Origin of the sequence: Thiorhodovibrio winogradskyi (genome assembly GCF_036208045.1) — a bacterium.
Taxonomy (GTDB): Bacteria; Pseudomonadota; Gammaproteobacteria; order Chromatiales; family Chromatiaceae; genus Thiorhodovibrio; species Thiorhodovibrio winogradskyi.
This window is the reverse complement of sequence record NZ_CP121472.1, coordinates 1,203,062-1,259,137: the sequence shown is the minus strand read 5'-3', so window position 1 is coordinate 1,259,137 and position 56,076 is coordinate 1,203,062. Positions and strand designations below refer to the sequence as shown.

Here is a 56,076-nt window from a genome sequence, read left to right as displayed (position 1 = left end):
TTGCGCAAGCGGCCTTCTGGCCGCCGCGCATTAGTCATGGAACGACTGGGGAGATGGGACCGCTGAGGATAGGCGACGACCGTGAAGCGCTGAATGGTTTACCAGACTCTCGGGCACCTTAGACGCGGGCGCGCTCGACGGTGGGGAAGATCCCGATCTCAACCAGCTTGGGCAGCAACACCTGCTCCTCGCGATCAATGCGGCAGGCCACCATGTCGAAAATTTCGTGCGTTTCCTCCAAAAATTCAGGCGTGAAGTTGAAATCGCAGTCCTTCAGCCATTTGCGATGATACTCATCGAAGGATCGCCGCAAAGGTTTCTCGCCACTAATAAAGCCCCAGGCGATGGACTTTACCCGCGGATCCTCGTGCGTGAGCAGATTGGGATAGAGACGCTTGTCCTCCTCGGCAAGATGCGCTTTCACCTTGGTGGCGAGATCACACAACAGTTGATAGGCCGTTTTAGCGTTGGGACGGATCTTCAACATCTCCGGCCGCATGAGCTGGCGCAGATCATCGATCATCTGACGCAAATCCGTGTGACTATCACGGTAACCGGTAAGTGTTTCCATGCGACTCCTCCGAACCTCATTAGGTAAAATTGGTATAACAGCATTCTGTGCCCGAAAACATGATCCAGGGCAGGTGGGGATCAGCCAATTAACAGCCAAAGCATCAAAGCCAAAAATGCTATTCATCTGGCCACGCCAATAGAACGACATCCAGCCCAAAAGTCCGGCCTCATCAAGCTACCCTGACACCAGCCCTGCATGAACGAGGTTTAATACATAGCCGCTACAATGTCAAAAAGTGCTTAATTATATTCAATTTTTCTAAATAATCCGACGCGCCGGCCAGTTGCTGTTCAGATGTCCCGGTCAGCCGCGGCATAGATACCCTCAGCGTTGCGAAAATAGCTCTTATAGTCTAATCCGTAGCCCATCAGGTAACGGTCCGGCGTGGTCAGTCCAACCACGTCAGGGCGATAGTCGCAAGCACGATCACGCTCTTTTTCCACCAGCACCGCACTCGTCACGGATGCGGCACCGTCATGCTGACAGGCATTCACAACTTCCTGCAAAGTGATGCCTTCGTCAAAGATGTCATCGACCACCAGCACATGCTCACCACGGATGATATCCGACGGACGGTATTTCCATTCCAGGGCTCCGCCTTGCGTGCCCTCGCGATAACGGGTCGCATGCACATAGCTCAGACGTAGCGGAAAACGCAGCCGAGGCAGCAGAAGACCAGCCGTCACCACACCACCGGTCATGACACTGAGCACAATGGGGTCAAGCGTCGCCAGTCGCTGGTCCAGCACCTCGGCCATGCGATCAAAGGCAGCCTCGACCGCCAAGCGGTCAAACAGGCATTCGGCACGCTCGGCAACGCCCTGGTAGGTCTCAAGCGTCATTTTATTCATTCAGACTTCTCCGTTAAGGCCCGGGGTGACAAAAAAAGGTGACAAAATCCGGGTCATCAAGTCAGGAAAGGCAGCTCTCAGGCTGAGGTTGGCGTCTCGGCGTCGCTCAGCGGGCGCAGCCGCGCCAGCGCCTCTGCCGCCCGCTCGCGCCGCTTGGCAGACAGGCCGCCAGACGAGAATCCAACACCCAGCTCACCCGAGCTCGGCTCACGGGCCCTCAGGCGCGCCAGGCGTCGGGCGCTAACCGGGTCTTCAAAAGCGACCAGAGACTCGACCACGGACATAGCCGCCAGCCGGTTGTTGCACAGAATCACCATATCGCAGCCAGCTTTTAGTGCCAGGCGCGCGCGATCCGGATAGCTGCCAGCCACCTCGGCGGCGGTCATGCTGAGATCATCGCTAAAAATCACACCCTCGAACCCAAGTTCCTCGCGCAAAATCTGCTTCAGCCACAGGGCGGAGAACCCGGCCGGCTGGGTGTCGACTGCTGGATAAACCACATGCGCCGGCATGACCGCATCCAGCCCGGCGGCAATCAAGGCCTTGAAAGGTTGCAGATCGGCTTCGCGCAAGAGCGCGGCCGGGCGGCGATCAACCGGGAACTCCGCGTGCGAATCCTCCACCACTCCGCCATGGCCGGGAAAATGCTTGCCGCAAGCGGCCATGCCCACGGCGTGCACGCCGGCAACCCAGGCGCCCGCAAGTGCGCTAACAGTATCGGGATCGGCCGCGAAGGCACGATCACCGATGACCGCGCTCAACCCATGATCAAGATCGAGCACTGGAGCAAAACTGAAATCAACCCCCACCTCGAGCAACTCATTGGCCAGCAGCCAGGCCAGATCGCTTGCTGCCTGACAAGCAGCGGCGGGATCGCTCGCATGCAGTTGGCCAAAAACCCGAGCTGGCGGAAAACGCGTGAAGCCATCACGAAAGCGCTGCACGCGCCCGCCTTCCTGATCCACCGCGATGAGCAGTGACCGCCCGGAAACCGCGCGAATCTCACCGACGAGCGCCCGCAACTGTTCCGGGTGATGGTAGTTGCGCGAAAACAAAATCACCCCACCAACAGCAGGATGATCCAGCAACTCGCGTTCCTCGCCACTGAGGGTCTCGCCTTCCAAATCCAACATTACGGGTCCGATTCGCGCGGACATGAAAATTCCCCCATAGCAAGACTGTGCCAAAGCATTAAACCACCCTTAACCCAATCTGGCTCGCACATCCAGACGATCGCGCCAGGCATCCCCGACCCGATTCACCGCCAGCACCACCAACAGCAGGGCCATGCCAGGAGCGAGCACCAGATGAGGCGCCACCAGCAAGACTCCAACTCCGTCACGAATCATGCTACCCCAGGATGCAGCCGGTGGCTGCACACCAAGCCCGAGAAATGAAAGCCCGGCCTCGGAGATCACCGCGGCGGCAATGCCAAAGGTCGCCTCCACCAACAAGGGAGCCGCGGCCAGCGGCAGCAGATGACGCAGCAGAATACGCCCGTCGCCAACGCCCAACGCACGCGCGGCCAGAACATGCTCGCGCGAGCGCAGCGACAGCACCTGCGCACGCGCGAGACGCGCATAGCCGACCCAACCAACGGCCGCCAGGGCGATGACCAGATTGCCCAAGCCGGGGCCCAGAATACCAGCCAGCGCAATGGCCAGCAGGATTCCTGGAAAGGCCAGAAAGATATCGATGAGCCGCACGATCAGCATATCCCACAGCCCACCCGCCAGAGCGGCAACACCGCCGATCAGCGAGCCAATCAGGGCTGAGACCACCACCACACCAAGCCCGACCGCGAGCGCCGTGCGCGCGCCCATCAGCACCCGGTCAAGCACCGGGCGGCCAAGATCGTCAGCACCCAGCCAGGCGCCCGCATCCGGTGGTGCCAGAATCCGCGGCAAGTCGATCTGGTTGGGTGACAACGCCAGCCAGGGCGCGAACAAGGCCGCGAGCAACCACAGCGCCAGAATCATGATGGCAAGCAAGAGCAGCGGATCTCGGGTCGATCCGAATCTTCTGGCCCCAGTGTTCATGGTGTCATCAATGAGATTGTGGAGCGCATGACAAAGGCTGATCAATCAATGGGGAAAACACCCAAACAATTAGCCGTAATCGTGATCCAGGCGATAAATCAAGAGCGTCATCATCAGCGCGCCGACAAAAAACCAGATTGGCCCCAGTAACCACAACATCACCGGAATCGAAATGTAGTAAGCACGCATGCCGAAGTTGTAGGCGCCGGCGCCACGGCTGATCGCGCGAATGGCCAGCCTCGGATCCAGCCCCGGTTGCTGGATCTCCTGCTGAGCCAACTGCAGGACTGGTTGTTGGGCTACTTGTTGGGGTAACGATTTGGATGCAGCCTCCGCAGATAGGACCGGTGATGGCGCCAGCAATGGTTCGGGCGCTGGCGCCGGCAGGTTCAGCAAAAAAGCGGCGTGATTGTAGAACCGGATGCATAGTGAAAAGCTGACAAAGCCAATCAGATAGATAAAGACCGCCAATAGCGCCTTGCTAATCGCCAGCGTGTGGCTGCGCACCCCGGCGATATGCACAAGACTGTTGAGCTGATCCACCCCATCGGTACTCAACGCAAAGCTCAACACCCCCAGCGCCAACACAATGGCGGTCGAGGCCAGCAGGGTCGCCCCCATGGTCCAGTTACGCAAGGTTTGCACTGCCAGAATATCCGGCCCCTTGCGCATTACATGGGTCGCCCACTGCGCCCGCGCGCGGGAGTTGCGCCCAAAGGAGGTCCGATCCGGGCGCACGCTTACTTCCCAAGCATGGTACAGGTGATAAAGCAGCAAGAGGCCAAAGGCCGACCCAGACAGCGCCAATTCGAGCGTTTCGGCCGAAATCACGATGGAAGACACCTTGAACATTACCACGCAGATCAGGAGAGTGAGACCCAAGAGGTAGCACAGCCTAAGGCAAGCGTCCATCCTCGCGAACCAAGGCAGCGAGTCCAAATTTTGCTTTTCAACACCCGATGTTGGGCTGGTTTTTTGAAGACGCGCCATCCTGAGGCGTCTTCAAGCGGCATGAAGTCGCTTCTCCACTCCTGAGCCAGCTCATCCATTGAGCGGAGGGATCTGGGCGACGGGCGCATTGCCGCAACCTAAGCCGACCGGGTTAGACTGATTCCATGCTGCCCCATCACCCTCCGTTATGACCATGTCTGACCATCCTGATATCTCCCCACGAGCCGCTTTGCTCCTGGCCTTTGCCGCCTTGGCACAAAGCTGGTTAGCCGGGCTATGAGCGCAGCAGAAGGACAGGACGGTACTGGACGGGGCATTACAACCGATAGGCCAACGCGGTGACCGCGATGAAAAGCGATGCAAGCGCAAAAACAATCCACAGGAGGAACATTCACAATGAATCGACGACTCTATCTCGCCGGCCTGGTCGGCGAAATCATGGAATGGTACGACTTCACCGTCTACGGCTTTTTCGCGGTCGTGATCGCGTCGCAGTTTTTCCCCAGCGAGGATCCTTTTGTTTCCATGCTCTCCGCCCTGGCCGCCTTCGCGGTTGGCTTTCTGATGCGTCCAATCGGCGCGCTTGTCTTTGGCCCCATGGGCGATCTCTTCGGACGGCGCCGGGTGCTGACCACGGCCGTATTCCTGATGGCATTTCCTTCGCTCATCATCGGGTTACTGCCAACCTACGCAAGCATCGGTGTCTTGGCGCCAACAATGCTGGTGCTCATGCGCATGCTGCAGGGCATGTCGGTCGGCGGCGAGCATACCGGCTGCGTTGTTTACTTAAGCGAGCAGGGTTCCTCTCGCCACCGCGCCCTGACCGCTGCCGTGCCCTTCATTGGCACCGTTCTCGGAGTACTGCTCGGCAGCCTGGTTGGGGTTTCCATCTACGCGCTCTTCGATGCCGCCACTGTCGCCGCCTGGGCCTGGCGGATCCCCTTTCTGCTTGGGGTACTGATCGCCCTGGTCGGGCTGATGGTCCGTCGCCACCTTCCGGAATCCTTTCGCGCGGCCGATGATGCCGCGCGCCCATCCTTATTCAGTCAACTGCTGAACAACCATTGGCGTGCCTTTCTACAGGTATTTTTTCTTAACATCGTCTTTGCCAGCGGTTTCTATACCGTGTTTATCTACAATCCAATGTGGCTGCAACATTTTGTCGGCGAAAGCAAGGATCTGACACTGCAAATCAACTCCCTAGCGCTCGCAATGGCCATCCTTGGCATTGTGATCAGCGCATTGCTGGCCGACCGTGTTGGTCGCAAACCGTTGTTGTATGTATCGACCATCGGGATCACCTTGATGTCCTATCCCATATACGCGCTCATGCTGCATGAATTTCCCTTATATGTGCTGCTCGGGCAGCTCAGCTTCGGGCTGTTGATCGGCCTGTTCATGGGGGTGGTAGGCAGCGTCATGGTCGAGTTGTTCTCCGCCGAGGTCCGCTCAAGCGCGGTCAGCATCTCCTTCAACCTATGCTTTGCGCTTTTTGGCGGCACCGCGCCCATGCTCGCAACCTGGCTGGTGCACACCACGGGTAATCCGCTGAACGTCGCTTGGGTGTTGAGCGCGGGTGCGCTGGCGAGCCTAATCACCGTGGTCACCTTGCCGGAGACGCGCGGGAGGGACACGCGGCTACTTGACGCTAGGGGTGGCACACCCGGCTGAGCACCAATGTTCACAGCACCAAACTCCGTGGTCATATTCCATTGGACAATAAAACCAATGCTCCAAATGCGATGCTACGACAATACACATTAGGAGTTAACATGTTCCGCACCATTACTCAAACCCACCTCCTCGCCGTCGCCGCATGTCATTGCCCTTGACTCGGCAACGGCAGCGGAGACTTCCCCAGCCTCCCTGCACGTCTCCCAGGTCTGGCAGGATGGCCAGGCGATCACCGCCTATCTGGATGTACGCGACCAGGCGGATCGGCCAGTGAGGGTATTGGGAAGTCGACCGGGACTGATGAATTCGATGCGGTCGGAGAACAGAAACACCCGAATGCGAGAGCCGTGAATGGCATAGTTTCGATGCACGCAGGCATTGACGAGGAGTTCGCGAAAAACCTTGTCGGAGTAACAATAATCCGTTGGTTGAGTGCGAGCGCCAACGACAGTGGAACCCTCGCGCTGGTTCCACACCGAGAAGCCAAATCGGCTATCCATGGCCCGGGTGATGGCGTCTGGATGACTCACCACCAGACCGATACCAAGGGTGAGCACCCCCAGGTTGATCCAGGTGGCGCGACGGGGCTGCCCAGGATCGACAGCTTCAAGGCGTTGCCCAGGGTCAGAGCCGTGAACAAGGTCGCGCTGGCAATCATGAAGCGCGGCAGAGTGCGCGCCATCCCAAACAGAAAAGCGCCGAGCAGCAGGTGGGCGCTCAGGTCACGCGCATAGGTGGAGGGCCAGGGCTTGACTTACCACAGCAGCTGCATTGCTGTCTGAGCCAGGACAGACCAGAGCACCACGAAGAGTAAGGCGGCAGCCCAGAAAAGCGGAGCCCGGCTGCGGAACAAGGGGCGAAAAATGAAGCTTCACGGCTGTTGGCTAGCGTTGGAGAAGATCACCTTGGATGGCAGACCCAATGACCAACAGCAGATTAGCGGATTGTCACGAAAATGTCATATCGTCGTCACAAAACGCTACTGCTCCCTGCTCATGCGAGGAATTCAAGATAGAATCCCGGGACGCCCCTAGAATACTCCGCACCACACGCAATCAATGCTGCCTCATGCCTGACATCAACGACATGCCTGGTGATCAACAACAGCCCCGCATGGTAAAAATCGCACTGGTCCAGGACCAGAACCACGGCGATTCCGAGGCCAATCGCAGCGCGATTTCTCGCCAGATCGAAGCGGCAGCCGAGGCGGATTGCATGCTGGTCCTGCTGCAAGAATTGCACAACGGGCCCTATTTCTGCCAACGGGAAACCATGGCTGAATTCGACCGCGCCGAGCCCATCCCAGGACCGAGCACCCAGTGGCTGGCGCGCCTTGCGGGGACTCACAGGATGGTGATCGTGGGCTCGCTGTTCGAGCGCCGCGCGGCGGGGCTCTATCACAACACCGCCGTGGTGCTGGATGCCGATGGCCGCCTGGCCGGGTGTTATCGCAAGATGCACATCCCGGATGATCCGGGCTACTACGAAAAATACTATTTCACCCCCGGGGATCTTGGCTTCAGCCCCATCGACACCGCCATCGGGCGACTTGGCGTCTTGGTGTGTTGGGATCAGTGGTTCCCGGAGGCCGCGCGCCTGATGGCACTGGCGGGCGCCGAGCTGCTGCTGTATCCCACCGCCATTGGCTGGGATCCGGCGGATTCGCCCCAGGAGCAGGCACGCCAGCGCGAGGCCTGGATGACGATTCAGCGCGGGCATGCCATTGCCAACGGATTGCCGCTGCTGGCCTGCAATCGCGTCGGCTTCGAGGCCGACGCCAGCGCGCCGGGTGGCGGCAGCCAGTTCTGGGGCAGCTCCTTTGTTTGCGGTCCCCAGGGCGAGTTGCTGGCCAGGGCACCCGAGGACGCGCCCGCGTTGCTGATCGCCGAGATCGACCTCAACCATGGCGAACAAGTGCGTCGCGCCTGGCCCTTTCTGCGCGACCGCCGCATCGACGCCTATGGCGATCTCAACCGCCGGTTTCGCGATTGCGCTTGAAGCCGCCGCCCGCAACCCTGACAATTCGTCCCAACAAGGGCCGCGCCCCGGCGCGCCAAGTCACCAGCGGCGGTATCACAGGCAGGATTTTGACCCATGAACGACACCCAGAAAACCATGCGCTCCATTATTCAGCGCATTGCAACCGGCCCAGAACTCTCAAAGGATATCTCGCTCGAAGAGGCGCGCACCGGCATGCGAGCGATTCTCGATGACGACATCGACCCGGTGCAGGCGGGGCTCTTTCTGATTGCGCTGCGCATGAAACGCGAGACCGATGATGAAATGCGCGGCGTGCTGGAGGCCATTCGCAATGTCACCAACAGCGCGGTCGCCGACGTGGACGAGGTGGTTGACATTGCCGACCCCTACGACGGCTACAACCGCTGCCTGCCCGCCGCGCCCTTTCTCGCGCCCGTACTGGCCGAATGCGGCGTGGCGACAGTCAGTCATGGCGTGGACGCCGTAGGGCCAAAATTTGGTGTCACCGCCCGGCATATCTTCGAGGCCGCCGGCATTCCGGTCGACCTCTCGCCCGACGACGCGGCTCGGCGCCTGTCCGACCCCGCCATCGGCTGGACCTATGTCGACCAGCGCGCCTTCGCGCCCAAACTGCATGACCTGATCGGCCTGCGCGCCACCATCGTCAAACGCCAGGTCATCACCACCACCGAAGTCATGGCACAGCCTATCCAGGGCCGACGCAAGACGCACCTGGTCACCGGTTATGTGCATAAGCCCTACCCGCGCATCTATGCCCTGCTCGCCCGCCATGCGGATTTCGACTCGGCCTTGATGATCCGTGGTGTCGAGGGCGGAGTCATCCCCTCGCTGCGCCAGGCCGGTGTGTGTTTTAACTACCAGCAGATGGGCGAGGAGCAATCCTTCGACATCAATCCCACCGCGCTGGGCATTGAGCAGTCGGCGCGCGCCGTGCCCCTGCCCGATGATCTCCCCACCACCAACCGCCCGGGCGATGACATTGCCATCGCGGTGGATGTGCGGGCCACCGCCGCCGCCGCCGCCGAGGCCGGTCGGCGCGCGCTGGCGGGCGAACCTGGGCCGACCTACGACAGCCTGGTATTCGCGGGCGCCCTGGTGCTCTGGCATTTGGGGCGGGAGAAGAGCCTGCCAGCGGCCGCCGACCGCATCCGCGCGGCCTTGGATTCCGGCGTGGTCACGCAGCGCCTACGCTAAGAGACCCTCAAGGAGAAGTGAACCCAGGAGGAACTGACAAGATGCAAGCGCCCTATATTGCCGTGGCCAATGCCGAGGATCTCGAACCCGGTCGCTTCCTGAAGGTCGAGGCCGAGGGCCGCGCCTTTCTGATCGCCCTGGTCGGCGATGATCTCTATGCTGTTGAAGACTTGTGCAGCCATGAGGACTATCCGCTGTCCTACGGCTGCCTGGACGGTGATCGCATTAAATGTTCGCTGCATGGCAGCCGCTTCAGCCTGAAAACCGGCGAGCCACTGAACGAGCCGGCCGATCAACCCATCGCCACCTTTACCGTGGTCATTGATCAGGGCCAGATCTGGCTTGACCCGAGTCGGGCCACCAATGCGGTTGGTTAACGGCGGCTGTGCCGCACCGATATTCCCGCCAGCAAAGCGCAGGAAAAAACCCTATGAAGGCAATTGAATTCAGCGCACTCCCAACGCGGCGGCTGATTGAAGTTCCCGCCGGAGTTCCAGACGGCGTGCAACTGCGCGTGCTGCTGCTGTGGGAACCGCCCGCGAGCGTGGAGACTGACCTAAAAACCCTGTTTGCCAGCGCTACCGAAGGGCTGACTGACCAGGATTTGGAGCGCTCTGTCGATACGGGCCGGATCGAGCCTTCATGGGATATCTGATCGACACCAATGTCTGGTCCGAACTGCAAAAGGGTCAGCGCGCCCATGCGCGCGTTCAGCATTGGTATGAGGGGGTTCGTGCCGAAGATTTATACTTATCCACACTGGTGATTGGAGAGGTCCGTCGTGGCATTGAGCGACTGCGTCGCCGGGATACCCATCAGGCGCAACGATTGGAGCAGCGGCTGGAACGACTGAAGGTCGCGATGGCGGGGCGGATTCTTCCTGTCTCCAGCGCGGTTGCCGAACGCTGGGGACACCTCGGTATCCCCGACCCGATGCCAGCAATCGATGCGCTGCTTGCCGCCACCGCTCTGGAGCATGATTTGATCTTGGTGACCAGAAATCTTCAGGACATGAGACGCAGCGGTGCGCGACTTCTCAACCCCTTTGACGATGAATGAATGAAAGGCTTTCGCCACGCTGATGACCCCAGGTCGATTTGCAAATGCGCGATAGCGAAGCAAATGCTGAAGGCTCATTAACGCCTGGATGGTCGTTGAGCGACACTGCGATCCCGCATCGCGGCGGCCAGAGCGGCCAGCAGGGCGTCTTCGTCCTCGCTGGCGACGGGGTGACTTGAGACCAGGGACTCTTCCAGCGGCCAGATCAGCTCTTCCAGACGCGCTTTGAGTGTCTCGGGCGCGTCCTGCTCGCTGCCGGAGAGGGTCAGAACCGGCAGATCCGCCTGTCGACATAGACTTTGAACCCGCGCCTGCTCGCGGCGCACCCGACGCGCCTGCTTGCCGCTGGCGGTCAGGAGAATCGCGCACAGTGGTTCAGTGCCATCGGCTGACAACACCGCCAGATCGGCGCTGAGATCCGCGACCTCGGCGCGCCATTGCCTGGCACGGCGCACGCCCACCTTGGGAGACGGACCAATGAGCCGATACAGGGGTACTTGCGCCTGAACCCGACGCTGCGTGCCGAGCAGTTGCTCGAGCAACCGAAGGCTGCGGGCTTCAAGCGCGTTCAACATCGGCCGGCGTCGCTTGATCGTCACCTTGGAGCCGCGTGCGCCGCCGGTTGAACGACCTTTTGAAGCCAGGCTCAGCAGCAAGTTGATCAAAGCCAGCGCGACGAGAGCCAGCAGAAGGTAAAACTGGGTCATGGTGATCTCTGGTGACAAAAACGATAATTAGGGTCGCCTGGCGATAGCGGCCAAGGCCGCCCCCGCCAACCGCCGCGGTTGTCGAAAGCCGCCACAGCGGTTAAGGTTCATGGCCCGCCGCGGATGCATCCCGCATGGATCCCAGGCGCCATCGCATCGCAAGGAGTGTCTCTTCCCCATCATGCTTGAGGTTTCCGCACTCAGCTGCCGGCGTGGCGAGCGTTGTTTGTTCAGCGCGCTCGACCTTCAACTGGCCCCTGGGCAACTGCTGCACTTGCAGGGGTCGAACGGCAGCGGCAAGACCACCCTGTTGCGCGCGTTGTGCGGGCTGCTGCATCCGGATGCCGGGCAGATTCGCTGGCACGGCGAGCCGATCGAGCGTCTGGCCGAGGACTATTATCGCGATTTACTCTACCTGGGGCACCTCAACGGCATCAAAGGGGACTTGACGGGTCTTGAGAATCTGCGCATTGCCTGCCGCCTGAGCGGACAACCCGCAAGCGATGGCGCCATTGCCGGGGCGCTTGCGCGCATCGGTCTCGGCGGCTTTGAGGATCTACCCTGCCGCATGCTGTCGCAGGGACAAAAAAAGCGCGTCGCCCTGGCGCGGCTGTTGTTGAGCAAGGCCCCGCTGTGGATTCTCGATGAGCCCTTTAGCGCGCTGGACCTGGGCGCGGTGGCCTTGCTTGATGAACTGATCCGCGTCCATGTCGAAGACGGCGGGCTCGTGGTACTGACCACCCATCAGGCGCTGACACTGGCGGTCGGACAACAATTGAATTTGAATCTGGACGCGACCACGCCAAGCCTGGTGCCAAGCCTGGTCCCGGCCCTGATGCCTGGCCCGGACCCGGCGGCCACTATCATGGAGCCAGCATGCTAGGCACCTTCATCTCCATCCTCGGCCGCGACCTGACACTGGCGCTGCGCCGGCGCACCGATGTCCTGACAGTGCTGTTTTTCTTTCTGATCGTCGTCAGCCTTTTCCCGCTCGGCGTGGGCAGCGAACGCGCCCTGCTGCGCGAACTCGGGCCGGGCGTGGTCTGGGTGGCGGCGCTGCTGGCCTCCATGCTGGCGCTGGAGCGGCTGTTCGCGGCCGACCATGAGGATGGCACCCTGGAGCAAATGCTACTGACCCCCCAGCCGCTCGGGCTACTGGTGCTGGCGAAAGTGTTGGCCCACTGGCTGCTAACCGGCCTGCCCTTGGTGCTGATCGCCCCGCTGATTGCGATGCAGTATCATTTGCAGGATAGTCAAATGCTGATCATGATGGCATCCTTGCTCCTCGGCACCCCGACGCTGGGGCTGATCGGGGCCATAGGCGCGGCCCTCACGCTCGGCCTGCGCGGGGGTGGAATCCTGCTGTCGCTGCTGATTTTACCCCTCTACATCCCGATCCTGATCTATGGCGAGGGGGCGGTGACCGTGAGCGCCATTGCGCTGGCCGATGCCGAGCCTTATCTGATGTTGCTTGGTGCCCTGCTGCTGCTGGCGCTGTTGTTGGGTCCTTGGGCCGCGGCGGCGGCGCTGCGGATCTCGGTGGAGTGAACAAACGAAGACCCTCATCCGTATGAACATCAATTGGTTCAAATACGCTTCTCCGGCCGCTTTCTATCCGCTTGCCGGCCGGATGATTCCATGGTTCGCGGGCGTCGCTGCCGTGCTGGTGGTTCTCTCCCTGCTATGGGGCTTTCTCGGCACCGCCGATCAGCTCGGCGGCAGTAATCCGCAAAAAGAGTATTACCGCATCATTTACATCCATGTCGCCGGCGCCTGGATGTCCATGTGGCTCTATCTGGTCCTGGCTGGCTGGTCGGCCATTGGGTTGGTCTTCAACACCCGGCTGAGCTTTATGATGGCCAAGGCGGTCGCGCCGACCGGGGCAATCTTCACCTTTATTGCTTTGTGGACTGGCGCTTTCTGGGGTCGGCCAAGCTGGGGCACCTACTGGGACTGGGACCCGCGCCTGACCTCCGAGCTGATTTTGTTTTTCCTTTATATTGGCTACATCGCCCTGCATTCGGCCATCGATGACACCCGCCGCGCTGATCGCGCCGCCGCGCTGCTGGCGATTGTCGGACTGGTGATGCTGCCGGTGATCTACTGGTCGATCAATTGCCCGGACCCAACCCAATGCGCGGCGCTGCACCAGCGCTCCGCGCCGGGCTCGATTCATCCGAGCATCCGCTGGCCCATGCTGGGCGTGACCCTGGGTTTCTGGAGCTATTCCTTCGCCGTGGCTTTCGCGCGCTTGCGCGACATTATTCTGCTGCGCGAGAAGGACAGTGCCTGGGTCCAGGGTCTGCTGCAAGGGGAACCCAAGCAATGACAAGCTTTCTGAACCAGGGCGGTTACGCCTTTTTCGTCTGGGGCGCCTACGGCATGACCTTCGCGCTGATGGCGGCGGAAGTGATCGCGCTGATGCTTAATCGGCGAACTTTGCTCGCCCGTCTTGGTCGCTGGGTACGTGGGCGCGATCAGACGCCCGGGGAACCCAAACATTAACGTGGACTTCTTGCCGCCGGACAAGCCGGTTCGGCGGAACCCCCTTTTTGAGGATCGAGGATGAAAGCCAGACAAAAACGCATCCTGTTCGTGGCCGTTGCCGTGGTCGGCGTCAGCCTGGCCGCCGGACTTGCCATCAGCGCGCTGCGCAGCAATATTTCCTATTTCTTCAGTCCCACCCAGGTGATGGCGAACGAACATCCCACCGATGCCGTCTTTCGTGTCGGCGGTTTGGTGGTTGAGAACAGTCTGCGGCGCCAGCCGGACGGGCTCACTCTGAAGTTTGACGTGACGGACAATGCCGCCGTGGTGCCAGTCAGCTACACCGGCATCCTGCCCGACTTGTTTAGCGAGGGTCAGGGCGTGGTGGCCAGGGGACGCATGGGGCCGGGTGGTGTCTTCATGGCCGAGGAAGTGCTTGCCAAGCATGATGAATCCTACATGCCACCCGAGGTGGCCAATACCCTGCAGGCCGCTCACGTCGATGGCGTGGTGGAGTCAGTCACTCAATGATCCCCGAGCTAGGCCATTTCGCACTCATAGTCGCGCTTTGCTTTGCCTTGGCGCAGGCCGTCGTCCCCCTAGCGGGGTCCTTCAATGGCAACCGTCACTGGATGACGCTGGCCCGGCCTTTGGCCTACGGGCAACTGACCTTCATCGCCATCTCCTTTCTATGCCTGGTCCAAGCCTTTCTGGTGAGCGATTTCTCGGTCACCTATGTCGCCACCAATTCCAACACCCTGCTGCCGACCATTTACAAAATCTCGGCGGTCTGGGGCGCGCATGAAGGCTCGCTGCTGTTATGGGTGCTGATGATGGCTGGCTGGGGCGCGGCCGTCGCCTACTACAGCCGCAATCTGCCGCTGGCCATGATCGCGCGCGTTATCTCCGTCCAGGGCATGGTGACCATTGGCTTTCTGCTCTTCACCCTGCTGACATCCAATCCCTTCGACCGCCTGTTCCCGGTGCCGCCCGAGGGCCGCGATCTCAACCCCCTGCTGCAGGACTTCGGCCTCGCCATCCATCCGCCCATGCTGTACATGGGCTATGTCGGCTTCTCGGTCGCATTCTCCTTCGCCATCGCCGCGCTCATTGGCGGCAAGCTTGACGCCGCCTGGGCGCGCTGGTCGCGGCCCTGGACCACGGTGGCCTGGATTTTCCTCACCATCGGCATCGCGCTCGGCTCCTGGTGGGCTTACTACGAACTCGGCTGGGGCGGCTGGTGGTTCTGGGATCCGGTCGAAAACGCATCATTAATGCCCTGGCTCATCGGCACAGCGCTGATGCACTCCCTTGCCGTGACCGAAAAGCGCGCCGCTTTCAAGAGTTGGACGGTGCTGCTCGCCATCTCCGCCTTCTCGCTCAGCCTGCTCGGAACCTTCCTGGTGCGCTCGGGCGTTCTGACCTCGGTGCACGCCTTCGCCACCGACCCGGCGCGCGGCGCCTTTATTCTGCTGTTTTTATGCATTGTCATCGGCGGCTCCCTGGCACTCTACGCCTGGCGCGCGCCCAGTGTTTCCTCGGGCGGAAACTTCGATCTGCTCTCGCGCGAGAGTTCCCTGCTAATGAACAACCTGCTGTTTTCGGCCTTCACCATTCTGGTGTTGTTCGGCACCCTGGCGCCGCTCATCTACGAGGCCTTTGGCTGGGGCAAGATTTCCGTCGGCTTCCCCTGGTTTAACAAGATGTTCGTGGCCCTGGCGCCTTTCATGGCGCTACTGCTCGGCATTGGTCCGCTGGTACGCTGGAAGCATGACGAGCCGCTGCGACTGCTGGGCAAACTGTGGCCAGCCATGGTGCTGACGGTCGCCGCAATGTTCTGGGTCGCCAACGCTGAGTTCGCCGCCAGCCACCTGTGGGTCACCATTGGGCTCGGGCTGGCCGCCTGGCTGCTCTTCTCCCACCTGACGGCCCTGCGCGAGCGACTGAAAAACCGCCCCGGTGGCCTCAAGGCCGCCATCGCCAACGATCTGCGCGGCGCCGGACGGAGCTTCCATGGCATGCTGATCGCCCATCTCGGCGTGGCGGTGCTGATCGTCGGCATTACCATGGTTTCCACCTTCGACGTCGAGCATGACGTGCGCATGTCTCCGGGCGATTCCGATTATATCGCCGGTTATCGTTTTGAATTCCAGGGCGCCAAGCCGGTGGATGGCCCCAACTACAAGGCGGATCAGGGGCATTTCATCGTCTATCGGGGCGAGAAGAGAATCGCCGAGCTGTTCCCGGAAAAGCGCGCCTACCTTGGTGGTGGCATGCCGATGACAGAGGCGGCCATCGATGCCGGCTTCCTACGCGATATCTATGTCTCCCTGGGCGAGCACGTGGGCGGCGGCGACTGGGCACTGCGGCTCTACTACAAGCCCTATGTGCGCTGGATCTGGCTGGGCGCCATCTTCATGGCCATCGGTGGCCTGCTGGCGGTGACGGATCCGCGCTACCGTGCCGCGCGCGTCCAGGTCAAGGCGCCGAGCGCAACCGCGACCGGGGCTCCGGCCATGGCCACCTGAAAGCCCGCCTGAAAGCCCACCTAAAGCAATGCTAATGATCGGAGCGAGTGAACCGCGGTGGGTCAGACGCCCCCCCTTCGCCCGCTCCGCGCTTCTCCGCACGCGCTTCTCAATCCTTGGGAATTAAGATGACTGACGACAAAACAACGCCCTCCAACTCCAAGCTGCGCTTTCTGGTGCCGCTGATCATCTTCGGCGCGCTCGCCGGCTTGCTGCTGTTTGGCCTGGGCCAGGATCCGCGCGAAGTGCCCTCGCCGCTGGTCGGCAAAGCCGCGCCTGAATTCAAGCTGCCGGACCTGCTCGACCCCTCGCGCACGGTCTCCAATGCCGATCTCGACGGCCAGATTTCGCTGATCAATGTCTGGGCCTCCTGGTGCAACGCCTGTCGTGCCGAACACGGCATACTGATGGAACTCGCCGGGCGCGACGATTTCCAGATCATCGGACTGAACTGGAAGGACGACAAAACCGATGCCACCACCGTGATCCGCATGACCGGCAACCCCTACAAGCGCATCGCCCATGACCCGGACAACGAATACGGAATTGACTGGGGCATCTATGGCGCTCCCGAGACCTTTGTGGTGGATCGCCAGGGCATCATTCGCCACAAGCACATCGGCCCCATCGATCCGCCCACCTGGGAGCGGGTGCTCGCGCCCCTGATCGAAAAACTCAACGCCGAACAACCAGGCAAGGAGAGCTGAGATGTCCGCGCAAAGCCCTTTCACCCAGCCACGGCCGCTCTCCGTGCCGCGACCACCCTTGCTCATGGCCTTGCTGACGGCGTCGCTCATGTCCTTTCTGGTCCTGGCCACCTCGGCCAGCGCCTTTACCCTGGATGAATTCAAATTCGACACACCCGGGCAAGAAGAAGAATTCCGCGACCTGATCAGCAAGCTGCGCTGCCTGGTATGCCAGAACGAATCCCTGGAAGGCTCCCAGGCCGAACTGGCCCAGGACCTGCGCGAGGAAGTCTACGGCATGATGCGCGAGGGCCAGTCCAAAGAAGAAATCCTGGTCTTCCTGACTGATCGTTACGGCGACTTCGTGCTCTACGACCCGCCCCTCAAACCCTCAACCTATGTGCTCTGGTTCGGCCCCTTCGTGCTCATTGGCATCGCGGCTTTTTTCATGGTGCGCTCCCTGATGCGCAGCCGCGGCGGAGCGCCCTCGACCCTGTCTGAAAGCGAACAACAGCGCCTGCAACAACTGCTGAATACCCAAGCTGGCAGTGAGGATAAATCCGCATGACCCTGTTCTGGACTCTGGCCGGCGGTCTGATGCTGCTGGCGGCTTTCTTTGTGCTCTTGCCCCTATGGCGCGCGCGAACCCCCCATGCCGACCAAGCCAAGGACGCGCCACCCACACAAGACGCGGTCAATCTCGGTCTGTTCCGCCAGCAACTGGCCGAGCTTGATGTCGACCTGGCCAACGGTAAAATTGACCCCGAGCAGCACCAGAGCGCGCGCCAGGAACTGGAGCGCGAACTCCTGCATGACCTGGACGACGCCGGCGCCTCGGCCACCGAGCACGGCACCCGTGGGCGCTGGCTGCTGCCACTGCTGGCGCTGACCATTCCCGCGCTGGCGGTGGCGCTCTACCAAACAACCGGCACGCCCGAGATTATCCCGCGCCTGGCCGACGCCGGCGCCGCCAGCCAGGGCATTCCCGGGCATGGCGGCAATGGCGAGATGCCGCCACTTGATGAGTTGGCCAATCGCCTGGCCGCGCGCATGGAGCAGAATCCAGGGGACATCGAGGGCTGGATGATGCTCGGGCGCACCTACTTCGCGCTAGGCAATGCCCCGGCCGCCTTGAAGTCACTGGAACGCGCCTATGCACTCGATCCCAATGACCTGGATGTCAAACTCACCTACGCCGAGGCACTGGCCGCCAACAACAATAACAGCCTGGAAGGTCAACCCGCCGCGCTCATCAGCGAGGTGCTTGCCGCCGACCCCAACCACATCAACGCCCGCTGGCTCACCGGCATGCTGTCCTTTCAGCGCGGCCAGTACAGTGCCGCCATCCAGTCCTGGCAGCGCATACTCAATCAAATCGACCCTGGCAGCGACGATGCCGAGGATCTGCGCGGCTTGATCGAGGAAGCACGCAAACGCGGTGGCGTGGTGACGGCACCTGCCTCCGACCAGGCCTCCGACCAGGCCTCCGACCAAGCCTCGGCTAGGAGCGAGTCGCCTGCGACCAAGCCCGAGGAAGACGCACAGGCGCAAACGGCAGCGGCCAAGCCCCAGGAGAGCGTCATCACGCCAAAGGGCCAAGGGGAGACCGGCACAACCAGCGCGTCGGCGCAATCATCCCTCGCGACCGACTCCACCGCCGCGCCTGGTGCGCGCATTCAAGTCAGCATCTCGGTCACAGCGGAGCTGGCCGATCAGGCACCACCAGCTGCCGTGGTCTTCGTCTACGCCAAGGCCGCCGCTGGTCCGCCCATGCCCCTGGCCGCGCAGCGCCTGCGCGTTGGCGACCTGCCCGCCACCCTGACACTGGACGACAGCATGGCCATGAACCCGGCAATGACCCTCTCGAACTTCCCCGAGGTCATCCTGGGCGCGCGCATCTCCCTCGGCGGCCAGGCCATGCCCATGCCAGGAGACCTGCAGGGTGAGACCGGCCCCGTCACCGTCAGCGCTGTCCAAGCGCCGGTAGAAGTGGTCATCGACCAGCGATTGCCTTAGGCGCGCGTTTCACTACGCCAGCAGCGCTGTTAAGGCTTCACGTGGGACGTATAGAGTGACGACACTTACTATTTGACAACCCGACTGATCTGAAAAACACGCATCTTGGCCTATTGGGTAACAATTTGACCCTGGTATCTTCTATGAGGAGTACCAGGGACAGTCAAACCCTAAAGCAAACCACGCTCGGCAAAAGAGGTTCCATCGCCTTCGCCAATGATGATGTGATCGAGCACGCGCACGTCGATATAGTCGAGTGCCTGGCGCAACCGCTCGGTAATGTGAATATCGGCCTGACTGGGTTCGGCCACACCGGACGGATGGTTGTGCGCGAAAATCACCGCCGCGGCATTGCACAGCATAGCCGCGCGTATCACCTCTCGCGGATGCACGCTGGCCCCGTCGATGGTGCCGCGAAAGAGCTCCTGGTATTGAATGACGCGATGGCGGTTATCGAGAAAGAGCCCGGCAAACACCTCGTAGGGATAGCCGCGCAAGCGCATTTTTAGATAGCGGCGAGTGACCTCCGGACTGGTGATGGCATCGCGCTCGACCAGCTCCTCGCGCAAATACCGCCGGCCCATCTCCAGCACCGCGCGCAGTTGCACAAACTTGGCCACTCCCAGTCCCTTGGCGGAGCAAAAATCATGTTGCTCCGCCGACAACAGACCCACCAGACCACCATGGGTTGTCAATAATTCCCGCGCCAGATCGACGGCGCTCTTGCCCGCTACCCCGGTTCGTAGAAAAATGGCCAGCAGTTCGGCGTCCGTCAGCGCCTCGGCCCCGAGATCCAGCAGTTTCTCCCTCGGTCGCTCGTCCGCCGGCCAGTCAAGAATCGACATATCGCCCCCTCCTGGTAACCCATGGTTACCCCTGGTTTGGGTCACACGAAGCCACCACAGTCGCAAAGAGTAGACGAAATGCCATCAACAGCCAAGCCCCCATCAAGTTCCCAACCGAGCTGCCAACCTGGCTGCAAAAGGGGCTCCCAGCCGAACCTCCCGCCGAGCCCCGCATCGACCGACACGCCATGACCAGCCAAGACCGCCCGCGAATTCTGCTCGGGGTCAGCGGTAGCATCGCCGCCTACAAATCCGCCGAACTCATCCGCCGTCTGCGCGAGCGCGGAGCCGAAGTGCAGGTAGTGATGACGGCGCACGCGCGGGCCTTTATCTCGCCACTCAGCCTGCAGGCCCTGGCGGGTCGTCCGGTGCGCTTGGAACTGTTCGATTCCGCGGCCGAGGCGGGCATGGGTCATATCGAGCTTGCCCGCTGGGCGGACTTGATCATCATCGCCCCGGCCAGCGCCAACCTGATCGCGCGCCTTGCCCACGGACTGGCCGATGACCTGCTGACAACCCTGGTGCTCGCCAGTCAGGCACCCCTGACCATCGCACCGGCGATGAATCAACAGATGTGGGCACACCCCGCGGTACGGGAGAATGTCGCGCGCCTGCTCTCTCGCGGCGCGCGTCTGCTCGGACCAGACAGCGGCGATCAGGCCTGCGGCGAGATCGGCAGTGGGCGCATGCTCGAGCCCAGCGCCATCGCCGAGGCCGTGCTTGGAATCCAGCAGCAGCCCTTTGCCGGTGTGCGGCTTCTGATCACCGCCGGGCCGACACACGAGGCTTTGGACCCGGTGCGCTTCATCGGCAACCGCAGTTCCGGAAAGATGGGCTATGCTCTGGCCCAGGTGTTGACGGAACTGGGAGCCCAGGTCATTTTGGTTTCCGGGCCCACGGCATTGCCGGCGCCACCTCTCGCGCGGCTGGTCAGGGTTGAAAGCGCCGCCGAGATGCATGCTGCAGTGATGGAGCGCGTTGGCGAGTGCGACATTTTTATCGCCGCCGCCGCGGTGGCTGATTACCGACCGGAACTCCAGGCATCACGGAAGCTAAAAAAACACTCAGGCAACATCGATCTGCGACTGGTACCCAACCCCGATATTCTGGCCGAGGTCGCCGCCCGCAATCCCGCACCCTTTACCCTGGGATTTGCCGCCGAAACCGAGGCACTGGAGGCCAACGCCCGCGCCAAGCTGAACAACAAAGGTCTGGATATGATCGCCGCCAATCTGGTTGGCGGCGCAGAGGGTGGTTTTGATCGCGACGACAACGCCTTGCTGTTGCTCTGGGGCGACGGCCAACGCGAACTGCCACTGATGCCCAAACACCAGGCCGCACGCGAAATTGCCCGCGCGCTCATGCAACGCTATGTCACATCCACTTAAGCTCAAAATTCTCGATCAGCGCCTGGGCGATGCCTTTCCGCTGCCAGCCTATGCTACCGAAGGCGCTGCTGGGCTCGATCTGCGCGCGATGCTCAAGGCCCCAATCAAGCTGGCCCCCGGCATGGCGGAGCTGATTCCGACCGGGCTCGCCATCCATATCGCCGACCCTGGCATCGCCGCGATGATCCTGCCACGCTCGGGCCTGGGTCATCGCCATGGCATTGTGCTTGGCAATCTGGTGGGCCTGATCGACTCCGACTACCAGGGCGAAGTCTTGGTATCCTGCTGGAATCGGGGCCAGGACAGCTTTGAGATTCAGATCGGCGAGCGCATCGCGCAATTGGTGCTGGTGCCAGTGCTGCAGGCAAGGCTCGAGATCGTTGAGGATTTTTCGCCATCATCCCGCGGCAGCGGGGGTTTCGGACACAGCGGACGGCATTAACTCGGCAAGCTCCCCTATTTCCGCACGGGGGCGCCTTTCTCGCATGGCGAGGTCAGACGGGGAACCGACCTTACCCGACATCCTAACGGACAGGCTTTGACATCATGGCTTTTGGAAAAAAATCCACTATTAGTGGAAATAAACCCTCGCAACTCAAGCCTCCTCAGCCCCAGCGTCTGATTCACTATTGGGTGGTTGCAGCGGCTGCGTTGGTCATGGCCATTGGTGGCGCCTTTGCTGGTGCCATCTGGCTTGAATCCGGCATTGAGCGCAGGCTGCAAGAGCAACACCTGCGGGAATTGGTCACCAGCCTGGCCAACGCCTTGGGAGAGCGCCAGCAGGGGCTGCGCGAGCAGCTCAAACTAATCGCCGCTGACCAAAAGTTGCAAACCACCTTTGAATACGCGGATCAGGCGGACTTTGGCGCCGAGGCCGCGCGCTTGAAAACGCGCGCGCCCCTGGCCATCGCGCTGCATCTCATCCGCCTGGAATCGGGCCCCTCGGGCGTGCGCATTATGAATCAGGACCAGCTGTCTCTGAGTTACGCGGGCCTGGACCTGATCCGCAAGGTAGCGACAAGCGGCGACATTTCCCGACTGGAAGCGCACCAGGTTGGCACGGCGGATGCGCATCTAGCCATTGCCGGTCCGGTCGCGTCCGACAATGACAAGACTCCGCTCGGCATTATCTATGTGGCACTCCCGCTCAATCTGCTACCCCAGCCACATGCTGACATTGCGCGTGACCGTCATTTTCTATTTCAACAGGGCTCCGGCCGCTCCAAAGCAACCATCGCTCCCAAGTCCGCGCTCCAGCCTCCGCCCGGCGCCCTGACCGCAAGTGCCAAAATTCCGCAAACCGAGATTGAGCTGCTAGCCTGGCAACAGCCGCCGGAGCTGCTTGACACCGTCATGCTGTGGCCGAACCTGATCGCCGGTGGCGCACTGGTCGCCGCCAGCCTGGTCATTCTCCTGCTCGCCGGCGGTATCCAGACCAGGCGCCTGCTCAAGGAAATCGGTCAACTGAACGCTGGCCTCGCCCAGCTTGATCTGGGGCAAGTTCCAACCAAACGCAGCATTCGCCTGCGGGAACTGCTCGCGCTTGACGAAGGCATGAAGCACATGTCCCGCAAGCGGGCGCACACCGCAAAGGGCAGCACGGGCATGACTGGGGAGGATGACTCCGCCATGCATGCCGACATAGGCACGGCGGGTCCGGAGATGGACCTGGACTTCACCAATGCGCCCAGCCAGGTGGCCCCGGCCTCCGATGGTTCCACCAGTGCACTTGCGGAGGACAGCGTCGTCCGGGTTGATGTATCAAAGGTGCTGGGCACCATCCCGTCTCGCGTGTTCCGCCCCTATGATATTCGCGGGCTGATCGACACCGAACTCAATGATGACTTCATGCGCCTGCTTGGCCAGGCGATCGGCACCGAGTCGCAGAAAAACGGCAGTAAGGCGGTCCTGGTCGGACACGACCACCGCAGCAGCGGCGCGCGGCTGACTGCAGCTCTGACCGAAGGTCTGCGCGCCAGCGGTTGTGATGTGATTGACCTCGGCATTGTGCCGACGCCAGTGCTGTATTTCGCCACCCAACTGGCCGGCGACATTTCCGGTGCCATGGTGACCGCGAGCCACAATCCGGCGGAATACAATGGAGTAAAACTCGCGTTTTCGGGCAAATCGGCCACGGCGCTCAATATTGCCAAGCTCAAACAGCGGCTGCAGCGCGGCGAGTTCCAAAGCGGCGAGGGCAGCTACCGCGAACAGTCGGTGCTGGCGGATTATTTCGATGAGCTCGAGCAGAACATCACCTTCGCGCGCCCACTGAAAGTGGCGGTGGACTGCGGCTTTGCCACCCCCGCGCTGGTGGCGCCACAGCTCTTCCGCGACCTGGGCTGCGAGGTCATCGAGGTGCGCTGTGATCTCTCCGACCCGCGCGCCGGCACCGAGCTTCCCAACCCCTCGGCGCCTGAAAATCTGCGCGATCTGATCGACGCCGTCACCGGGCAGGGTGCCGATATCGGATTTGGCTTCGACGGCGACGGTGACCGCCTAGGCGTGGTCGATTCGACCGGACAACTCATACAGACCGACCGCGTGCTGATGCTGCTTGCCGCCGACCTGCTCTCGCGTGCGCCCGGTAGCAAGATTGTCTTCGACGTCAAATGCAGTCGCCTGCTGGCGCAACAGATCAAAAGCCTGGGCGGCGAGCCGGTGATGTGGAAATCCGGCCATGCTTTTATCAAGGAAAAACGCGAGGAACTCAATGCACCGCTCGCCGGCGAATACAGCGGACATATCGTCTTCGGCGACCGCTGGAACGGCTTTGATGATGCCTTCTACGCCGCGGCGCGCCTGATCGAGGTGCTGGCCATCGACCCGCGCCCGACACAAGAGGTTTTTGCCGAACTGCCCTCCGCCATTGGCACGCCGGAACTGCTGGCACGAGTCGCCCCTGGCCAGGAAATCGAAATCATGTCGCAGGTCATGGACGCCAAGAGCCGTCTCAGTGGCGTCAAGGCCATCACCATCGATGGCCTGCGGCTCGAGAGTGATAAAGGCTGGGCACTGATCCGCGCATCCAATTCCGAGGCTGCGCTGGCGTTCCGCTTCGAGGCCATCAACGAGTCCACGCTCGAGAAACTCAAGGATCTGGTGCGCCGCATCATGAAAAGTGCCGCTCCCAACCTAGAGCTGCCCTTCTGAGCACCCTTTTCTTGTGATCCCCCTGTACCAGCAAGCATACATCAACCACCAGCCACCAACCACCAGCCATCAAGAACCATGTCTCTTCCCGCCGAACGCGCCCAGAATATTGCCCACGTCCTGATCGAGGCACTGCCCTATATCCGCCGCTTTAGCGGCAAAACCATTGTCATTAAATATGGCGGCAACGCCATGGTCGAGCAAAGGCTCAAAGAGGGTTTCGCGCGCGATTTGGTGTTGATGAAACTGGTCGGCATCAACCCAGTGGTGGTGCACGGCGGCGGGCCGCAGATTGGCGATCTGCTCAAGCGTCTTGGCAAGGCCACGGAGTTTGTGCAGGGCATGCGGGTAACCGACAGTGAGACCATGGATGTGGTCGAGATGGTCCTGGGCGGCCTGGTCAACAAGGAGATCGTCACCCTGATCAACCGTCATGGCGGCGCGGCCGTGGGTCTGACCGGCAAGGACGGGGATTTCATCCGTGCGCGCAAGCTGCTGTTAAAACGCGACGCGCCCGAGCTGCACGCGCCTGAGATCATCGATATTGGCCATGTCGGCGAAGTCGAGAGCATCGACCCCGCGGTGGTGGACATGCTGGTCGGGGGCGATTTTATTCCGGTGATCGCGCCCATCGGTGTCGGTGCAGATGGCTTTTCCTACAACATCAATGCCGACCTGGTCGCCGGCAAGGTGGCCGAGGTACTGCATGCCGAAAAACTCATTCTGCTGACCAATACCGCCGGGCTCCTGGACAACACGGGCGAGCTGATCAAGGTCATTGATGCCGCCAAGGTCGATCAACTCATCAAGGATGGGACCATTCAGGGCGGCATGCTGCCAAAGGTGCGCTGCGCCCTGGAGGCGGTGCAGATGGGCGTAGGCGCCGCCCATATCCTGGATGGACGTATCGAGCATGCGGTGATGCTCGATCTTTTCACCGATGAAGGCATCGGCAGCCTGATCCGTCGCCGCTAGTCCCCGCTCCCCGAGCGCGGCGGTCCCGACTCTCCGGCCGAAGGAGTGGAGCCCGTGGCGTCGGTCTCGCTGGCATCGCTATCTCCATCGGCATTCTGGCCGGCTTCGTCCACAAGCAAGGCGGTGCGGAAGCCTTCAAGAACCGCGTTGCGCGCCGGTGTGCGACAGGAAGATGCCGTTTCGGTATAGCTGCGGCATTGCAGGTCCAAAAAGAGCACGGCCCCGGCATTGGGGTTCTTGGGATCATTCGGAATGCGCGAGACGATCAGGCTGATATCCTCCTCGTCCTTTGGCGCCGCCGTGATCACCACATTATCGCTCAGGCTTTCGACCGGCTCGGTGGAGTGCGTCTCCACATAGCCCACGGCCTGCCCCCAGAGCAGATCGCATTCGCGATCATCGGCGCACAGCACCAGGTTCTTCAGTCCCAGGCGGACTTGCTCACCGGTGGTATCCGCCACCGGCTCGCGGACGTCCTTCAGACGCCGGAAGCGCTCAAGATCCTCGGCAAAGTCCTCGTAAATCCCCTGTTTGGTGCGCTCATGACGCAGGATCAGCGCCAGCTCATCCTCGATGCTTTCTTTTGTCGACTGCATGTCACGCTCAAGCGTCGGGTGAACCGGCTTGCCCGCGCGCTCAAGATCGGCGGCATCTTCCTGTAACCGATTGATGCGATTCTGCAACCGGCGAATATTGCCCTTGATCTGCTGCACCATCACATCGATGGCGGCAATCTTGCCATCACGCATCATCATCAGATCGTCCGAGGAACGATACGAACGCAGCAGAATCTCATCCTGCTTGCGTTGCTTCTCGATCAACGCCTGTTGCTCCTTGCGCAGTCGCTCAATTTCCTGCTCCTGGAGCCATTCCTCGCGGGTCTTGGCCCGTTCCACCTCGCGGACCGGAATGCCGTCATCGGAGAGCTCAACACGCGCCTTGCCGCTCGCCTCGGGCGGCAGGCGATCGGAGAAATGTGTCTTGCCGTCATCGTCAACCCAGCGATACAGCTGCTGCGCCGGCGCGGACAGGGCAACGACCCCCAAGCCAAAGGCGAAAAGGATCGTGCCGAGTCCGCGCGGTCCGGCGTGAGACCTCCCCGCGGGGCGATCCATTGAGGGCTTGCTGCAATGATCGGAGAAAGTCTGCCGACGGATCATCATGTTCCTCCCCTGTCAGTCACACCGAACTGCAGCCGATAGGTTTGCATCGCGCCGCGCAGTTCGGGGGTAAAGTCACCATACTCTGGATTTAGACTCATGAACTCGATGAGGGCGTCGAGCGAGGCGATGCTGATCACCGGCACGCCATGGCGCGCGGCGACTTCATCGGTCGCCGACAGGCCGGCCGTGCCGCGCTCGCGCCGATCAAGCGCGATCAACACGCCGGCGAGCCGAGCTCCGGCGCCCTCGATGAGCTCGACCGACTCGCGCACCGAGGTGCCAGCCGTGATCACATCGTCAATCACAAGCACCCGCCCCTTGAGCGGACTGCCAACAATCCGCCCGCCCTCGCCGTGGTCCTTGGCTTCTTTCCGGTTGAAGGCATAGGGCAGATCGCGATCATGCCGGTCCGCCAGCGCGATGGCGGTCGCGGCGGCGAGGGGTATTCCCTTGTAGGCCGGACCAAAAAGCATATCGACCCCGAGCCCGGATTCCACCAGGGCGCGCGCGTAGAATTGGCCCAGCCGCGCCAGCGCGGCGCCGGAATTGAACAGCCCCGCGTTGAAAAAGTAGGGGCTGCGCCGGCCGGATTTGAGCGCGAAATCACCAAATCGCAACACCCCGGCCTCAATCGCGAAGCGGACAAAATCCTGCCCATGCATCTTTTGATCTTGCGTCAAGCCAGCCTCCGTTAGCAAACCCGGTCGAACTCATGAATCCTTGCTTTATGATAGCCTCTTCAGGCATCCACTGCCGCGCAAAACCCACTTGTCACCCATGACAACTTCTCTGATCACCGCGTTTCTGGTCGGCTTCCTCGGCGGGATGCATTGCCTGGGCATGTGCGGCGGCATTGTCACCAGCCTGACGTTAAGCCAGCCGCGCGCGCACACGGCTCTGGAGCGCCTGCCGCTGCAGCTCGGCTACAACCTCGGCCGCCTGCTGGGTTACAGCCTCTTGGGCGCGCTCTTTGGCGGGTTGGGCGACTGGCTGCTCGCGTACCTCCCGCTTGAGCACGCCCAGCGTCTGCTCTATGCCGCGGCCGCTGTCATGATGCTGCTGCTCGGGCTCTATCTCGGGCGCTGGTGGCAGGGTCTGGCGCGGCTCGAGCACCTGGGCGCTCGACTCTGGCGTTTCCTCGAGCCCATCGGCCGGCGCTGGCTGCCCATTCGCCACGGCTGGCAGGCGCTAGGCGTGGGTTTCATCTGGGCCTGGCTGCCTTGCGGGCTGGTCTATAGCGTGCTGATCTGGTCGCTGGCATCGGGCAGCGCCCTGTCCGGCGCGCTCCTCATGCTGGCCTTTGGTTTGGGCACGCTGCCAAATCTGCTTGGCATGGGCCTGCTCGCCGGCGCCGCGGCACGGCTGCTCGAGCGTCCCTGGCTGAATCAATTGGCTGGGGCCCTGGTCATCGGCTTTGCGCTCGTGGCCTTCTGGCAGCTTCTGGCCACCTGAGTCAGCACAGCAGCGCCGGGTGCTCAACCCGGATAGACAGGGAGGCGACAGGGCTGTATCACTGAGGTTCGATACCGGCAGGCAATTCTCGCGGTTCCCGGATACGCAGGCGCTTCGCTCGGCTGTGCTCGCCACCGAGCAGAGTCACCCGCGCGCGCGGCACACCAAAGGCTTTAGCCAAAAAAGCCGTCAGGCTGACATTGGCGCGCCCCTCCACGGGGGGCGCGCGCAGCTGGACTTTGATGGCATCGCCGATAGGATCGGCAAAGCCGTCGCGACGCGCCCGTGGCTGCACCCGCACATTCAGGATCAGATCCTCGCCATCCCAGCGATACCAAGTCATGCTCCAGTCATGCCCCAGTCGCTTGACACCCCATCGCAACTACCCAATTTAGAACCCGGCTCAGATCACCAGTTCCGCGGGGGCCAGGGTCAACGCGAGCAAGGGCGGCAGCAGCAGCATCTGCAGCACCACCAGCACAATCATTACCACCATGGGCGAGAGATCAATGCCGCCAATGGGCGGCATCAGTCGCCGCGCCGGCAACATCAGCGGATCCGTGAGGCGACCGAGCAAGGACACCGCCGGGTTGTAGGGATCGGGATTGACCCAACTCAAAATCACGCGAATAAGAACCGCGAACAAGAAGAGATTCAGCACCAGCTTCACCAGCGCCGGAATCGCCCACAAGGGTGCCAGCCAGGCCAGGCTCGAGGCACCGAGCAACAAGGCAATCACCAACAACTCAATGCTTTTGACCACCCAGGCAACCAGCAGGGAGGAGGTATCCATGCCCTTGATACTTGGCACGAATCTGCGCACCGGTTGCAACACCGGCCCAGTCAGCTTGACCACGAACTGAGAAATTGGATTATGGAAATCCGCCCTCGCCCACTGCAACAAAAAACGCAGCACCAACAGGGTGACGTAAATACCGAACAGCGTTTTGACCAGAAAAATAATTGGATTGGTAAAATAACTCGCGCCCATGACAAAGTCTCCGGCAGATGTTCCCTGCGATTTCCTATTATGTTGGGGAGCGGGTCACTCATCAGCCCCCTAGATGGCATCTCCTGACCTGCAACACCGCTGCAAACTCCAGGGTGGCCTGGACTATGCGCCTTAGACGAGCTCGCCAGACAGTTCGGTCGCGCGTGCCCGCGCCGCCGTGATTGCCTGATCGACCAGGAGGCTGAAGCCGCCCTCCTCGAAGCGGGCAAGCGCGCGCTCCGTCGTACCGCCTGGCGAGGTCACACGGGCGCGCAGCTCAGCCGGCGACTCATCGCTCTCCATGGCTAGGCGCGCGGTGCCGAGCGCGGTCTGGATGGTCAGCAGACGCGCGGCCTCCGCGTCCAGCCCCTGACGGATACCGGCCTGCTCCATCGCCTCCATCAGCAGCAAAAAATACGCCGGCCCGCTGCCCGAGAGCGCCGTCACCGCGTCGATATCAGCTTCGCGCTCGACCCACTGCGTCAGCCCACCGGCCCGCAGGATCTCCTCGGCCAGATTGCGCTCCTGCGCACTGGCTTGTGCGTTGGCATAGAGGCCAATGGCACCTGACTGCACCAGCGCAGGGGTATTGGGCATGGCGCGCACCAGGGGCACCGACCGGCCCAGCCACGCCTGAATGCTGGCGTCGGTGACGCCCGCCATGACCGAGACCACCAGCGGTGTCTCGGCCGGCAGCAGATCCGCCAGCGCGCGGCACACCTCGGCGGCCACCTGCGGCTTGACACTGAGCACCAGCACGCGCGCGCCTTGCAGCATCGCCTGGGTGTCCGCGCTGGCCCTGACGCCAAAATGGCGCGAGAGCTGCTCTGACTTGTTGACATCAGGCTCGGCGACGCGAATGGCTGCCGGCTCGTGGTCATCGGCGATCAGACCGGCAATCAGGCTGCGGGCCATGTTGCCGCCGCCAATGAAGGTAATAGCTGTGTTCGACATGACTTTTGAACGCTTGGTTAGGTCTTTCCTCTTTGCTCCCGGTCGCGGGAGCAGCTGAAAACAATTCTTCAGGACGGCGGCAAGACGGATGGAACCGCGACCCTGGCTCCGCTCCACCAGCCCGGACGGTACTCAGACTGGTGCACGCTCGCCGAAGAGCGCGGTACCGACACGCACCATTGTAGCGCCCTCGGCAATGGCGGCCTCAAGGTCTCCCGACATCCCCATGGACAGCGTGGGCAGAGCCCCGAAGCGAGTGGCGAGTTGATCGCGCAACGCCCGCAAAGCCGCGAAGGGACGCCGCTGAGCGGCGACATCATCGGTCGGCGCCGGCAGGGTCATCAAGCCCTCCAGGCGCAGGCGCTCCATGCCTTGAATCTCCGCGACCAAATCAGCCGCGGCAGCGGGCTCAATGCCCGCCTTGGACGCCTCGCCGCTGAGATTGACCTGCACGCAGACATGCAGTGGGCCGCGCCCAGGCGGACGTTGGTCCGCGAGGCGTCGCGCGTGGTCCGCGCTGGTCAGCCCATGCACCCAGTCGAAATGCTCGGCGATCAGGCGCGTTTTGTTCGACTGCACCCGGCCGATGAAATGCCATTGGAGATTCTGTTTGGCGAGAGCCTGCTGTTTCTCCACCCCCTCCTGCACATAACTTTCACCGAAGGCGCACTGACCGGCGGCATGTGCGGCCAGGAGCTTGGTCAGCGGCTGACGCTTGCTAACCGCGAGCAAGCACACGCTACCGGGCTCGCGCCCAAAGCGCTGCTCGGCCGCCTGAATACGCGCGCGCACCTGCTGAAAACAGATGGCGATATGGCTGTCCTGATCCGTGCTCATGGCGAGCATTCTCCAGCATGTCTATCGCTCAGGGCGCACAGCAAGCGCGCCAGCGCCTGCCCGCGGTGGCTGAGCGCGTTCTTGGTGCCGGGGTCAAGCTCGGCGGCACTGCGATTTTGCCCGGGCACCCAGAACAGCGGATCATAGCCGAAGCCCTTGTCACCGCGCGGTGCGGTCAGAATCCAGCCCTCCCAGGTGCCCTGACAGATGATCGGAGTCGGGTCCTCGGCATGGCGCAGATAGACCAACAGGCATTGAAAGCGCGCCTGGCGATGTCCCTGGGGCACCTCGGCCATGGCATCGAGCAGTTTGGCGCAATTGGCCTGATCATCTGCTTGCGGACCCGCATAGCGCGCCGAGTGGATGCCGGGAGCGCCGTTCAGTGCATCGACCTCGAGCCCGGAATCATCGCCGATGGCCGGCAGGCCACTACCCGCCGCGGCATGGCGGGCTTTCAAAATGGCATTCTCGACAAAAGTCAGTCCGGTTTCCTCGGCACTGCCAATGCCAAATTCCGCTTGCGTGTAAAGACGCACCGCGGCCGGCTGCAGAAGTTGCTCGATTTCGCGCAGCTTGCCGGCATTATTGCTGGCAAGCACAACCGCATGCTGATGATCGCTCATGCCGCGCGCTGCAAGTTGAAAATCTCATTGAGTCCGCCAGTGGCCAGGTCCAACAGGGCGTCGAACTCGGCGCGGCTAAAGGCGCGCCCCTCGGCCGTGCCCTGCACTTCAATCAGGCCGCCATCGGCATTCATGACCACATTCATGTCGGCTTGCGCAGTCGAGTCCTCGGCATAATCGAGATCGAGCACCGGCGCTCCCTCATGGAGACCGACTGACACGGCCGCGACCTGCGCCAGCAGGGGTGACGCCTTGAGCGCCGCGCTAGCCACCAAGCCATCCAGGGCATCGCGCAACGCGACCCAGGCTCCGCTAATGGCGGCGGTGCGGGTGCCACCATCGGCCTGCAACACGTCGCAGTCGAGCGTGATAGTGCGCTCGCCCAGGGCCTTGAGGTCCACGGCGGCGCGCAAGGAGCGCCCGATCAGCCGCTGAATTTCCAGCGTGCGCCCGCCCTGGCGCCCGCGCACGGCCTCGCGGTCGCTACGCTCCGAGGTGCTACCGGGCAGCATGCCATATTCGCCGGTCAGCCAACCGCTGTTCTTGCCGCGCAGAAAAGGTGGTACCCGCTCGGAGACACTGGCGGTGCAGAGCACCCGGGTCTCGCCAAACTCCACCAGCACCGAACCAGCCGCATAGCGGGTGAAATGACGGGTGAAACGCACCGGGCGCAATTGATCAGGACGGCGAGCGGAGGGGCGCATGGGAGAAACTCCTGGATTGTTTGATAGGCGGCAAGAGCATAGGAGGATCGGCCGCGAGCAGCCACGGAGAAGCCCGAGCCCAGGGGAGCGGGACTCAGAGATCCTGCGTCAGGGTCGAACTTGTCGCGCCAATGCGCAAGCCGGTGGTGGCGGAATTGATATCCCCTCCGGCCTGGAAGGACGGCAACAGCTCGCGCAGGGTCGACTTCGGTAGCGCGTAGTCCTGGCTCTGCAGCACCGTCAGTAACTCCCCGGCATCCTGCGGGCGCTTCTCGGGTTCCAACTCCATGGACCAGTCAACCGCCTCCAGCAGCCCTGCAGGATAGCGATCTTTCATCACCTCCGCCAGGGGCACCATGACGTCCTTTTCGACCCGTTCGGGCGATGGCTGCGGCGTCTTGGCCTCAATGCAGGAACGCATGGAGGCACCCACGGCGTAGACATCCGTCCAGGGGCCGATATTGCCGCCGCTGGTGTACTGCTCGGGTGGCGAGTAGCCGGCCGTGATCACCTGCCCACCCAGGCTGCGCCCGGAGGACATGACCTGCACCGCCCCCAGGTCGAGCAGCAGCGGATCATGCCCGTGGCGCAGGTGAATATTGCCGGGCTTGATATCCAGATGCAGCATGCTACGCGCGTGAATCAGCATGAGCGCATCGAGCAGGGGCAAAAAAATGCGTAACAGTAGGGTGGTACTAAGCGCGCCGCCACGCTCGTGCACGAACTGCGCCAGATTGCGCCCGCGCTCATGCTGCATCACCAGGTAGCCGGTTCCGTGGGCCAGGTAGAGGCCACGCACGCCGACAATGTTTGGATGCCGCAGCGCGGCCATGGCCTTGGCCTCCTGAAAGAACAGCCGCAGACTGCGAATCATGCTCACGCGGCTGTTCTCATCAATGGCTTCCACCCACTTGTTCTCGAGACGCCGGGCAATCTTTTTCGGCATAAACTCCTTGATGACCGCCTCATCGCCGGTCTCGTCATCCTTGGCCAGATAAATCAGACTAAAACCGCCCTTGCCGATGGTGCGCACAATGCGGTAGCAGTCGATGAAGGTGCCGGGCTCAAGGGTGTCGCGGTTGGGCACTGCCATGGAAAAATGTCCCGCGTTAAAGCAATCAAAGATGTGTGCGCGCAACATCTCAACACGCGCGGCCAGAGCTGGCATCCGCCGGCCCAAGTCTGGTAGTTCGCTCTGGTATATCATAGACCCGAAACCGAACCAAGGCCGCCGCCCAAGACCAGAACCCCATCGGTAAGCTCGCGCGCCACCAACAACTCCGGCAAGAAACGCCCACAATGATCAAAAGCATGACCGCCTTCGCCCGGCGCCAGACCCGCGACACCTTCGGCGAGCTAAGCTGGGAAATCCGTTCGGTCAACCACCGTTTTCTCGAGCCAAACCTACGTCTGCCCGAGGAATTGCGCGGACTTGATCCGGGCGTGCGCGAGCGTCTGTCCGCGCGCATCGGTCGCGGCAAAGTCGACTGCACGCTCAGATTCGCGGCGGCTGCTGGTGGCGAGGCCAAACTGCACATCAACGAACCGCTGCTGAACCAAGTACTCGACGCCGCCGAACGCATTGCCGCGCGCCTGGGTGAGTCTCGCTCCCCCTCCGCGCCCTCCGTCACGGACCTGCTGCGCTGGCCCGGCATGCTCGCGGAGCCAGAGCCAGACCTCAATCGGCTGAACGCGGCCGCGCTAGCGCTCTTTGACGACACCCTGAGCGAACTGCTGGCCGCGCGTGAGCGCGAGGGCTCCCGCCTGCGCGTGCTGATCGAGCAACGCAGCGAACGTCTAACTGTGCTGGTCGCCGAGGTGCGTGAGCGCATGCCGCGGCTGCTTGAGGAGATGCGCGCGCGCATCGGTGATCGCTTGGCGGAAATTCGCGGCGAACTCGACCCTAACCGCCTTGAGCAGGAGTTGGTGCTTTTTGCCCAGCGTTGCGATGTCGACGAGGAAATGGACCGCCTGAGCGGTCACCTCGAGGAAATCCGTCGGACGCTTGCCGACACGGGACCAGTTGGTCGTCGACTGGACTTTTTGATGCAGGAACTCAACCGCGAGGCCAACACCCTGGGATCAAAATCCAGCGACGCGGACGTTACCCGCATCGCCGTCGACATGAAGGTGCTGATCGAGCAGATGCGAGAACAAATTCAAAATCTGGAATAAACAGGAAGCCCCGCATGAGCCACAGCCCCGCTTTTGAGCCACCATCATCCGCCTCCGGTCAGCCCGAGCAAGCACAGGGTCGCGGCGATGACCCAAAAGGCACGCTGTTCGTTGTATCGGCCCCCTCTGGCGCCGGCAAGACCAGCCTGGTACGCGCCCTGCTTGATGGCCACCCCAATCTGCGCCTGTCGGTGTCCTACACCACCCGGACGCCCCGAGCGGGCGAGGTCGACGGCGTGCATTATCACTTTGTCAGCCGCGAGACCTTCGAGCACATGGTGCGTCAAAACGCCTTTGTGGAATACGCCCAGGTGTTCGATAACGCCTATGGCACCGCGCGCGAGACGCTGCGCCAGGCGCTCGACGACGGCCAGGACCTGCTGCTTGAAATCGACTGGCAGGGCGCGCGTCAGGTGCGACAGCACTTCCCCGAAGCCGTGTCCATTTTTATTCTCCCGCCATCGCTCAGGGAACTCGAGCGGCGCCTGCGCGAGCGTGCGCAGGACAGTGATGAAACCATCGCCCGGCGCATGGCCGAGGCCCGCGGCGAACTCTCCCACTATGGCGAATACGATTACCTGATTGTCAATGATCGCTTCGAGGCTGCCTTGACTGAACTGCGCGCCCTGGTCTGCGCCTTCGGACTGCGCCGCGCCAGGCAGCAGCGCAAGCTCGGCGGCGCCCTGCACGCCATGCTTGAGTCCGATGCCGAAGCCGCCCCGGGCGGCTGCTAGCCAGATATAAAAACGCGGCAACGGGCTTAATGACGGGCCCGATAACCGGCCCAACCATGGAAATCCAGCATGGCGCTGATGCTTGAGCGGCGAGAGGACATTCGGGGTTTCCGGCCAAATTGCGGAAATCCCTTATCGAACGCGCAAAAGTTTGCTATTTTCCGAGATAACTCATGTTCTTTAAACAAGACACCACAGGTAACAGCAACCCATGGCCCGTATTACTGTCCAAGACTGCCTAGAGCATGTCGACAATCGATTTGAACTCGTCCTGCTTGCAACCAAGCGTGCGCGACAACTGAGCAACGGCGTCGAACCCTTCCTGCCCTGGGCGAAGGATAAGTCGACAGTGCTGGCATTGCGGGAAATCGCCGGCGGTTACATCAACCCGGCGCAGGTCGCGGAACAGGCCGCCGAGCCCGAGAACATCTCGAAATCGCTTGAAGAGGCCCTGGCCGAGGAGTTGGCCGCCTCGGTGGCCAAGGATATTTGAGACCCCAACCGCTCAACATGAGCGATACCGCGCTCGCGCCACCTGCCCGCGGAGTCGCCGACCCCGCGGTGGCGGGCGAACAAGCCGTGACAAATCCAGACCCGGATGTTTTAGCCACTGCGGTCACAGCCTCAACACCGGTGTCCCAGCCAATCCCCCCAAAGAAAGTGACCGGCACGAACGCCGCTCCGCGCTTTCTCATCAGCGATCTGTGCAAACAGCTCGAAAGCTATCTGCCGCGCGAGCAGATTAGCGAAATCTACCGTGCCTATCTCTTTGGTGCCGAGGCACATGAAGGACAGGCACGCACCAGCGGCGAGCCTTATATCTTCCATCCCATCGCGGTCGCTCGCATCCTCGCCGACCTGCGTATGGACCACAAGTGCCTGATGGCTGCCATTCTGCACGATGTCGTCGAGGACACGCCAACAGCCAAAGAACAGATCGCCGAGGTGTTCGATGATGAAATCGCGGAGCTGGTCGATGGCGTCAGCAAGCTCACGCAGATCAAGTTCAAGACCGATGCCGAGAAAGAGGCGGCGAATTTCAGCAAAATGATGCTGGCGATGACCCGCGACATTCGCGTCATCCTCATCAAACTCGCCGACCGCCTGCACAACATGCGCACCATGGGAGTCATGCCGCCGGAGAAGCGCCGGCGCAAGTCGCGCGAGACACTCGATATTTACGCCCCCATCGCCAACCGCCTGGGGATTAACAGCATCCGCCTGGCGCTGGAGGACTTCGGCTTCAGTCACCTCTGGCCATGGCGGCATTTTGTGCTGGATAACGCCGTGCGCAAAGTGCGCTGCGGTCATCATGAAATGATCGCCAGCGTCGAGAGCGCCATCCGCCGCCGGCTCGAACAGCAGGGCATCGCCGCCGAGGTGACCGGGCGCGAAAAGCACCTGTATAGCATTTATTGCAAAATGCGCGACGAGGGCAAATCCTTCCACGATCTGGTGGATGTTTTTGCCTTCCGCGTCATCGTCGACTCCATCGACACCTGCTACCGGGTGCTGGGACAGGTGCACAATCTTTACAAGCCGGTGCCGGGGCGCTTCAAGGACTACATCGCCATTCCCAAGTCCAACGGCTACCAGTCCATACACACGGTACTCTTCGGCCCCCAGGGCGTTAAAATCGAGATCCAGATCCGTAGCACCGATATGCACCGGGTGGCGGAATCCGGCATTGCCTCGCACTGGCTATACAAAACTGGTGGCGAACATGGCAAAACGCCGGCCCTGGCCAGCGACTGGCTGCAGAATCTGCTCGAGTTGCAGCGCGACTCGGGCGATCCGCGCGAGTTCTTGGAACACGTCAAAATCGACCTCTTCCCGGATGACGTCTATGTCTTCACACCCAGTGGAGAGATTAAAGTCCTGCCCCGCGGTGCGACCGCCATTGATTTTGCCTACGCCATCCATTCCGACATCGGCAACACCGGCGTCTATGCGGTGATTGACCGCCGTCCCGTGCCCATCAACTCCATCCTGCGCAGCGGCCAGACAGTCGAGATATCGACCATTCCCAGCGCCACGCCCAAAACGCACTGGCTGAAGTTTGTTGTCACGGGCAAGGCGCGCGCGAATATTCGCGGCTTTCTCAAGAATATGCAGCAGCGCGAGGCGGCGCGGCTCGGGCGCGACCTGGTCAACAACGAGTTGAACAACCTCGGGCTCAGTCTGGATGACATCAGCGTCGAGCAAATCGCCGCCTATGCCCAGCAAACCGATGCCAGCTCGGCCGACGCCATGTTTGCCGATATTGGCCTTGGCAACCGCATGCCCATGCTGGTGGCCCGGCGCCTGGCCAGCGCCGAGGGCGCCGAGCAACCCGAACCCTCCACGGTCGCGCCCAGTTTGTCCGCTTCCAAACAGCAGCTCGCCATCCTGGGCACCGAGGGCATGGTCATGACCTTTCCGCGCTGCTGCCGGCCGATTCCGGGCGACCAGATCGCGGGGCTGTTCAATCCCGGCAAGGGTATCGTTGTACACCGCCTGGAGTGCCGCAACCTGGGTGACTACCAGAGCAAGCGCGGGCACTGGGTGGACCTGCAATGGGCCGAGGCACCCAGCGGAGATTTCATCACCGAGATCCGCCTTGAAGTGGAAGACCAGCGCGGCGCCCTCGCCAGCATTGCCACCGCCATCGCCGAGGCCGGTTCCGACATCGCCAACATCCAATCACGCGACAAAGCCGGCGGCGCCTCCACCCTCGACTTCCAGATTAAGGTTCAAAGTCGCCGTCATCTCGCCCGCATCCTCCGCCGCCTGCGCCAGATCCCGCTCGTCCTGCGCATCACCCGCCTGTGCCGCTGAGCCCTCCTTTGCTGTCTTAGTTTGCCAGCGTCCTTTAGTTTGCTAGCGGATTGACATGAATCAACCCGGAAAACCGTTTGAAATCGTTGTCAGCCGAATAAAGCGTGCCCCCTTGCTCGATCGCCAGTGCGGCCAAGTGGGCGTCCGTCGTCAGGTTGCCGCCGGTACCGCTCTGGATGAGTAACGGCTGCAAAATCTGCCAGTGCAGATGGCCGGGAGCAATCGGTTTGACGCCCGGCACAGCGAGCCATTCATCCACATAAGAGCTTGCCCCTTCAATGCTTAGTGGGCACTCAAAAATACGCGGATGGGTACTGATGCGCAAAAAGGCAAGCATCACCACCCATGCCAGCCCAACCGAAGTGTTGCGGGATAACAGGCTCTCCCACCACACACGTGCCGCGTTATGTTGCGGCAGGTCGCGATTGACGGCATACAGCAACAAGTTGGCATCAACCACAATCACTTGCGCGCTTCCAGCTTGTGCACGATGGCCTCATCTTCCAATTCCCCCGCCAAATCAAGCACCTTATCCAGGTTGATCCCCGCACGGGGCTTGCCCATCGAGGCAGCAGACAATCGATAAGGGCGAGCTTGGCTCGGCTGCTCCATCAAGCCAAGTCCCAGGCTAAGTGCTTGATTGACCACATCCTTGAAGGATTGGCGGGTCTGGTGTGCTTTTTCTTGCAAACTCTTCGCGATCTGGTCATTCAGGGTAAGTGTGGTACGCATCTTGATGCTCCTTCATTAAACATCATGATGCATGATCGTTTCCGACGATCATGATGTCAAGAACAATCAAGCCGCCGAGAAACAAAACGACTGTCCTTTTCTTTTTCCGGGTTTGCAGGGGTTACCTCTTGTGGAGGTTAGGGGTGGGGTTGGAGATTAACCCCAACCCCCTTAATTCCTACTTGAATACTGGGATTTAGGATGTCATCATGAGCGTCATGCAAAGCCGACCCTTGGCTTGCGTGATGACAGTTTCAAACCAAGAGCAAGATGCCGGGATTCAGACCATGACCAGTATGACACGCGACGAACGCCTGCTCATGACACAACGCACCATGAACCTGCTTGAGGCCTGGGGCCTGGGTGCTAGCGACATCATGCACCTGTTGCACCTGCCAGAAGGCGTGAAGGCACGCAATATCGGGCGTTTTCGTGACGAGGAGCCCTTCCCCGATGATCCGACCGTCAACCGCCGGGTCGGTTATCTGCTGCGCATCGAGGAAGCCCTGCACACCTTCTTCCCGCGCAATCCGGAAATGCGCGATCTTTGGGTCAAGCGCGGCAACAGGCAGTTCGGCAAAAAAGCCCCAGTCGCGGTAATGGTTGAGGATGGAGAAAGCGGGATGATCTCCGTGCTGTCGCATCTCGACTGCACCTTCGCGTGGGATCTGACCGGCTCCAAGACCGAATATCGCGCCGCCTGAATGCCAAATCCCGCCTTAATACCAAGTCGGATCGCCAGCGCTGGACCCTGACTCCGCCCAAGGGACCAGAGCACCGCTGCGCGGAGCAACTCATCGCAACCCTCAGCCCTCAGTCGCGTATCCCTTGGGGTTGCCGAGTTGCCAGCGCCAGCTGTCAGCCGCCATCTCTGGCAGCCCACGCCGGGCTCGCCAACCAAGCTCCCGTTCCGCCTTGCCGGGATCGGCATAGCAGCTTGCCACATCGCCGGGCCGGCGCGGATAGATGCGGTAGCTGAGTTCCCGTCCGCAGGCATGCTCAAAGGCCCTGAGCACCTCGAGCACTGAATAGCCCTGACCCGTACCCAAATTAAAGACCCGCACTCCAGGGGTGGCGAATTCCTCGCGCAGCGCGGCGAGATGCCCGAGCGCCAGATCGACCACATGAATGTAGTCGCGCACGCCGGTTCCATCTGGCGTCGGGTAGTCGTTGCCAAACACCCGTAACTCTGGTAGCTCGCCGATGGCGACCTTGGTGATATAGGGCACCAGGTTATTGGGGATTCCGTTGGGGTCTTCCCCGATCAGACCGCTGGCATGGGCACCGACCGGATTGAAGTAGCGCAGCAGGGTCATCTGCCAGCGTGCGTCCGCGGCAGCCAGATCGCGCAGAATGTCTTCAATCATCCATTTGGTGCGCCCGTAGGGATTGGTCGTGGAAAGCGGTGAATCCTCGGTGATGGGAAGTTGTTTCGGGTCGCCATAGACGGTGGCCGAGGAACTGAAGACCAGGCGGCGCACACCGGCTTCCTCCATCGCGCGACACAGATTCAGAGTCCCGGCCACGTTGTTGTCATAGTACAACAGCGGCTGCTCGGTCGACTCGCCAACCGCCTTCAGACCGGCAAAGTGCACCACGGCATCGAAGGCGTGCCGCGCGAAGACCTGCCCAAGCGCCTTGGGATCGCGCAAGTCCAGGCGATGAAAAGCGAAATCCCGACCACTGATGCGCCGCACCCGCGCCAGAGCGTCTTCTTTGCTGTTATAGAAATTATCCACCACCACGGGCTCATGCCCGGCAGCCAGCAGCTCGACCAGGGTGTGACTGCCGATATAGCCAGCTCCCCCCGTGACCAGAATCTTCATGGCGCGTACTCCCAGGTTATGCCGCGAATGAACTTACTGTCTCGGCACCGAATCAGCACTCCCGTGCTGTCTCGGCATGCCCCGTTATCGCCCGTTTGTTTTCTTTAGAACAGCTTTTTTCGGGATGGTCCCAGCGCGCAGTTCAACACGCAGCCGCCGCATCAACTCGGCATCCAGACTATCGGCAGCCAAGGGCAAGGACAACCGACGCCAGCCGCCGAAGGCGAAGTTCAGTACCATCAGGCGTTGCCCCCCCATGGTGCTCGACCCAAGCAGGCGCGCTTGCACCGGCTCCCCGGTAGCCAAGACCAACTCCCAGCCATCCGGGCCAAGACCAACCTCCATGATTGACCAGGGCATGCGCCGCCACCAGTGGGTCGCGAGGTCCAAGACTCCAAGGCCCATGACCAGCACAGTCAGCCCACCCCGGGCAGTCCAGGAGAGGGGCAAGACAGCCACGATGGCCAAGGCCGCGACATGCACCAATGCGCAGTAAAGCAGCAACTGCCGCGACCATGCAGGCCGCAGCAGTAAGGGCGCGGGTGCTGAGTGAGACATCATAAGGAAACCCCTTGCCCGCTCGGATGACTGCTGGAGCCTAGTTGCCGCTCAAACCCGCACCCGCGCCGGAGCGAGCATCAAGGGCCTGATCTTTTGCAAGATACCGATAGGCCAGGGTCAAGCCAAGCCCGGCGGGCATCAGCTCGAATCCCTTGGGCTGGTCTGAGTGGTTACCGCTTCCGAGCCCGGGGTCTTGGCAATCACCGGGCGCATGTGCGGAAACAGCAGCACATCGCGAATGGATGCGGCATCGGTCAAGAGCATCACCAGACGGTCGATGCCAATGCCCTCACCCGCCGTCGGCGGCATGCCATGCTCGAGCGCGCTGATGTAGTCGGCATCGAAATGCATGGCCTCCAGATCACCGGCGGCCTTGTCCTCGACCTGGCGGCGGAAGCGCTCGGCCTGGTCCTCTGCGTCATTCAGCTCCGAGAAACCATTGGCGATTTCGCGCCCGGCGACAAAGAACTCGAAGCGATCCGTGACCAAGGGATTGTGATCATTGCGGCGGGCAAGCGGCGAAACTTCCAGCGGATACTCGGTGATGAAGGTCGGCTCCATCAGGCGCGACTCGACGGTTTTTTCGAAAATCTCGATCTGCACCTTGCCCAGGCCATAGCTTTCCTTGAGTGGAATACCAAGACGCTCGGCCAGCCGCCGCGCCGGCTCCAGTTCGTCGATGTCGGCGGCGGCAAGCTCGGGATTGAAGGCCAGGATAGACTCGCGCACCGTCAGGCGCTGGAAGGACTTGGCCAGATCGTAGGTCTCGCCCTGATAACGGAGCTCGGTGCCGCCAAGCACCTGCCGCACCAGGCGTCGCAGCAGATCCTCGGTCAAATCCATCAGATCATGGTAGTCGGCATAGGCCTGATAAAACTCGAGCATGGTGAACTCGGGGTTGTGCCGGGTCGAAAGCCCCTCGTTGCGAAAGTTGCGGTTGATCTCATAGACCCGCTCGAAGCCGCCAACCACCAGACGCTTTAAGTACAACTCGGGCGCGATGCGCAGAAAGAGCTGCATATCGAGCGCGTTGTGATGCGTCACGAAAGGCCGCGCCAGGGCGCCGCCGGGAATGGCCTGCATCATGGGCGTCTCGACCTCAAGGAAATCGAGCCCGTTGAGATAGTCGCGGATGAACTGAATCACGGCGCTGCGCACCCGAAATGTCACCCGGGTGGCATCGTTCATGATCAGATCCAGATAGCGCTGGCGATAGCGTGTCTCCTGATCAGCCAGGCCGTGAAACTTCTCCGGCAGCGCGCGCAGGGACTTGGTCAGCAAGCGCAGCTCCTCGACCTTCACCGACAGCTCGCCGGTCTTGGTCTTGAACAGCACCCCCTCGGCACCGCAGATATCGCCGATGTCGAGGTCTTTTTTGAACCAGGCGTATGCCTCATCCCCGATGCGGTCACGCTGCACGAACAGCTGCATGCGCCCGGACATATCCTGCAGATGAGCGAAGCTCGCCTTGCCCATGACGCGGCGGCTCATCAGACGCCCAGCGAGTTTGACCCGCGGCCCGAGTGCTTCCAGTTCCGCGTCGCTTTTGGATTCATACTCGGCCAGCAATTCCCCGGCCACCGCGTTGCGGCGAAAATCGTTCGGGAAGGCCACGCCCTGCTCGCGCAGGCGCGCGAGCTTCTCGCGACGCTGGGCGATGAGCTTGTGTTCTTCAGTGTCGGGCGCGCTTGGATTGGACATTGGAAGTTTGAAGTTTGAAGGGTGAAGGGTGAAGGGTGAAGGGTGAAGCTTGAAGGTAGGCAGGCAGGCTGGCTGGGCGGCAGCTGGTTTTCAGTCTGGATGGAAACAGAAACCTTTGGAAAAACAGACCACTAACGAAGAAATGATCACAGGCCGCTCTTCAGGCTGGCTTCGATAAAGGGATCAAGCCCGCCATCAAGAACCGCCTGGGTATTGCCGGTCTCGATATTGGTGCGCAAGTCCTTAATGCGCGACTGATCGAGCACATAAGAGCGGATCTGACTTCCCCAGCCGATGTCGGACTTGGTGTCTTCCAGCGCCTGCTGTTCGGCGCTGCGTTTTTGCATTTCCAGCTCATAGAGCTTAGCCTTGAGCTGCTTCATCGCCTGGTCCTTGTTTTTGTGCTGGGAACGATCATTCTGACACTGCACCACGATTCCGGTCGGGTTATGGGTGATGCGCACCGCCGATTCCGTACGGTTGACGTGCTGACCACCAGCGCCGGAGGCACGATAGACATCAATCCGCAAATCGGCCGGGTTGATGTCGATTTCGACCGAATCATCGACCTCGGGCGCGACGAAAACGGCCGCGAAAGAGGTATGGCGACGATTGCCGGAGTCGAAGGGTGATTTGCGCACCAGCCGATGCACGCCGGTCTCGGTGCGCAGCCAGCCAAAGGCATAGTCACCCTGCACGGCGATGGTGGCGGATTTGATGCCCGCGACCTCGCCCGGGGAATATTCCGTTAGCTCCGTTTTGAACTCATGGGTCTCGCACCAGCGCAGATACATGCGCAGCAGCATCTCGGCCCAGTCCTGCGCCTCGGTTCCGCCGGAACCGGCCTGGATGTCGACGAAGGCGTTGTTCGGGTCCATGGCGCCCGAGAACATGCGCTGGAACTCGAGTTTAGCGATATGCGCTTCATGGCCGTCGAGATCGGTGACCACGGAATCGACCGTCTCGGCGTCTTCCTCGGCGACCGCCATTGCGAGAAGATCGTCGGTATCGTCAAGCCCGGCGCGCAGTTCCCGCAAGCCCAACACCACGTTCTCCAACATCGCCCGCTCGCGCCCGAGCTGCTGCGCACGCCCGGGGTTGTTCCACAGATCCGGGTCTTCCAGCTCGCGCAACACCTCGGTCAGGCGTTCATCCTTGCCGGCATAGTCAAAGATACCCCCAGAGGGACTCCAAGCGTCCCCTCAGATCGCCAAGGCGGGCACGTATTGGGCTGATATCCTGCATGAATAGTCTCCGCTTCCAGAAAAACATATCAGTATACTGGAACAGTCCAGCGAATCCCGAGTCAAAATCGCAGCCGCCATGGGAGGCCGGGAGGCGAGGCCTCCTGCGCGCCATCCCCAGAATGCGACCGGACACTCCATTGTCGGCATTGACCTTGCCATGGCTTCATCCCTATTTTTCAGACACATCCCCGCCAAGAGCATCCCCCGCGAGATCCCATCATGACGAACCCCAGCATGCATCCCAGCATTCATCGCCCGGACGAAGCCGATTCCTACAGCTTTCGCGAGGGCTGCGACATTCTCGAGACCTGGAACAGCCCGAATGATCCGGCGCTGTCCATCGCTCGCGCCACCGTGCCGGTGGGCGTGACCACCAGTGTTCACTGGCTAGAGGGAACCACCGAACGCTACCTGATTCTCTCGGGTCATGGTCTGGCCCGCATTGGTGACTTGCCGGAGACCCAGGTCCAACCCGGAGATGTCATTCACATCCCGCCCGATTGTCGGCAGAGCATTCAGAATACGGGATCCGTGCCCCTGGTCTTTCTTGCCCTTTGCACCCCCAAGTTTGATCCGGCGGTCTACCACCAGATCGACGACTGAGACCGCTGCTTTGTTCATCCACTCTCAATGTCCATCTCCAAAGCGCAGCCGCGCCAGCCTTGCGGCCAATGTTCAGCGCGCATCAGCCCAGCCCGCGGCCGCCAAAAGCGTGACTCGCCTCACAGGCAAGATTGCGGGACTGGGATAGACTCGCTAGTAAGACCCGCGCAAAGGGATGCGCTATGCGATGCCTATGCGCCATGCAATGCCCAAGAGGGATATCGAGAGTTGCGGGGCACGCGAGAATCCGCCGCTTGCCTGAGCCTTTCCGATCCAACCGGGGTCAGTCCAAACCCAAAAGGAGGCCGTTGTGCTCTTTGCCCAAAACACTGCCGCTGCCTCTCTTTCCGAGCCCAACCTGCTCGCCGGTTTGCGCGAAGGCCTTGAGCCACCGAGTCAATGGCGCGCCACGCGCCTGCTGCGGCCAACCTCCTTGCGGCTGATCAAAGGCGGGCGCCCCTTGGAAGAGGCTTTGCCCGAGTTATTGTCCGAACTGCAAAACGCCAATCGCACCCGCATCGGCGCCGCACAACGACTGCAGGAGACGGAATCCCTGGGCACGCTGCTGTGGTCCGAGGCCGGCATGCTGCTTGAGCAGCAAGCCCGCGACCGCCGCGGCCTGCCTGAGCGCCCGGCCCAGGCCAGCCGCCTTGATCAGCTCAAGGCCTGTATCGCGGAATTGGTGAAAGCCTATCAACTGGCACTGGCCGATGCATACGCCGCGCCCGAGGCACGCGACAGCCAGGCGTCCCTTTGCCTGAGCGCCCTGCGCATTCTGGAATGGACCTGGCGCGAGCTGGAACTTCACCATCTGCGCTTTCAGCCCCTGCCCGGCGCATCCTGGCAGCGGGTCAATCGGATTTTTTTCGCCCTGCTCGCCCGTGCCACTCCGGATGATCCGCAACCCGCCAGCACCGCGCCAGATTTCCTGGCCGACACCGAGGGCCACACCACCCGCGCGCGCCTGTACCTGAACCTTCAGCTCCAGGGGCTGTTCGACCCCTTTAGCTGGCCCAAAACCACCCAGAGTTTCATCGCCCGATACTGCGCCCTGGTGCCAGATGCCGCGCAACTGCAAGCCACCTTGGCACCTGGCCCCTGCCAGCGCTTCATCCATGCCAATCTCAGTGGTCCACCCCAGACTTCACCCGTCGCCGCGGACAGCAGCAGCCTGACGCTTGACTACAGCGGCCTTGCCGAGGCCATCCGCGCCGATCATCAGGCTTTTTTTCGCCGCGACCCAGCCGGCACGCGCACCCCCGAGCGCCTGCGCGGCTTGCCACCCGCCGCGCGTCGCCCAAGCATCCGGCTGCTCGCGCGTGACATGGACAACGACGCACCCGAGCAAAGCCCGGAGCAACCGCTAAGCGCGCCTGAAACCCTATATCTCAGCGCTGGAATGACCACTATCCGCGCCCTACTGCACCAGGTCTTTTCGCGTTTTCCGCACTCAACATCACCTGGCACGCAGCCTCGAACCAGACGCGACCCTCTGCATCAACCAAGCAACCTGCGCACCGATGGCGATCCCTGGCAGCTTGTGCATCAGAGCGCGCGTCTGTGGCGGGTGCAAAATCCCAGTGTCCAAAGCAGCACCGCGCTCAGCGTCGGCACCCTGGTGGCCTTTGGCGGCGGTCAATCCGGCATGGCCCGCCCGCGCATCGGGCGCGTCGCGCGCATCCTGCGCGGCGCGGGCATCCTACAGATCGACGTCCAGGAACTCGCCTGCTTCGCCGTGCCTGCCTCGGTGCAAGCGGTCACCACGGCGCTGACCGAGGCCCACTCGAGTCAGACAATGGTCTCCGGTGCCTTGCCGTCAATGTCCAAACCCTTTCTCCACACCCATAGCGACTCGAAGGACAAGCAACTCCCTGGCCTGACAGAGGAATCAAGCACGGCCAGCCCGCATCGAAAAGAAACCGGCGAGCAATCGCTCCGCGCCCTGCTGATCTACGACCAGGACTTTGGCTGGGGGCTGCTGACCCCTCCGCAACCGCCGCTGCACGAAGGGGACGCCATCGCCATCCGCACCGGCCGCCATGAGATCAGTTCACGTCTGCGCAGCATTCGCGACGCTAGCCAGGATTTTCTGCTGTTCCAGATCAATCCGAACGATCCGCGTCTAGGCGTGCCGAGCTACCCGCGGGCTCACAAAGCCCGCCGCCGCGCTGCCGCCCAGCGACTGACCGCCAGCCCACTGGATGCGCACATCCAGAGCGATTCATCCCCCCGCCCGCCGGCTGTGTGAACAACCGGACCATTCATTCAATACAGGGCTTCATTTCACGGCAATTGAGCCCCCTTTGAAAAGCTTTCGCGCAGCAGCCCCTGACCTCCTACCCCACCCAGACCCGCGCATTGCGAAACAGCCGCAACCAGGGGCCATCCTCGCCCCAGCCGCTCGGATACCAGGAATGCTGCACGACGCGGAACAGACGCTCGGGATGAGGCATCATGATGGTGACCCGACCATCGGTGCTGGTCAGAGCGGTGATGCCATCGGGCGAGCCGTTGGGGTTGGCGGGATAGCGGCTGGTCCCTTGGGCTGGCGCTGGGTTGCCGTCGGGCTCGATATAGCGCAATGCGACCAGCTGGCCTGCCTGACGCTGGCTCGCGTCACTGGCAAAAACCGCGCGGCCCTCGCCGTGAGCCACCGCGATGGGCAGGCGCGAGCCAACCATGCCGCGCAGCAGCACCGAGGGTGACTCGGTCACCTCCACCAGACTCAAACGCGCCTCGAATTGCTCCGAGCCATTGCGCGCGAAGCGCGGCCAGTGGTCAGCACCGGGTATCAACTCGCGCAGGCTCGCCAGCATTTGACAGCCGTTGCACACCCCCAGGGCAAAGGTTTCCGGGCGGGCGAAGTAGGCCGCGAATTCATCGCGCGCGCGGGCGTTATGCACAATGGTCTGGGCCCAGCCCTGTCCGGCGCCGAGTACGTCGCCATAGGAGAAACCGCCACAGGCGGCCAGGCCGTGAAAATCGTCCAGACTGACCTGGCCGCTCAAAATATCCGACATGTGCACATCGATGCAGGCAAAGCCGGCGCGATCAAAAGCCGCGGCCATTTCCAGCTGACCATTCACGCCTTGCTCGCGCAGAATGGCCAGACGCGGGCGAGCGCCGGTGTTGATCAAGGGCGCGGCAATGTCCTCGGCCGGGTCGAAACGCAACCGGATTGCGTTCAGGCCAGGCCCCTCGACGCCAATGCACGCGAATTCCCCGTCGGCGCATCCGGGATGGTCGCGCAGGCGTTGCATCTGGTGACTGGTCTCAGTCCACAGGCGCTGCAGCTCGGCCCGCTCGGCTTGCAACAACAGGCGCTCACCGCAGCGCAGTTCGAGTTGTTGATCGGCGCGTGGGCGGCCCAGGCGCTGCACGCAAGCGGCCAGCCCCGCCGCCACCAGGTGCGCGATGACTTGTTCAACATCGCCGGCGCGAACCTGCACCACCGCACCCAGTTCCTCGGCAAAGAGCGCGGCCAGGAGTTCGGAGTCCGCCGCGTCCGACCCCAGCCAGTCGCTCAGATCAATCACCAGACCACAGCAGCCAGCGAAAGCCATTTCGCACAGGCTGACCACCAGGCCACCGTCGGAGCGGTCATGATAGGCCAGCAGCAAGCCCTCCCGGTTGAGCTGCTGAATGGCGGCGAAAAAGCCGCGCAGCAGCGCCGGATCATCGACATCGGGCACCGCTTGCCCAAGCTGTTCATACACCTGCGCCAGGGCCGATGCACCCAGGCGGTGCTGACCTCGACCAAGGTCGATCAACAGCAGCTCGCTGGGTCCCTGGTCGACGCGCGGCATGGGTGTCAGGCACCGCCGGGCATCGGTGACTGGCGCCACGGCGGAGATGATGGGCGACAGGGGCGCGGCCATGGCGCGCTGCCCGGGGCCATCCTGACCAGCTGGGCCATCCACCTGCCACAGAGTCTTCATGCTCATGGAGTCCTTGCCGACCGGAATGGCGAGACCGAGTTGGGGGCAGAGTTCCAGTCCGATGGCGCGCACCGCGTCATAGAGACGCGCATCCTCGCCTGGATGCCCTACCGCGGCCATCCAGTTGGCGGAGAGCTTGACATCGCTCAGATCCGCCACTGGCGCCGCGGCCAAATTGGTCAGCGCCTCGCCCACCGCCATGCGCGCGGCGGCCGCGGCGTCGAGCAGGGCCAGCGGCGGGCGCTCACCCATGGCCATGGCCTCGCCGGTATAGCCCAGGTAGTCGGTCAGGGTGACCGCGCAGTCGGCCACCGGCACCTGCCAGGGACCGACCATCTGATCGCGCGCCACCAGGCCGGTGACAGTGCGATCGCCAATGGTGATCAGAAAGCTTTTACTTGCAACCGCCGGCAGGCGCAGCACCCGCTCCAGGGCAGCGCGCAGCTTGATGCCAGCGAGTGCCAGCGGCTGACCTGGCGTTGGCAGGCGCTGGACCTCGCGGGTCATCTTGGGCGGCTTGCCGAACAAGAGCCCAAGCGGCATGTCGATGGGCGTGTCGCTGAAGTGGGTATCGCTCAGGCGCAACTCAGGTTCCGCGCTGGCATGACCGACCACGGCAAAGGGGCAGCGCTCGCGCGCGCAGATGGCGGCGAACTCATCGAGTTGTTCGGCGGCCACGGCCAGCACATAGCGCTCCTGGGCCTCGTTGCACCAAAGCTCCATCGGCGACAGGCCGGGGTCGGCGCTGGGGATGGCGCGCAGCGCGAAGTGCCCGCCGCGCCCGCCGTCCTTGACCAGCTCCGGCAAGGCGTTGGACAGACCACCGGCGCCGACATCATGGATAAAGAGGATGGGATTGAAATCCCCACGCGCCCAGCAACGGTCGATCACTTCCTGACAACGCCGCTGCATCTCCGGGTTGGCGCGTTGCACCGAGGCGAAGTCCAGCTCCTCGGCCGAGGCGCCACTGGCCATGCTGGAGGCCGCGCCACCGCCCAAGCCAATGAGCATGGCGGGTCCGCCAAGCACCACCAGGGGCGTGCCGGGCGGAAATTCCTGCTTGGCCACCTGTCCGGGACGAATGGCGCCAACACCGCCGGCGAGCATAATGGGCTTGTGGTAGCCGCGCAGTTCCTGCCCGCCATCGACCAGCGGAATTTGCTGCTCGTAGGTGCGGAAAAAGCCGGCCAGGTTGGGGCGGCCAAATTCGTTATTGAAGGCGGCCGCGCCGATGGGCCCCTCCAGCATGATGTCGAGCGCCGAGACAATGCGCGCCGGGCGCCCCCAGTCCCGCTCCCAGGGCTGCTCGCCACCGGGAATACGCAGATTGGACACCGCGAAACCCGTTAAGCCCGCCTTGGGCTTGGCGCCGCGCCCGGTGGCGCCCTCGTCGCGGATCTCCCCGCCCGCGCCGGTGGCCGCGCCCGGATGCGGCGCGATGGCGGTTGGGTGATTATGGGTCTCGACCTTGAGCAGAATCTCCAGGCGCCCGGCATGTTCGCGATAGCGTCCATCGGCGGCCGAGACCACCAACCCACGCGCGGGCCAGCCGGCGATGACGGCGGCGTTGTCCTTGTAAGCCGAGAGCACGTCACGCGGTGTCGTCTGAGTGGTGTTGCGGATCATGGCAAAGAGGGTGTGCGCCTGTGCTTCGCCGTCGATGATCCAATCGGCATTGAAGACCTTATGGCGGCAATGCTCGGAGTTGGCCTGGGCAAACATCATCAGCTCGACATCGCTTGGATCGCGCCCAAGCGCGCCAAAGCTCGCGACCAGATAGTCGATTTCATCGCCCGAGAGCGCCAGCCCCAGTTCGGCATCGGCTCTCAGCAGGGCCTCGCGCCCACCGTCCAGCAGCGGAATGCGCCGCAGTGGGCGCGGCTGCAGTTGCTCAAAAAGCCTTGCGGCCTCGCTCTGGTCGAACACCAGGCTCTCGGTCATGCGATCATGCAAGATGGCCGCGGCACTCCGCAGCGCGTCCTGGTCAATGGCATCATCGGCGGACAAATAAAAGGCCGTGCCACGCTCAATGCGCAGCACCCGCGTCAAGCCGCAATTGCGCGCGATGTCGGTCGCCTTGCTGGACCATGGGGTCTGGGTGCCCGGGCGCGGCAAGGCCAGCAGGAGCTGACCCGCGGGCGCCGTCGCACTGGCCTGACCATGCGGATCAAGTAACTGAGAGAGCCGCTGGCTGTCTAGCGCGGAGAGACCCGCATCGGGCGCGGCGCTGTGCTCGTCGAGCTGCACAAAATGCAGATACTCAGCCGCGAGCCGCACCGACGCCAAACCGACGCGCTCCAGACGTTCGCGCACTTTCGTCAAGCGGAATTCAGACAGCGCCGGAGCGCCGCGCAGACACAGCATGGTGGAATTTCCTTTAATGTTCAGTGGTCAGGTCGCATCTTAAGCGCATTATCACCAGTGAGCGAAACCGAAACCAGTCAAGGAGCCAGTGGTTTGGCCATGAATCATGGGGTGACGCATCCGCCTTATCGGGGAGAATCGCGACATCCTGCCTGACCAGACCCTCGCTTAAACCCGACCACATGCCCATGCCCCCGATTAAACCCATCCCTGAAAGCCCCCCGGATTGGCCAGGCGAGGTCCACTTCCGCCCAATTGGGCGTGTGTGCTCGCCCTTTCGTGAGAAATTTGGCATTCCCCGTCAAGCACGCCTGGCGCCCGCCGCGCGCGCGCGGCTGGAAATGCTACCGCCCTATGATCGCGAAGAGGCCTTCAGCGGCCTCGAGGGCTTCTCGCACCTGTGGCTGTTATTCGTCTTTCATCAGGACTGCCTCGCGGCTGGCTGGCAACCCATGGTGCGCCCACCCCGTTTGGGTGGTCGTGCCAAGATCGGGGTTTTTGCCAGCCGCTCGCCTTACCGACCCAATGCCATCGGCCTGTCGGCAGTGGCCTGGCATGGACTGACCCGCGACCAGGCCGGCCTGAGCTTGTCTCTCAGCGGCGTCGATCTGCTCGACGGCACTCCAGTTCTAGACATCAAACCCTATGTGCCCTATGCCGACGCCCTACCCGATGCCAGCCCCGGATTCACTGGCAAGCTCGAGGATCGGCGCTGGGCGGTACAATTCAGCGATGAGGCCGAACAGCAACTGGCAGGCGCCGACCCCGACGGACGCCTCGGGCTACGCGCGCTCATCGAGCAGGTCATTGGGCTCGATCCGCGCCCAGGCTACATGGACCGCTACCCGCGGCGCGACACCTTCGCGCTGCAGTTGCACAATTACGACGTTCAGTGGCAAATTGCCGGGAACCACGCCAGAGTCATCTCCATCACGGGCGCCGCCTCAGCGCGCTAGCACGGCGGTCGGCTATACTCGGGTTGTGATTAGCAGCCTATCAAAGTTCAAAACGGAGACATCATTGCAGATTCCTGAATTTCGTTGGGAGCGACTGCGTCAGGTCAGCCTGGCGTTGATTATCAGTGGCGTCTTCTTCCTGCAAAGCCTGTTCATCCCCGGTTTGCTGCCGGGTTGGCTGAGCCTATTGCTGGTGGTCGGCGTCTGGAGTGTCCAGGCTTGGCGACAAAGGCCAGCCCCGCACAGTCTTGCCGGCTCGGCCAACACCGACGTCGCCACCCTGGCCGAAACCCGCCGCTGGGATCATGAACTTTGGAGCCTGGTCATTGATGTCGATCAGCTCATCAAAGACGAGATTTCCGAGCTGCGCGAAATGGTGAATCAGACATTGGGACTGATCGCCAACGCAGTCAGTGACTTGCAGGACAGCTTCTCGGGCATGTTGGCGGAATCCGAGACGCAGCAGGGGTTGGTCAACACCCTGATGCAAGGCGACAAGGGAAGCGGCTCCCCGGGCGCGGACCAGCACATCGACATCAATGATTTTCTGCAGGAAAACAGCACGCTGCTTACGGAAAACGTCGAGCGATTGATCAACATGGGCAAAAACAGTGTTGAGGTTGCCCATCAGGTCGATGATCTTTCCGCGCAGATGGATGGTATTTTCACCCTGCTCGACAGCGCCAACAGCATCGCGCGCCAGACCAACCTGCTGGCGCTCAATGCCGCCATCGAGGCTGCCCGCGCGGGCGAGGCGGGTCGCGGGTTCGCCGTGGTCGCGCAGGAGATTCGCAAGCTCTCGCAAGACTCCGCCAAGTTCAACGAAGAGATCCGGGATCAGGTGCTTGAATCGCAGCGCATTTTCACCGCCACACGCGAGATTGTCGGCCGCATGGCCTCGCAGGACATGAGCACCTCGATCAACGCCAAGGGCAAGATGGACGAGATGACCGAGAAGGTCCATGCACTCAATAGCATGGTCGCTTCAGGCCTGGACGAGATCGGCGCGGTTGTTGATCGCCTGCGCGATAACGTCAACTCTGGACTGAGGCTGCTGCAGTTCGAGGACATCACCCGCCAGGTGCTTGAGCGCGCTGACAAGCGCATCGGTTTTCTCGAACGCTTCACCGCCGAACTCAACCAGCTGCCGCTCGCCCAGCAGGACGAAACCGGCGAGCAGGTCGACGCCGCCAAAGCGCGGCTCGAGGCACTACGTGCCGAGGTCGCGGAGGCAGCCCATCGCGCCGTCAGCCAGCAGAATATGGCTGCCGGTGAACTCGAGCTCTTCTAATGCATGGACTGCCACAAAAGGATCGCATCAGCGTAAACTGATCACTTTGCCAAAGAGCATCCGCAGCAGGTACCCGGAGCAAAGCAAACCCGCGCCGGCCACCATTGGATGTCTCACTGGGCGTCCGACAAGACGGCAATACCACTGACCACCCAGATTCCGGATGCGCGTCAGCCAAAACTCCGCGCTCCGGCCAATGATTTGGAGAATCCCATGAGCATCACTCGCCATATCGATGAGTCCAAACAGCAAGTGATCATCAAAATCGATGGTCGCTTTGACTTTGCGCAGCACAAAGCTTTCCGCGATGCCTATCGCGACATTTCCCCAGGCAGCAAGACCTATGTGGTCGATCTGTCCGCCACCTCCTACCTCGACAGCTCGGCGCTAGGCATGCTGCTGCTGCTGCGCGAGCATGCCGGTGGCGATGCCTCGCCGGTCAGAATCCAGGGCTGCGGCGAGGACGTCCAGCGCGTACTGAAAATCGCCAACTTCGAAAAGCTCTTCCGCATCGAATGACAACCGGGCGCCCCAGCCCAAGCTTCAATCTATGGAGGTTCAACCCCGCACAGGAGTCATCCGTGATTCTCGCTAAGATTCCACTCCGTGCAAGCACCCTGAGCGCCACTCAGGCTGATCGCCGTGGCAGCCCAAGCTCATCCGAATAGATCCGCCAGCATGCGCACATTCAACAACCAGGCGCAACCGGATACCGCCCTGCCTGCCGCCCCGCGCGGCAAGGCTCTGGTGGTTGACGACGAGCCGACCAACTGCCGCCTGCTGACCCAAATGCTTCTGCGCGAGGGTTTCCACGCCGTCGAGGCCCACAACGGCGAGGAGGCCATCGCCAAATTCGAGGCCGAGCATCCGGACATCATCTTCATGGACGTAATGATGCCGGGCATGGACGGATTTGAAGCCACGCGCAACATCAAGAGCCGCAGCGGCGGGGAATTCGTGCCGGTGATTTTTCTTACCGCATTACGCGACGAAAAATCCTTGATTCAATGCACCGAGGCTGGCGGCGACGACTTTCTCTCCAAACCCTTCAGCTTCGGCATTCTCAAGGCACGCATCCGCGCCATGGAGCGCGTGCGCGATCTCCAACGCGCCATTGCCGCCAAGAACGAGACCCTCTCGACCCTGATTGAAAAAGACCAGGAAGAGCAGAAGCTCGCTGAGCGATTGCTGAGCCGCGCTGTCAACACCCGCAATGCCGCCACTGGGCGCTATCGTTATGTACAGCGACCCGCGGCCACCTTTAGCGGCGATCTGGTCCTCTCTCAGTACCTGCCAGACGGCGGACTGCGCATTCTAATTGCCGACTTCACCGGCCATGGCCTCGCAGCCGCCATTGGCGCCATGCCGGTCTCGGACATTTTTCACACTATGACCCTAAAGGGGGTCGACGACGACCGTGTGCTGTCCGAGATCAACCGCAAGCTCTATCAGTTGCTGCCCGCGGATCGCTTCATGGCTGCCTGGCTGATTTCCATTTCCCACACTGGAACCACGCTGCGCTGGTGGAACGGGGGCATGCCAACCGGCTGGATGCAAAGCCGTCATGGGCTCAATCAGCTCGAGTCTCACAGCCTGCCCCTGGGCATCATGCATCCCCTGCCCGAGCAAGAGCATACCAATTACCTGCAAGTAGAACCCACGGATCGCCTGCTATTGATGAGCGATGGCCTGCTTGAGACCAATACGAAAATCGACGGGAAGATGTTCGAGGATGCAGGCTTTCACCAGGTACTTGATCGCTGGAACTACGGCGAGCCGGTCATGGAGTCCCTGATCCAAGCGCTTGACGAACTGCGCAGCGGCGACCCCCTTGATGACATTACCATTGTGGAAATCCCGCTTGGGAGCTCGGGATATACCGGCTCCAAGATTCCCAAGAACGCGGTGTATCAATCTGGATGGCACTGGTCCATTGAGCTGGCCGACGCCCGGCTCGACGCACTGCCATCGCTTGAGGACCTGCTGGGGCCCATGGGGCTGCTCGCGGGCCTGCACAATCATGTTGGCGCGCTTCAGACCATCATCACCGAGCTCTACACAAATGCACTTGAGCACGGGGTTTTGCAATTGGAATCCAACATGAAATCCACGCCGGACGGATTCGAACTCTACTATCGCGAACGCGAAAGACGCTTGGCCGTCCCCACGCTGGGCTGGATCAGACTCAGCCTAAACTACCTTCCTGGTTCGGGGCCCGACGGGAGCATCCGCATTTCGGTGCGTGACAGCGGCCAGGGATTCGATGAACAACAACTTGCGCAAACCGATGCCTCCCAGCCCTGGGGCCGCGGCATGAAACTGGTGCGCGACCTATGCGAATCGGTCCGCTACAGCCGTGGTGGCACCGAGGTCGAAGCCATTTACGCGTGGTAACCTCTTTGCCCCCCCATCGCATCAACACCCTTCCGGCGCCTCGCACGCTTTTGAATTCAAATCTCTCAAGCACACACGCACATGACCGAACTCGAATCGTCAGAGACCAAAGCCGCGCTGAGTCAACGCATGCTGCAAGTGATCGATGCTACGCCCGTGGGTATCTGCATCACCAATACGCAGGGGATTTACGAATTCGTCAATCCGGCCTATTGCCGCTTCTACGGCTATAGTTCCACCGAACTGCTTGGACAGCACTTCACTCTCGTGGTCCCACCTGAACACAAGCCATTGCTGAAGGATCTGCATGAACGCTTCATCGCCGGGTATAACGAGGTGCGTGGGGAATGGGAGGTGCTTGACCGCCAGGGCAACACCAAGCAAATCATCGCCGACGCGACGCGTGTCATAGGAAATGACGGACAGCCGCGCAAAGTCACCTTCATCATGGATATCACCGAGCGGATTCGTCACGAACGCATGCGTGAAGACGTCGAAAGGTTGATGCGCCATGATCTCCGCACACCCCTGAATGCCATCATCAACATTCCAAGCTTAGTGCGCGACGATAACAACCTGACAGCCGAGCAACTCGATTTACTTGAGATAATAGAGCGCTCGGCACGCACCATGGTCGAGATGATCGACGCCTCGCTCAACCTTTACAAGCTTGAGGCCGGAGGCTACCCCTTGCAGGGCGACACCATGGATCTCATCGAGCTGCTGTCCCGGGTACTCTCGGATTGCCAACGCTCCGCTGCCCGCCAAGGACAACAGGGAGTGTTAATCGTTGGTGACCAACCGATGACCTCGACCGATCGCTGCATGCTGCGCGGTGAGCCGCTGCTGTACTACAATCTTTTCGCTAATCTGACAAAAAACGCC

Annotated in this window: 56 protein-coding genes (1 of these 56 running past the window's edge); 32 read left to right on the top strand and 24 right to left on the bottom strand. The window is 61.8% G+C overall.

What is annotated here, in order from left to right:
* Positions 1-118: 118 nt before the first annotated feature.
* The 5 genes from Thiowin_RS05770 to Thiowin_RS05750 all read right to left on the bottom strand — a co-directional run bounded on the left by Thiowin_RS05770 (position 119) and on the right by Thiowin_RS05750 (position 4,454).
* Complete coding sequence (locus Thiowin_RS05770) at positions 119-571, bottom strand: hemerythrin domain-containing protein (RefSeq protein WP_328986785.1); 453 nt, start codon at positions 569-571, stop codon at positions 119-121.
* Positions 572-864: 293 nt separating this feature from the next.
* Positions 865-1,425 carry a hypoxanthine-guanine phosphoribosyltransferase gene (locus Thiowin_RS05765; RefSeq protein ID WP_328986784.1) on the bottom strand — a complete coding sequence of 187 codons (561 nt, stop codon included), beginning with the start codon at positions 1,423-1,425 and terminating at the stop codon, positions 865-867.
* A 77-nt stretch (positions 1,426-1,502) separates the two neighbouring features.
* On the bottom strand, positions 1,503-2,558 hold the full coding sequence (gene nagZ, locus Thiowin_RS05760; RefSeq protein ID WP_328986783.1) for a beta-N-acetylhexosaminidase: 1,056 nt from the start codon (positions 2,556-2,558) through the stop codon (positions 1,503-1,505).
* A gap of 69 nt (positions 2,559-2,627) precedes the next feature.
* Positions 2,628-3,404 carry an ABC transporter permease gene (locus Thiowin_RS05755; RefSeq protein ID WP_328988015.1) on the bottom strand — a complete coding sequence of 259 codons (777 nt, stop codon included), beginning with the start codon at positions 3,402-3,404 and terminating at the stop codon, positions 2,628-2,630.
* Positions 3,405-3,533: 129 nt separating this feature from the next.
* The gene (locus Thiowin_RS05750) at positions 3,534-4,454 is read right to left on the bottom strand and encodes a DUF599 domain-containing protein (RefSeq protein ID WP_328986782.1); all 921 of its coding nucleotides are present in this window, start codon (positions 4,452-4,454) and stop codon (positions 3,534-3,536) included.
* A gap of 357 nt (positions 4,455-4,811) precedes the next feature.
* Here Thiowin_RS05750 and Thiowin_RS05745 point away from each other — a divergent pair, with 357 nt between their 5' ends.
* Positions 4,812-6,086, top strand: coding sequence for an MFS transporter (locus Thiowin_RS05745; protein WP_328986781.1), 1,275 nt, complete (start codon positions 4,812-4,814; stop codon positions 6,084-6,086).
* A 239-nt stretch (positions 6,087-6,325) separates the two neighbouring features.
* Here Thiowin_RS05745 and Thiowin_RS05740 read toward each other — a convergent pair whose 3' ends face one another.
* Positions 6,326-6,646 (bottom strand): hypothetical protein, encoded by a 321-nt coding sequence (locus Thiowin_RS05740; protein ID WP_328986780.1) that lies wholly within the window; start codon positions 6,644-6,646, stop codon positions 6,326-6,328.
* 511 nt (positions 6,647-7,157) lie between these two features.
* On the opposite strand from Thiowin_RS05740, the gene Thiowin_RS05735 reads away from it, so the two are divergent.
* The 5 genes from Thiowin_RS05735 to Thiowin_RS05715 all read left to right on the top strand — a co-directional run bounded on the left by Thiowin_RS05735 (position 7,158) and on the right by Thiowin_RS05715 (position 10,343).
* On the top strand, positions 7,158-8,087 hold the full coding sequence (locus Thiowin_RS05735; RefSeq protein ID WP_328986779.1) for a carbon-nitrogen hydrolase: 930 nt from the start codon (positions 7,158-7,160) through the stop codon (positions 8,085-8,087).
* Positions 8,088-8,183: 96 nt separating this feature from the next.
* Entirely contained in the window at positions 8,184-9,284 is a 1,101-nt protein-coding gene (locus Thiowin_RS05730) for an anthranilate phosphoribosyltransferase (protein WP_328986778.1), read from the top strand.
* A gap of 41 nt (positions 9,285-9,325) precedes the next feature.
* The gene (locus Thiowin_RS05725; RefSeq protein ID WP_328986777.1) at positions 9,326-9,661 is read left to right on the top strand and encodes a non-heme iron oxygenase ferredoxin subunit; all 336 of its coding nucleotides are present in this window, start codon (positions 9,326-9,328) and stop codon (positions 9,659-9,661) included.
* Between the two features lie 53 nt (positions 9,662-9,714).
* A complete protein-coding gene (locus Thiowin_RS05720) occupies positions 9,715-9,939 on the top strand; it encodes a hypothetical protein (protein ID WP_328986776.1) in 225 nt (74 codons plus the stop codon).
* On the top strand, positions 9,927-10,343 hold the full coding sequence (locus Thiowin_RS05715; RefSeq protein WP_328986774.1) for a type II toxin-antitoxin system VapC family toxin: 417 nt from the start codon (positions 9,927-9,929) through the stop codon (positions 10,341-10,343). Before Thiowin_RS05720 ends, Thiowin_RS05715 begins: the two co-directional genes overlap by 13 nt.
* 77 nt (positions 10,344-10,420) lie before the next feature.
* Here Thiowin_RS05715 and Thiowin_RS05710 read toward each other — a convergent pair whose 3' ends face one another.
* Positions 10,421-11,050 carry a DUF2726 domain-containing protein gene (locus Thiowin_RS05710; protein ID WP_328986773.1) on the bottom strand — a complete coding sequence of 210 codons (630 nt, stop codon included), beginning with the start codon at positions 11,048-11,050 and terminating at the stop codon, positions 10,421-10,423.
* Positions 11,051-11,231: 181 nt separating this feature from the next.
* Here Thiowin_RS05710 and ccmA point away from each other — a divergent pair, with 181 nt between their 5' ends.
* The 9 genes from ccmA (at position 11,232) to ccmI (ending at position 18,767) form a co-directional block, all read left to right on the top strand.
* Positions 11,232-11,933 carry a cytochrome c biogenesis heme-transporting ATPase CcmA gene (gene ccmA, locus Thiowin_RS05705; protein ID WP_328986772.1) on the top strand — a complete coding sequence of 234 codons (702 nt, stop codon included), beginning with the start codon at positions 11,232-11,234 and terminating at the stop codon, positions 11,931-11,933.
* Complete coding sequence (gene ccmB, locus Thiowin_RS05700; protein ID WP_328986771.1) at positions 11,927-12,598, top strand: heme exporter protein CcmB; 672 nt, start codon at positions 11,927-11,929, stop codon at positions 12,596-12,598. The genes ccmA and ccmB overlap by 7 nt, the downstream gene beginning before the upstream one ends.
* A 22-nt stretch (positions 12,599-12,620) precedes the next feature.
* Positions 12,621-13,379, top strand: a complete 759-nt coding sequence (gene ccsA, locus Thiowin_RS05695) for a cytochrome c biogenesis protein CcsA (protein ID WP_328986770.1) — start codon at positions 12,621-12,623, stop codon at positions 13,377-13,379.
* Positions 13,376-13,555, top strand: coding sequence for a heme exporter protein CcmD (gene ccmD / locus Thiowin_RS05690; RefSeq protein ID WP_328986769.1), 180 nt, complete (start codon positions 13,376-13,378; stop codon positions 13,553-13,555). The genes ccsA and ccmD overlap by 4 nt, the downstream gene beginning before the upstream one ends.
* A gap of 60 nt (positions 13,556-13,615) precedes the next feature.
* A complete protein-coding gene (gene ccmE / locus Thiowin_RS05685; protein ID WP_328986767.1) occupies positions 13,616-14,068 on the top strand; it encodes a cytochrome c maturation protein CcmE in 453 nt (150 codons plus the stop codon).
* Positions 14,065-16,065, top strand: a complete 2,001-nt coding sequence (locus Thiowin_RS05680) for a heme lyase CcmF/NrfE family subunit (RefSeq protein WP_328986766.1) — start codon at positions 14,065-14,067, stop codon at positions 16,063-16,065. Before ccmE ends, Thiowin_RS05680 begins: the two co-directional genes overlap by 4 nt.
* Positions 16,066-16,193: 128 nt before the next feature.
* Positions 16,194-16,772 carry a DsbE family thiol:disulfide interchange protein gene (locus Thiowin_RS05675; protein ID WP_328986765.1) on the top strand — a complete coding sequence of 193 codons (579 nt, stop codon included), beginning with the start codon at positions 16,194-16,196 and terminating at the stop codon, positions 16,770-16,772.
* 64 nt (positions 16,773-16,836) lie between these two features.
* A complete protein-coding gene (locus tag Thiowin_RS05670; protein ID WP_328988014.1) occupies positions 16,837-17,319 on the top strand; it encodes a cytochrome c-type biogenesis protein in 483 nt (160 codons plus the stop codon).
* On the top strand, positions 17,316-18,767 hold the full coding sequence (gene ccmI / locus Thiowin_RS05665) for a c-type cytochrome biogenesis protein CcmI (RefSeq protein WP_328986764.1): 1,452 nt from the start codon (positions 17,316-17,318) through the stop codon (positions 18,765-18,767). Before Thiowin_RS05670 ends, ccmI begins: the two co-directional genes overlap by 4 nt.
* Before the next feature lie 170 nt (positions 18,768-18,937).
* On the opposite strand, the gene radC is transcribed toward ccmI, so the two are convergent.
* On the bottom strand, positions 18,938-19,612 hold the full coding sequence (gene radC / locus Thiowin_RS05660) for a RadC family protein (protein ID WP_328986763.1): 675 nt from the start codon (positions 19,610-19,612) through the stop codon (positions 18,938-18,940).
* A gap of 188 nt (positions 19,613-19,800) precedes the next feature.
* Between radC and coaBC the strand changes: the two genes are divergently transcribed.
* From coaBC to argB, 4 genes are all read left to right on the top strand, one after another.
* A complete protein-coding gene (gene coaBC / locus Thiowin_RS05655; protein WP_328986762.1) occupies positions 19,801-21,000 on the top strand; it encodes a bifunctional phosphopantothenoylcysteine decarboxylase/phosphopantothenate--cysteine ligase CoaBC in 1,200 nt (399 codons plus the stop codon).
* A complete protein-coding gene (gene dut, locus Thiowin_RS05650) occupies positions 20,984-21,442 on the top strand; it encodes a dUTP diphosphatase (RefSeq protein WP_328986761.1) in 459 nt (152 codons plus the stop codon). Before coaBC ends, dut begins: the two co-directional genes overlap by 17 nt.
* Positions 21,443-21,546: 104 nt before the next feature.
* On the top strand, positions 21,547-24,153 hold the full coding sequence (locus tag Thiowin_RS05645; protein ID WP_328986760.1) for a phosphomannomutase/phosphoglucomutase: 2,607 nt from the start codon (positions 21,547-21,549) through the stop codon (positions 24,151-24,153).
* A 78-nt stretch (positions 24,154-24,231) separates the two neighbouring features.
* Positions 24,232-25,128 carry an acetylglutamate kinase gene (argB, locus tag Thiowin_RS05640; protein ID WP_328986759.1) on the top strand — a complete coding sequence of 299 codons (897 nt, stop codon included), beginning with the start codon at positions 24,232-24,234 and terminating at the stop codon, positions 25,126-25,128.
* On the opposite strand, the gene Thiowin_RS05635 is transcribed toward argB, so the two are convergent.
* On the bottom strand, positions 25,125-26,243 hold the full coding sequence (locus tag Thiowin_RS05635) for a DUF4124 domain-containing protein (protein ID WP_328986758.1): 1,119 nt from the start codon (positions 26,241-26,243) through the stop codon (positions 25,125-25,127). The two genes, argB and Thiowin_RS05635, sit on opposite strands and share 4 nt — an antisense overlap.
* Positions 26,244-26,287: 44 nt before the next feature.
* Positions 26,288-26,953, bottom strand: coding sequence for an orotate phosphoribosyltransferase (gene pyrE, locus Thiowin_RS05630; RefSeq protein ID WP_328988013.1), 666 nt, complete (start codon positions 26,951-26,953; stop codon positions 26,288-26,290).
* A gap of 115 nt (positions 26,954-27,068) precedes the next feature.
* On the opposite strand from pyrE, the gene Thiowin_RS05625 reads away from it, so the two are divergent.
* Positions 27,069-27,743, top strand: a complete 675-nt coding sequence (locus tag Thiowin_RS05625) for a sulfite exporter TauE/SafE family protein (protein WP_328986757.1) — start codon at positions 27,069-27,071, stop codon at positions 27,741-27,743.
* Positions 27,744-27,801: 58 nt separating this feature from the next.
* Here the strand turns inward: Thiowin_RS05625 and Thiowin_RS05620 are convergent, their stop codons facing one another.
* The 7 genes from Thiowin_RS05620 to Thiowin_RS05590 form a co-directional block, all read right to left on the bottom strand.
* Complete coding sequence (locus Thiowin_RS05620) at positions 27,802-28,086, bottom strand: DUF167 family protein (protein WP_328986756.1); 285 nt, start codon at positions 28,084-28,086, stop codon at positions 27,802-27,804.
* Between the two features lie 60 nt (positions 28,087-28,146).
* Positions 28,147-28,734 carry a YggT family protein gene (locus Thiowin_RS05615; RefSeq protein ID WP_328986755.1) on the bottom strand — a complete coding sequence of 196 codons (588 nt, stop codon included), beginning with the start codon at positions 28,732-28,734 and terminating at the stop codon, positions 28,147-28,149.
* A gap of 132 nt (positions 28,735-28,866) precedes the next feature.
* Positions 28,867-29,688 (bottom strand): pyrroline-5-carboxylate reductase, encoded by an 822-nt coding sequence (proC, locus tag Thiowin_RS05610; RefSeq protein WP_328986754.1) that lies wholly within the window; start codon positions 29,686-29,688, stop codon positions 28,867-28,869.
* A gap of 132 nt (positions 29,689-29,820) precedes the next feature.
* Positions 29,821-30,525, bottom strand: coding sequence for a YggS family pyridoxal phosphate-dependent enzyme (locus Thiowin_RS05605; RefSeq protein WP_328986753.1), 705 nt, complete (start codon positions 30,523-30,525; stop codon positions 29,821-29,823).
* On the bottom strand, positions 30,522-31,148 hold the full coding sequence (gene rdgB, locus Thiowin_RS05600; protein WP_328986752.1) for an RdgB/HAM1 family non-canonical purine NTP pyrophosphatase: 627 nt from the start codon (positions 31,146-31,148) through the stop codon (positions 30,522-30,524). Before rdgB ends, Thiowin_RS05605 begins: the two co-directional genes overlap by 4 nt.
* Positions 31,145-31,852, bottom strand: coding sequence for a ribonuclease PH (gene rph / locus Thiowin_RS05595; protein ID WP_328986751.1), 708 nt, complete (start codon positions 31,850-31,852; stop codon positions 31,145-31,147). Before rph ends, rdgB begins: the two co-directional genes overlap by 4 nt.
* A gap of 94 nt (positions 31,853-31,946) precedes the next feature.
* Positions 31,947-32,945 carry a serine/threonine protein kinase gene (locus tag Thiowin_RS05590; RefSeq protein WP_328986750.1) on the bottom strand — a complete coding sequence of 333 codons (999 nt, stop codon included), beginning with the start codon at positions 32,943-32,945 and terminating at the stop codon, positions 31,947-31,949.
* Positions 32,946-33,151: 206 nt separating this feature from the next.
* On the opposite strand from Thiowin_RS05590, the gene Thiowin_RS05585 reads away from it, so the two are divergent.
* The 4 genes from Thiowin_RS05585 (at position 33,152) to Thiowin_RS05570 (ending at position 37,578) form a co-directional block, all read left to right on the top strand.
* Positions 33,152-34,027, top strand: coding sequence for a YicC/YloC family endoribonuclease (locus tag Thiowin_RS05585; protein WP_328986749.1), 876 nt, complete (start codon positions 33,152-33,154; stop codon positions 34,025-34,027).
* Positions 34,028-34,041: 14 nt separating this feature from the next.
* Positions 34,042-34,761 (top strand): guanylate kinase, encoded by a 720-nt coding sequence (gene gmk / locus Thiowin_RS05580; protein ID WP_328986748.1) that lies wholly within the window; start codon positions 34,042-34,044, stop codon positions 34,759-34,761.
* A 211-nt stretch (positions 34,762-34,972) separates the two neighbouring features.
* The gene (gene rpoZ / locus Thiowin_RS05575) at positions 34,973-35,254 is read left to right on the top strand and encodes a DNA-directed RNA polymerase subunit omega (protein WP_328986747.1); all 282 of its coding nucleotides are present in this window, start codon (positions 34,973-34,975) and stop codon (positions 35,252-35,254) included.
* Between the two features lie 17 nt (positions 35,255-35,271).
* Positions 35,272-37,578, top strand: coding sequence for a RelA/SpoT family protein (locus Thiowin_RS05570; RefSeq protein ID WP_328986746.1), 2,307 nt, complete (start codon positions 35,272-35,274; stop codon positions 37,576-37,578).
* A gap of 34 nt (positions 37,579-37,612) precedes the next feature.
* Here the strand turns inward: Thiowin_RS05570 and Thiowin_RS05565 are convergent, their stop codons facing one another.
* Positions 37,613-38,044, bottom strand: coding sequence for a type II toxin-antitoxin system VapC family toxin (locus Thiowin_RS05565; RefSeq protein ID WP_328986745.1), 432 nt, complete (start codon positions 38,042-38,044; stop codon positions 37,613-37,615).
* Positions 38,041-38,310: a hypothetical protein gene (locus Thiowin_RS05560; RefSeq protein WP_328986744.1), complete on the bottom strand. Its 270-nt coding sequence runs from the start codon at positions 38,308-38,310 to the stop codon at positions 38,041-38,043. Before Thiowin_RS05560 ends, Thiowin_RS05565 begins: the two co-directional genes overlap by 4 nt.
* A gap of 287 nt (positions 38,311-38,597) precedes the next feature.
* On the opposite strand from Thiowin_RS05560, the gene Thiowin_RS05555 reads away from it, so the two are divergent.
* Complete coding sequence (locus tag Thiowin_RS05555; protein WP_328988012.1) at positions 38,598-39,014, top strand: DUF2384 domain-containing protein; 417 nt, start codon at positions 38,598-38,600, stop codon at positions 39,012-39,014.
* Between the two features lie 102 nt (positions 39,015-39,116).
* On the opposite strand, the gene galE is transcribed toward Thiowin_RS05555, so the two are convergent.
* The 4 genes from galE to prfB all read right to left on the bottom strand — a co-directional run bounded on the left by galE (position 39,117) and on the right by prfB (position 43,643).
* Positions 39,117-40,136, bottom strand: coding sequence for a UDP-glucose 4-epimerase GalE (galE, locus tag Thiowin_RS05550; protein WP_328986743.1), 1,020 nt, complete (start codon positions 40,134-40,136; stop codon positions 39,117-39,119).
* Positions 40,137-40,220: 84 nt separating this feature from the next.
* Positions 40,221-40,697, bottom strand: a complete 477-nt coding sequence (locus Thiowin_RS05545; RefSeq protein WP_328986742.1) for a hypothetical protein — start codon at positions 40,695-40,697, stop codon at positions 40,221-40,223.
* Positions 40,698-40,835: 138 nt separating this feature from the next.
* Complete coding sequence (gene lysS / locus Thiowin_RS05540; protein WP_328986741.1) at positions 40,836-42,398, bottom strand: lysine--tRNA ligase; 1,563 nt, start codon at positions 42,396-42,398, stop codon at positions 40,836-40,838.
* Between the two features lie 146 nt (positions 42,399-42,544).
* A protein-coding gene (prfB, locus tag Thiowin_RS05535) for a peptide chain release factor 2 (RefSeq protein ID WP_328986740.1) occupies positions 42,545-43,643 on the bottom strand; the annotation gives its coding sequence in 2 pieces (ribosomal slippage) (positions 42,545-43,567 and positions 43,569-43,643; 1,098 coding nt in all).
* A gap of 221 nt (positions 43,644-43,864) precedes the next feature.
* Here prfB and Thiowin_RS05530 point away from each other — a divergent pair.
* Both Thiowin_RS05530 and Thiowin_RS05525 read left to right on the top strand, forming a co-directional pair.
* Complete coding sequence (locus Thiowin_RS05530) at positions 43,865-44,248, top strand: cupin domain-containing protein (RefSeq protein ID WP_328986739.1); 384 nt, start codon at positions 43,865-43,867, stop codon at positions 44,246-44,248.
* Between the two features lie 310 nt (positions 44,249-44,558).
* Positions 44,559-46,496 carry a hypothetical protein gene (locus Thiowin_RS05525; RefSeq protein ID WP_328986738.1) on the top strand — a complete coding sequence of 646 codons (1,938 nt, stop codon included), beginning with the start codon at positions 44,559-44,561 and terminating at the stop codon, positions 46,494-46,496.
* An 88-nt stretch (positions 46,497-46,584) separates the two neighbouring features.
* Here the strand turns inward: Thiowin_RS05525 and purL are convergent, their stop codons facing one another.
* Positions 46,585-50,550: a phosphoribosylformylglycinamidine synthase gene (gene purL, locus Thiowin_RS05520; RefSeq protein WP_328986737.1), complete on the bottom strand. Its 3,966-nt coding sequence runs from the start codon at positions 50,548-50,550 to the stop codon at positions 46,585-46,587.
* A 188-nt stretch (positions 50,551-50,738) separates the two neighbouring features.
* Here purL and tsaA point away from each other — a divergent pair, with 188 nt between their 5' ends.
* The 5 genes from tsaA to Thiowin_RS05495 all read left to right on the top strand — a co-directional run.
* A complete protein-coding gene (gene tsaA / locus Thiowin_RS05515; protein ID WP_328986736.1) occupies positions 50,739-51,506 on the top strand; it encodes a tRNA (N6-threonylcarbamoyladenosine(37)-N6)-methyltransferase TrmO in 768 nt (255 codons plus the stop codon).
* Between the two features lie 64 nt (positions 51,507-51,570).
* Complete coding sequence (locus Thiowin_RS05510; RefSeq protein WP_328986735.1) at positions 51,571-52,797, top strand: methyl-accepting chemotaxis protein; 1,227 nt, start codon at positions 51,571-51,573, stop codon at positions 52,795-52,797.
* Positions 52,798-53,010: 213 nt separating this feature from the next.
* Positions 53,011-53,316, top strand: a complete 306-nt coding sequence (locus Thiowin_RS05505; RefSeq protein WP_328986734.1) for an STAS domain-containing protein — start codon at positions 53,011-53,013, stop codon at positions 53,314-53,316.
* Between the two features lie 159 nt (positions 53,317-53,475).
* A complete protein-coding gene (locus tag Thiowin_RS05500) occupies positions 53,476-55,191 on the top strand; it encodes a fused response regulator/phosphatase (protein WP_328986733.1) in 1,716 nt (571 codons plus the stop codon).
* A gap of 81 nt (positions 55,192-55,272) precedes the next feature.
* Positions 55,273-56,076 carry the 5' portion of a PAS domain-containing sensor histidine kinase gene (locus tag Thiowin_RS05495; protein WP_328986732.1) on the top strand. 294 nt of this gene lie beyond the right edge of the window, so 804 of the gene's 1,098 nt are visible here — the first part of the coding sequence; the start codon lies at positions 55,273-55,275; its stop codon lies beyond the right edge, outside the window.

Excerpts from the sequence above, each read along its gene's own strand:
- rph (WP_328986751.1), bottom strand. The coding sequence starts at position 31,852 with ATGCGCCCCTCCGCTCGCCGTCCTGATCAATTGCGCCCGGTGCGTTTC.
- Thiowin_RS05750 (WP_328986782.1), bottom strand. The coding sequence starts at position 4,454 with ATGGCGCGTCTTCAAAAAACCAGCCCAACATCGGGTGTTGAAAAGCAA.
- Thiowin_RS05675 (WP_328986765.1), top strand. The coding sequence starts at position 16,194 with ATGACTGACGACAAAACAACGCCCTCCAACTCCAAGCTGCGCTTTCTG.
- Thiowin_RS05635 (WP_328986758.1), bottom strand. The coding sequence starts at position 26,243 with ATGGATCGCCCCGCGGGGAGGTCTCACGCCGGACCGCGCGGACTCGGC.
- Thiowin_RS05765 (WP_328986784.1), bottom strand. The coding sequence starts at position 1,425 with ATGAATAAAATGACGCTTGAGACCTACCAGGGCGTTGCCGAGCGTGCC.
- Thiowin_RS05530 (WP_328986739.1), top strand. The coding sequence starts at position 43,865 with ATGACGAACCCCAGCATGCATCCCAGCATTCATCGCCCGGACGAAGCC.
- radC (WP_328986763.1), bottom strand. The coding sequence starts at position 19,612 with ATGTCGATTCTTGACTGGCCGGCGGACGAGCGACCGAGGGAGAAACTG.
- rpoZ (WP_328986747.1), top strand. The coding sequence starts at position 34,973 with ATGGCCCGTATTACTGTCCAAGACTGCCTAGAGCATGTCGACAATCGA.
- rdgB (WP_328986752.1), bottom strand. The coding sequence starts at position 31,148 with ATGAGCGATCATCAGCATGCGGTTGTGCTTGCCAGCAATAATGCCGGC.
- Thiowin_RS05620 (WP_328986756.1), bottom strand. The coding sequence starts at position 28,086 with ATGACTTGGTATCGCTGGGATGGCGAGGATCTGATCCTGAATGTGCGG.
- Thiowin_RS05625 (WP_328986757.1), top strand. The coding sequence starts at position 27,069 with ATGACAACTTCTCTGATCACCGCGTTTCTGGTCGGCTTCCTCGGCGGG.
- Thiowin_RS05560 (WP_328986744.1), bottom strand. The coding sequence starts at position 38,310 with ATGCGTACCACACTTACCCTGAATGACCAGATCGCGAAGAGTTTGCAA.
- Thiowin_RS05585 (WP_328986749.1), top strand. The coding sequence starts at position 33,152 with ATGATCAAAAGCATGACCGCCTTCGCCCGGCGCCAGACCCGCGACACC.
- ccmI (WP_328986764.1), top strand. The coding sequence starts at position 17,316 with ATGACCCTGTTCTGGACTCTGGCCGGCGGTCTGATGCTGCTGGCGGCT.
- Thiowin_RS05710 (WP_328986773.1), bottom strand. The coding sequence starts at position 11,050 with ATGACCCAGTTTTACCTTCTGCTGGCTCTCGTCGCGCTGGCTTTGATC.
- Thiowin_RS05545 (WP_328986742.1), bottom strand. The coding sequence starts at position 40,697 with ATGATGTCTCACTCAGCACCCGCGCCCTTACTGCTGCGGCCTGCATGG.
- ccmB (WP_328986771.1), top strand. The coding sequence starts at position 11,927 with ATGCTAGGCACCTTCATCTCCATCCTCGGCCGCGACCTGACACTGGCG.
- Thiowin_RS05555 (WP_328988012.1), top strand. The coding sequence starts at position 38,598 with ATGACCAGTATGACACGCGACGAACGCCTGCTCATGACACAACGCACC.
- nagZ (WP_328986783.1), bottom strand. The coding sequence starts at position 2,558 with ATGTTGGATTTGGAAGGCGAGACCCTCAGTGGCGAGGAACGCGAGTTG.
- ccsA (WP_328986770.1), top strand. The coding sequence starts at position 12,621 with ATGAACATCAATTGGTTCAAATACGCTTCTCCGGCCGCTTTCTATCCG.
- Thiowin_RS05735 (WP_328986779.1), top strand. The coding sequence starts at position 7,158 with ATGCCTGACATCAACGACATGCCTGGTGATCAACAACAGCCCCGCATG.
- Thiowin_RS05715 (WP_328986774.1), top strand. The coding sequence starts at position 9,927 with ATGGGATATCTGATCGACACCAATGTCTGGTCCGAACTGCAAAAGGGT.
- ccmD (WP_328986769.1), top strand. The coding sequence starts at position 13,376 with ATGACAAGCTTTCTGAACCAGGGCGGTTACGCCTTTTTCGTCTGGGGC.
- Thiowin_RS05500 (WP_328986733.1), top strand. The coding sequence starts at position 53,476 with ATGCGCACATTCAACAACCAGGCGCAACCGGATACCGCCCTGCCTGCC.
- galE (WP_328986743.1), bottom strand. The coding sequence starts at position 40,136 with ATGAAGATTCTGGTCACGGGGGGAGCTGGCTATATCGGCAGTCACACC.
- Thiowin_RS05505 (WP_328986734.1), top strand. The coding sequence starts at position 53,011 with ATGAGCATCACTCGCCATATCGATGAGTCCAAACAGCAAGTGATCATC.
- ccmA (WP_328986772.1), top strand. The coding sequence starts at position 11,232 with ATGCTTGAGGTTTCCGCACTCAGCTGCCGGCGTGGCGAGCGTTGTTTG.
- Thiowin_RS05725 (WP_328986777.1), top strand. The coding sequence starts at position 9,326 with ATGCAAGCGCCCTATATTGCCGTGGCCAATGCCGAGGATCTCGAACCC.
- dut (WP_328986761.1), top strand. The coding sequence starts at position 20,984 with ATGTCACATCCACTTAAGCTCAAAATTCTCGATCAGCGCCTGGGCGAT.
- Thiowin_RS05615 (WP_328986755.1), bottom strand. The coding sequence starts at position 28,734 with ATGGGCGCGAGTTATTTTACCAATCCAATTATTTTTCTGGTCAAAACG.
- Thiowin_RS05670 (WP_328988014.1), top strand. The coding sequence starts at position 16,837 with ATGGCCTTGCTGACGGCGTCGCTCATGTCCTTTCTGGTCCTGGCCACC.
- Thiowin_RS05720 (WP_328986776.1), top strand. The coding sequence starts at position 9,715 with ATGAAGGCAATTGAATTCAGCGCACTCCCAACGCGGCGGCTGATTGAA.
- Thiowin_RS05590 (WP_328986750.1), bottom strand. The coding sequence starts at position 32,945 with ATGGCAGTGCCCAACCGCGACACCCTTGAGCCCGGCACCTTCATCGAC.
- purL (WP_328986737.1), bottom strand. The coding sequence starts at position 50,550 with ATGCTGTGTCTGCGCGGCGCTCCGGCGCTGTCTGAATTCCGCTTGACG.
- gmk (WP_328986748.1), top strand. The coding sequence starts at position 34,042 with ATGAGCCACAGCCCCGCTTTTGAGCCACCATCATCCGCCTCCGGTCAG.
- Thiowin_RS05730 (WP_328986778.1), top strand. The coding sequence starts at position 8,184 with ATGAACGACACCCAGAAAACCATGCGCTCCATTATTCAGCGCATTGCA.
- Thiowin_RS05645 (WP_328986760.1), top strand. The coding sequence starts at position 21,547 with ATGGCTTTTGGAAAAAAATCCACTATTAGTGGAAATAAACCCTCGCAA.
- ccmE (WP_328986767.1), top strand. The coding sequence starts at position 13,616 with ATGAAAGCCAGACAAAAACGCATCCTGTTCGTGGCCGTTGCCGTGGTC.
- pyrE (WP_328988013.1), bottom strand. The coding sequence starts at position 26,953 with ATGCATGGGCAGGATTTTGTCCGCTTCGCGATTGAGGCCGGGGTGTTG.
- coaBC (WP_328986762.1), top strand. The coding sequence starts at position 19,801 with ATGACCAGCCAAGACCGCCCGCGAATTCTGCTCGGGGTCAGCGGTAGC.
- proC (WP_328986754.1), bottom strand. The coding sequence starts at position 29,688 with ATGTCGAACACAGCTATTACCTTCATTGGCGGCGGCAACATGGCCCGC.
- argB (WP_328986759.1), top strand. The coding sequence starts at position 24,232 with ATGTCTCTTCCCGCCGAACGCGCCCAGAATATTGCCCACGTCCTGATC.
- lysS (WP_328986741.1), bottom strand. The coding sequence starts at position 42,398 with ATGTCCAATCCAAGCGCGCCCGACACTGAAGAACACAAGCTCATCGCC.
- Thiowin_RS05605 (WP_328986753.1), bottom strand. The coding sequence starts at position 30,525 with ATGAGCACGGATCAGGACAGCCATATCGCCATCTGTTTTCAGCAGGTG.
- Thiowin_RS05745 (WP_328986781.1), top strand. The coding sequence starts at position 4,812 with ATGAATCGACGACTCTATCTCGCCGGCCTGGTCGGCGAAATCATGGAA.
- Thiowin_RS05755 (WP_328988015.1), bottom strand. The coding sequence starts at position 3,404 with ATGATTCTGGCGCTGTGGTTGCTCGCGGCCTTGTTCGCGCCCTGGCTG.
- tsaA (WP_328986736.1), top strand. The coding sequence starts at position 50,739 with ATGCCCCCGATTAAACCCATCCCTGAAAGCCCCCCGGATTGGCCAGGC.
- Thiowin_RS05680 (WP_328986766.1), top strand. The coding sequence starts at position 14,065 with ATGATCCCCGAGCTAGGCCATTTCGCACTCATAGTCGCGCTTTGCTTT.
- Thiowin_RS05770 (WP_328986785.1), bottom strand. The coding sequence starts at position 571 with ATGGAAACACTTACCGGTTACCGTGATAGTCACACGGATTTGCGTCAG.
- Thiowin_RS05570 (WP_328986746.1), top strand. The coding sequence starts at position 35,272 with ATGAGCGATACCGCGCTCGCGCCACCTGCCCGCGGAGTCGCCGACCCC.